The organism is Pseudochrobactrum kiredjianiae (assembly GCF_030362795.1).
Lineage (GTDB): Bacteria > Pseudomonadota > Alphaproteobacteria > Rhizobiales > Rhizobiaceae > Pseudochrobactrum > Pseudochrobactrum kiredjianiae.
The window spans coordinates 229,801-286,085 of sequence record NZ_JAUCBM010000005.1 but is presented as its reverse complement, the minus strand read 5'-3'; the positions used below and the strand labels follow the sequence as shown (position 1 = coordinate 286,085).

Annotated in this window: 63 protein-coding genes and 3 tRNA genes (2 of these 66 only partly in view); 22 read left to right on the top strand and 44 right to left on the bottom strand. The window is 50.0% G+C overall.

Annotation, left to right across the window (positions count from 1 at the left end):
• Positions 1-2,395, bottom strand: partial view of a phage tail protein gene (locus QUF18_RS12640; protein ID WP_289387506.1) — the 5' portion only. It extends 230 nt beyond the left edge of the window; 2,395 of the gene's 2,625 nt are visible here — the first part of the coding sequence; the start codon lies at positions 2,393-2,395; the stop codon falls past the left edge of the window.
• Between the two features lie 77 nt (positions 2,396-2,472).
• Here QUF18_RS12640 and QUF18_RS12635 point away from each other — a divergent pair, with 77 nt between their 5' ends.
• Positions 2,473-2,703, top strand: a complete 231-nt coding sequence (locus QUF18_RS12635) for a DUF6500 family protein (RefSeq protein WP_289387505.1) — start codon at positions 2,473-2,475, stop codon at positions 2,701-2,703.
• On the opposite strand, the gene QUF18_RS12630 is transcribed toward QUF18_RS12635, so the two are convergent.
• Both QUF18_RS12630 and QUF18_RS12625 read right to left on the bottom strand, forming a co-directional pair.
• A complete protein-coding gene (locus QUF18_RS12630) occupies positions 2,687-3,115 on the bottom strand; it encodes a GNAT family N-acetyltransferase (protein ID WP_289387504.1) in 429 nt (142 codons plus the stop codon). The genes QUF18_RS12635 and QUF18_RS12630 overlap by 17 nt on opposite strands.
• The gene (locus QUF18_RS12625) at positions 3,115-3,780 is read right to left on the bottom strand and encodes a hypothetical protein (protein WP_289387503.1); all 666 of its coding nucleotides are present in this window, start codon (positions 3,778-3,780) and stop codon (positions 3,115-3,117) included. Before QUF18_RS12625 ends, QUF18_RS12630 begins: the two co-directional genes overlap by 1 nt.
• 283 nt (positions 3,781-4,063) lie before the next feature.
• On the opposite strand from QUF18_RS12625, the gene QUF18_RS12620 reads away from it, so the two are divergent.
• Positions 4,064-4,264 (top strand): hypothetical protein, encoded by a 201-nt coding sequence (locus QUF18_RS12620; RefSeq protein ID WP_289387502.1) that lies wholly within the window; start codon positions 4,064-4,066, stop codon positions 4,262-4,264.
• A gap of 35 nt (positions 4,265-4,299) precedes the next feature.
• Entirely contained in the window at positions 4,300-4,548 is a 249-nt protein-coding gene (locus QUF18_RS12615) for a hypothetical protein (RefSeq protein ID WP_289387501.1), read from the top strand.
• Here QUF18_RS12615 and QUF18_RS12610 read toward each other — a convergent pair.
• From QUF18_RS12610 to QUF18_RS12525, 18 genes are all read right to left on the bottom strand, one after another.
• Positions 4,545-5,171 carry a hypothetical protein gene (locus QUF18_RS12610; protein WP_289387500.1) on the bottom strand — a complete coding sequence of 209 codons (627 nt, stop codon included), beginning with the start codon at positions 5,169-5,171 and terminating at the stop codon, positions 4,545-4,547. The genes QUF18_RS12615 and QUF18_RS12610 overlap by 4 nt on opposite strands.
• Positions 5,172-6,971 (bottom strand): hypothetical protein, encoded by a 1,800-nt coding sequence (locus tag QUF18_RS12605; protein WP_289387498.1) that lies wholly within the window; start codon positions 6,969-6,971, stop codon positions 5,172-5,174.
• Between the two features lie 8 nt (positions 6,972-6,979).
• Positions 6,980-7,159: a phage tail assembly chaperone gene (locus QUF18_RS12600; RefSeq protein ID WP_289387496.1), complete on the bottom strand. Its 180-nt coding sequence runs from the start codon at positions 7,157-7,159 to the stop codon at positions 6,980-6,982.
• A 20-nt stretch (positions 7,160-7,179) separates the two neighbouring features.
• Positions 7,180-7,593 (bottom strand): hypothetical protein, encoded by a 414-nt coding sequence (locus QUF18_RS12595; protein WP_289387495.1) that lies wholly within the window; start codon positions 7,591-7,593, stop codon positions 7,180-7,182.
• Complete coding sequence (locus QUF18_RS12590; RefSeq protein ID WP_289387494.1) at positions 7,593-8,009, bottom strand: phage tail tube protein; 417 nt, start codon at positions 8,007-8,009, stop codon at positions 7,593-7,595. The genes QUF18_RS12595 and QUF18_RS12590 overlap by 1 nt, the downstream gene beginning before the upstream one ends.
• Positions 8,010-8,061: 52 nt before the next feature.
• Positions 8,062-8,526 (bottom strand): gp17 family tail completion protein, encoded by a 465-nt coding sequence (locus QUF18_RS12585; protein WP_289387492.1) that lies wholly within the window; start codon positions 8,524-8,526, stop codon positions 8,062-8,064.
• Between the two features lie 2 nt (positions 8,527-8,528).
• The gene (locus QUF18_RS12580; RefSeq protein ID WP_289387490.1) at positions 8,529-8,870 is read right to left on the bottom strand and encodes a head-tail joining protein; all 342 of its coding nucleotides are present in this window, start codon (positions 8,868-8,870) and stop codon (positions 8,529-8,531) included.
• The gene (locus QUF18_RS12575) at positions 8,867-9,238 is read right to left on the bottom strand and encodes a hypothetical protein (RefSeq protein ID WP_289387488.1); all 372 of its coding nucleotides are present in this window, start codon (positions 9,236-9,238) and stop codon (positions 8,867-8,869) included. Before QUF18_RS12575 ends, QUF18_RS12580 begins: the two co-directional genes overlap by 4 nt.
• Positions 9,239-9,265: 27 nt before the next feature.
• Positions 9,266-10,297: a major capsid protein gene (locus QUF18_RS12570; RefSeq protein WP_289387487.1), complete on the bottom strand. Its 1,032-nt coding sequence runs from the start codon at positions 10,295-10,297 to the stop codon at positions 9,266-9,268.
• Positions 10,298-10,330: 33 nt separating this feature from the next.
• A complete protein-coding gene (locus tag QUF18_RS12565) occupies positions 10,331-10,684 on the bottom strand; it encodes a head decoration protein (protein WP_289387486.1) in 354 nt (117 codons plus the stop codon).
• A gap of 56 nt (positions 10,685-10,740) precedes the next feature.
• A complete protein-coding gene (locus QUF18_RS12560; protein ID WP_289387484.1) occupies positions 10,741-11,241 on the bottom strand; it encodes a hypothetical protein in 501 nt (166 codons plus the stop codon).
• Between the two features lie 45 nt (positions 11,242-11,286).
• Positions 11,287-12,177 (bottom strand): S49 family peptidase, encoded by an 891-nt coding sequence (locus QUF18_RS12555; RefSeq protein WP_289387481.1) that lies wholly within the window; start codon positions 12,175-12,177, stop codon positions 11,287-11,289.
• A complete protein-coding gene (locus QUF18_RS12550) occupies positions 12,174-13,826 on the bottom strand; it encodes a phage portal protein (RefSeq protein WP_289387479.1) in 1,653 nt (550 codons plus the stop codon). Before QUF18_RS12550 ends, QUF18_RS12555 begins: the two co-directional genes overlap by 4 nt.
• A complete protein-coding gene (gene gpW, locus QUF18_RS12545; protein ID WP_289387477.1) occupies positions 13,823-14,047 on the bottom strand; it encodes a gpW family head-tail joining protein in 225 nt (74 codons plus the stop codon). Before gpW ends, QUF18_RS12550 begins: the two co-directional genes overlap by 4 nt.
• Before the next feature lie 11 nt (positions 14,048-14,058).
• On the bottom strand, positions 14,059-16,092 hold the full coding sequence (locus QUF18_RS12540) for a phage terminase large subunit family protein (protein ID WP_289387476.1): 2,034 nt from the start codon (positions 16,090-16,092) through the stop codon (positions 14,059-14,061).
• 11 nt (positions 16,093-16,103) lie between these two features.
• Entirely contained in the window at positions 16,104-16,784 is a 681-nt protein-coding gene (locus QUF18_RS12535; protein WP_289387474.1) for a hypothetical protein, read from the bottom strand.
• A 203-nt stretch (positions 16,785-16,987) separates the two neighbouring features.
• Complete coding sequence (locus tag QUF18_RS12530; RefSeq protein WP_289387472.1) at positions 16,988-17,716, bottom strand: hypothetical protein; 729 nt, start codon at positions 17,714-17,716, stop codon at positions 16,988-16,990.
• Between the two features lie 88 nt (positions 17,717-17,804).
• On the bottom strand, positions 17,805-18,404 hold the full coding sequence (locus QUF18_RS12525; protein WP_289387470.1) for a hypothetical protein: 600 nt from the start codon (positions 18,402-18,404) through the stop codon (positions 17,805-17,807).
• A 290-nt stretch (positions 18,405-18,694) separates the two neighbouring features.
• Here QUF18_RS12525 and QUF18_RS12520 point away from each other — a divergent pair, with 290 nt between their 5' ends.
• Positions 18,695-19,042 (top strand): sunset domain-containing protein, encoded by a 348-nt coding sequence (locus QUF18_RS12520; RefSeq protein WP_289387468.1) that lies wholly within the window; start codon positions 18,695-18,697, stop codon positions 19,040-19,042.
• 159 nt (positions 19,043-19,201) lie between these two features.
• Here the strand turns inward: QUF18_RS12520 and QUF18_RS12515 are convergent, their stop codons facing one another.
• From QUF18_RS12515 to QUF18_RS12490, 6 genes are all read right to left on the bottom strand, one after another.
• On the bottom strand, positions 19,202-19,852 hold the full coding sequence (locus QUF18_RS12515; protein ID WP_289387466.1) for a transcription termination/antitermination NusG family protein: 651 nt from the start codon (positions 19,850-19,852) through the stop codon (positions 19,202-19,204).
• Positions 19,849-20,988 carry a helix-turn-helix domain-containing protein gene (locus QUF18_RS12510; RefSeq protein WP_289387465.1) on the bottom strand — a complete coding sequence of 380 codons (1,140 nt, stop codon included), beginning with the start codon at positions 20,986-20,988 and terminating at the stop codon, positions 19,849-19,851. Before QUF18_RS12510 ends, QUF18_RS12515 begins: the two co-directional genes overlap by 4 nt.
• The gene (locus QUF18_RS12505) at positions 20,985-21,383 is read right to left on the bottom strand and encodes a helix-turn-helix domain-containing protein (RefSeq protein WP_289387464.1); all 399 of its coding nucleotides are present in this window, start codon (positions 21,381-21,383) and stop codon (positions 20,985-20,987) included. Before QUF18_RS12505 ends, QUF18_RS12510 begins: the two co-directional genes overlap by 4 nt.
• On the bottom strand, positions 21,380-21,661 hold the full coding sequence (locus QUF18_RS12500) for a DUF2312 domain-containing protein (protein WP_289387462.1): 282 nt from the start codon (positions 21,659-21,661) through the stop codon (positions 21,380-21,382). Before QUF18_RS12500 ends, QUF18_RS12505 begins: the two co-directional genes overlap by 4 nt.
• Positions 21,658-22,146: a phage regulatory CII family protein gene (locus QUF18_RS12495; RefSeq protein WP_289387461.1), complete on the bottom strand. Its 489-nt coding sequence runs from the start codon at positions 22,144-22,146 to the stop codon at positions 21,658-21,660. The genes QUF18_RS12500 and QUF18_RS12495 overlap by 4 nt, the downstream gene beginning before the upstream one ends.
• A gap of 163 nt (positions 22,147-22,309) precedes the next feature.
• Entirely contained in the window at positions 22,310-22,555 is a 246-nt protein-coding gene (locus QUF18_RS12490) for a hypothetical protein (RefSeq protein WP_289387458.1), read from the bottom strand.
• Positions 22,556-22,650: 95 nt separating this feature from the next.
• Here QUF18_RS12490 and QUF18_RS12485 point away from each other — a divergent pair, with 95 nt between their 5' ends.
• From QUF18_RS12485 to QUF18_RS12445, 9 genes are all read left to right on the top strand, one after another.
• A complete protein-coding gene (locus QUF18_RS12485) occupies positions 22,651-23,283 on the top strand; it encodes a LexA family protein (RefSeq protein ID WP_289387456.1) in 633 nt (210 codons plus the stop codon).
• 196 nt (positions 23,284-23,479) lie between these two features.
• Positions 23,480-23,698, top strand: coding sequence for a hypothetical protein (locus QUF18_RS12480; protein WP_289387454.1), 219 nt, complete (start codon positions 23,480-23,482; stop codon positions 23,696-23,698).
• Positions 23,698-23,970 (top strand): hypothetical protein, encoded by a 273-nt coding sequence (locus QUF18_RS12475; RefSeq protein ID WP_289387452.1) that lies wholly within the window; start codon positions 23,698-23,700, stop codon positions 23,968-23,970. The genes QUF18_RS12480 and QUF18_RS12475 overlap by 1 nt, the downstream gene beginning before the upstream one ends.
• A 61-nt stretch (positions 23,971-24,031) precedes the next feature.
• Positions 24,032-24,226 (top strand): helix-turn-helix domain-containing protein, encoded by a 195-nt coding sequence (locus tag QUF18_RS12470; protein ID WP_289387450.1) that lies wholly within the window; start codon positions 24,032-24,034, stop codon positions 24,224-24,226.
• Positions 24,227-24,697: 471 nt separating this feature from the next.
• Positions 24,698-25,405 carry a hypothetical protein gene (locus tag QUF18_RS12465; RefSeq protein WP_374806746.1) on the top strand — a complete coding sequence of 236 codons (708 nt, stop codon included), beginning with the start codon at positions 24,698-24,700 and terminating at the stop codon, positions 25,403-25,405.
• Positions 25,402-26,112 carry a hypothetical protein gene (locus QUF18_RS12460; RefSeq protein WP_289387448.1) on the top strand — a complete coding sequence of 237 codons (711 nt, stop codon included), beginning with the start codon at positions 25,402-25,404 and terminating at the stop codon, positions 26,110-26,112. Before QUF18_RS12465 ends, QUF18_RS12460 begins: the two co-directional genes overlap by 4 nt.
• Complete coding sequence (locus QUF18_RS12455; RefSeq protein ID WP_289387447.1) at positions 26,109-26,303, top strand: hypothetical protein; 195 nt, start codon at positions 26,109-26,111, stop codon at positions 26,301-26,303. Before QUF18_RS12460 ends, QUF18_RS12455 begins: the two co-directional genes overlap by 4 nt.
• Positions 26,304-26,305: 2 nt before the next feature.
• Entirely contained in the window at positions 26,306-26,494 is a 189-nt protein-coding gene (locus QUF18_RS12450; protein ID WP_289387446.1) for a hypothetical protein, read from the top strand.
• Complete coding sequence (locus QUF18_RS12445) at positions 26,494-27,573, top strand: tyrosine-type recombinase/integrase (RefSeq protein ID WP_289387444.1); 1,080 nt, start codon at positions 26,494-26,496, stop codon at positions 27,571-27,573. The genes QUF18_RS12450 and QUF18_RS12445 overlap by 1 nt, the downstream gene beginning before the upstream one ends.
• 182 nt (positions 27,574-27,755) lie before the next feature.
• Here QUF18_RS12445 and QUF18_RS12440 read toward each other — a convergent pair.
• Positions 27,756-27,829 (bottom strand) — tRNA-Cys (locus QUF18_RS12440).
• Positions 27,830-27,984: 155 nt separating this feature from the next.
• Positions 27,985-28,245, bottom strand: coding sequence for a hypothetical protein (locus QUF18_RS12435; protein ID WP_289387547.1), 261 nt, complete (start codon positions 28,243-28,245; stop codon positions 27,985-27,987).
• A gap of 457 nt (positions 28,246-28,702) precedes the next feature.
• Here QUF18_RS12435 and QUF18_RS12430 point away from each other — a divergent pair.
• Positions 28,703-28,777 (top strand) — tRNA-Asn (locus QUF18_RS12430).
• 271 nt (positions 28,778-29,048) lie between these two features.
• A tRNA-Asn gene (locus QUF18_RS12425) sits at positions 29,049-29,123 on the top strand.
• A gap of 138 nt (positions 29,124-29,261) precedes the next feature.
• Here the strand turns inward: QUF18_RS12425 and QUF18_RS12420 are convergent.
• The 7 genes from QUF18_RS12420 to QUF18_RS12390 form a co-directional block, all read right to left on the bottom strand.
• On the bottom strand, positions 29,262-29,957 hold the full coding sequence (locus QUF18_RS12420) for a response regulator transcription factor (RefSeq protein ID WP_289387443.1): 696 nt from the start codon (positions 29,955-29,957) through the stop codon (positions 29,262-29,264).
• Positions 29,958-30,071: 114 nt separating this feature from the next.
• A complete protein-coding gene (locus QUF18_RS12415; protein WP_289387442.1) occupies positions 30,072-32,819 on the bottom strand; it encodes a DUF4118 domain-containing protein in 2,748 nt (915 codons plus the stop codon).
• 31 nt (positions 32,820-32,850) lie between these two features.
• Positions 32,851-33,414 (bottom strand): potassium-transporting ATPase subunit KdpC, encoded by a 564-nt coding sequence (kdpC, locus tag QUF18_RS12410; RefSeq protein WP_289387441.1) that lies wholly within the window; start codon positions 33,412-33,414, stop codon positions 32,851-32,853.
• A gap of 11 nt (positions 33,415-33,425) precedes the next feature.
• A complete protein-coding gene (gene kdpB, locus QUF18_RS12405; RefSeq protein ID WP_289387439.1) occupies positions 33,426-35,486 on the bottom strand; it encodes a potassium-transporting ATPase subunit KdpB in 2,061 nt (686 codons plus the stop codon).
• Between the two features lie 87 nt (positions 35,487-35,573).
• Positions 35,574-35,708: a hypothetical protein gene (locus QUF18_RS12400; protein ID WP_289387437.1), complete on the bottom strand. Its 135-nt coding sequence runs from the start codon at positions 35,706-35,708 to the stop codon at positions 35,574-35,576.
• 30 nt (positions 35,709-35,738) lie between these two features.
• Positions 35,739-37,436, bottom strand: a complete 1,698-nt coding sequence (kdpA, locus tag QUF18_RS12395; RefSeq protein WP_289387435.1) for a potassium-transporting ATPase subunit KdpA — start codon at positions 37,434-37,436, stop codon at positions 35,739-35,741.
• A gap of 35 nt (positions 37,437-37,471) precedes the next feature.
• Positions 37,472-37,561 (bottom strand): potassium-transporting ATPase subunit F, encoded by a 90-nt coding sequence (locus QUF18_RS12390; RefSeq protein WP_022711895.1) that lies wholly within the window; start codon positions 37,559-37,561, stop codon positions 37,472-37,474.
• Positions 37,562-37,980: 419 nt separating this feature from the next.
• Here QUF18_RS12390 and QUF18_RS12385 point away from each other — a divergent pair, with 419 nt between their 5' ends.
• Positions 37,981-38,829 carry a D-amino-acid transaminase gene (locus QUF18_RS12385; RefSeq protein ID WP_289387434.1) on the top strand — a complete coding sequence of 283 codons (849 nt, stop codon included), beginning with the start codon at positions 37,981-37,983 and terminating at the stop codon, positions 38,827-38,829.
• Between the two features lie 473 nt (positions 38,830-39,302).
• Complete coding sequence (locus QUF18_RS12380) at positions 39,303-40,334, top strand: DmpA family aminopeptidase (RefSeq protein WP_289387433.1); 1,032 nt, start codon at positions 39,303-39,305, stop codon at positions 40,332-40,334.
• A gap of 60 nt (positions 40,335-40,394) precedes the next feature.
• Here the strand turns inward: QUF18_RS12380 and QUF18_RS12375 are convergent, their stop codons facing one another.
• The 4 genes from QUF18_RS12375 to QUF18_RS12360 form a co-directional block, all read right to left on the bottom strand.
• The gene (locus tag QUF18_RS12375; protein WP_289387431.1) at positions 40,395-40,814 is read right to left on the bottom strand and encodes an OsmC family protein; all 420 of its coding nucleotides are present in this window, start codon (positions 40,812-40,814) and stop codon (positions 40,395-40,397) included.
• Position 40,815: 1 nt separating this feature from the next.
• Positions 40,816-41,814 carry an LLM class flavin-dependent oxidoreductase gene (locus QUF18_RS12370; protein ID WP_289387429.1) on the bottom strand — a complete coding sequence of 333 codons (999 nt, stop codon included), beginning with the start codon at positions 41,812-41,814 and terminating at the stop codon, positions 40,816-40,818.
• A gap of 254 nt (positions 41,815-42,068) precedes the next feature.
• A complete protein-coding gene (locus tag QUF18_RS12365; RefSeq protein WP_289387427.1) occupies positions 42,069-45,161 on the bottom strand; it encodes an efflux RND transporter permease subunit in 3,093 nt (1,030 codons plus the stop codon).
• Positions 45,162-45,170: 9 nt separating this feature from the next.
• Entirely contained in the window at positions 45,171-46,331 is a 1,161-nt protein-coding gene (locus QUF18_RS12360; protein ID WP_289387425.1) for an efflux RND transporter periplasmic adaptor subunit, read from the bottom strand.
• A gap of 627 nt (positions 46,332-46,958) precedes the next feature.
• On the opposite strand from QUF18_RS12360, the gene QUF18_RS12355 reads away from it, so the two are divergent.
• Positions 46,959-47,267, top strand: coding sequence for a hypothetical protein (locus QUF18_RS12355; protein ID WP_289387424.1), 309 nt, complete (start codon positions 46,959-46,961; stop codon positions 47,265-47,267).
• 288 nt (positions 47,268-47,555) lie between these two features.
• Here the strand turns inward: QUF18_RS12355 and QUF18_RS12350 are convergent, their stop codons facing one another.
• Positions 47,556-47,831, bottom strand: coding sequence for an HU family DNA-binding protein (locus QUF18_RS12350; protein WP_113945615.1), 276 nt, complete (start codon positions 47,829-47,831; stop codon positions 47,556-47,558).
• Between the two features lie 379 nt (positions 47,832-48,210).
• Positions 48,211-48,810, bottom strand: a complete 600-nt coding sequence (gene wrbA, locus QUF18_RS12345) for an NAD(P)H:quinone oxidoreductase type IV (protein WP_289387420.1) — start codon at positions 48,808-48,810, stop codon at positions 48,211-48,213.
• A 239-nt stretch (positions 48,811-49,049) separates the two neighbouring features.
• Here wrbA and QUF18_RS12340 point away from each other — a divergent pair, with 239 nt between their 5' ends.
• From QUF18_RS12340 to QUF18_RS12325, 4 genes are all read left to right on the top strand, one after another.
• Positions 49,050-49,796, top strand: coding sequence for a competence/damage-inducible protein A (locus tag QUF18_RS12340; protein ID WP_289387419.1), 747 nt, complete (start codon positions 49,050-49,052; stop codon positions 49,794-49,796).
• Positions 49,797-50,042: 246 nt separating this feature from the next.
• Complete coding sequence (locus tag QUF18_RS12335; RefSeq protein ID WP_289387416.1) at positions 50,043-50,939, top strand: universal stress protein; 897 nt, start codon at positions 50,043-50,045, stop codon at positions 50,937-50,939.
• Between the two features lie 496 nt (positions 50,940-51,435).
• Positions 51,436-51,933, top strand: coding sequence for a xanthine phosphoribosyltransferase (gene gpt, locus QUF18_RS12330; protein WP_289387414.1), 498 nt, complete (start codon positions 51,436-51,438; stop codon positions 51,931-51,933).
• Positions 51,934-52,357: 424 nt separating this feature from the next.
• Positions 52,358-52,837: an NUDIX hydrolase gene (locus QUF18_RS12325; protein WP_289387411.1), complete on the top strand. Its 480-nt coding sequence runs from the start codon at positions 52,358-52,360 to the stop codon at positions 52,835-52,837.
• A 99-nt stretch (positions 52,838-52,936) separates the two neighbouring features.
• On the opposite strand, the gene QUF18_RS12320 is transcribed toward QUF18_RS12325, so the two are convergent.
• Positions 52,937-53,683, bottom strand: a complete 747-nt coding sequence (locus QUF18_RS12320) for an SDR family oxidoreductase (protein ID WP_289387545.1) — start codon at positions 53,681-53,683, stop codon at positions 52,937-52,939.
• Positions 53,684-53,811: 128 nt separating this feature from the next.
• Positions 53,812-56,285 carry the 3' portion of an alanine--tRNA ligase gene (gene alaS, locus QUF18_RS12315; RefSeq protein WP_289387408.1) on the bottom strand. 187 nt of this gene lie beyond the right edge of the window, so only the last 2,474 of its 2,661 coding nucleotides appear in the window; its start codon lies off the right edge, out of view — the gene reads right to left on this strand; the stop codon is at positions 53,812-53,814.

Below are 56,285 nucleotides of genomic sequence, written 5' to 3'. Positions count from 1 at the left end.
GCCACATGGCGGCGCGTGCAGTCTGCCCCATAGCTTCAACAAAGCTGCTGAAGGCAATGCGCGATAAGGCGCTGCCGCTTGTGGCCTCACTGGTAATGCGGATCAGACCATCGGCAGAGAAATTACCGACATCAGCCGTCAACTGCGTGATGGATTCAGACTGCGCTGTAACAAGGCCATCAACCGTATCAATCCGGCTGGTGAGCATAGAGACGGCTTTGGCAACGTCATTGTCAACTTTGGCTTCCAGCGTTTCGATACGCGTTGCAATAGCGCTATTCGGACCGATGGAAACGGCAATCAGCCTTGTATAGCCTGCCCTGATGTTACCGGCCGTGACTGCAGCCTCTTCACGCAACAGCTTGAACATATCGGCATTGCCAGCCTCTTGCTCTGCAGCCAGCGCTCCGATGCGGTCGAGTTCCTCCTGAACATAGCGATCTGTTTCACCCACCCCTGACAGAACATCACTGATATCTTTGTTGAGCTGTTCAATATTGATCGCGTAAATATCCAATGGACCGAGCCGGATATCATCGGTGATAACCCCAATCCAATCAGCCCAGATGAATTCCGTATTGCCATCATAGGTGCCGTATCGCGCCCGCACCTGATAGGACTGGTTTGGCAGTAACAACATGCCAGGCGCTATGATCAGTGATGCACGTGGCACCTCCTCGGTACGGCCAATATAGATCGTTTCCAGCGTTTCGGTTTTACGCAGCTCATACTGGACATAATCAACGGCATTGACCGCGCCATCCCAGAGCAGCCTGATACCGCAGCGCCGATTGTTGCCATTGCTATCCTGTGCAACCGCTGGCAAAGCGCCAAAGCTAATGATCGGCATTGGTTCAGGACGGATGATACCAACTGCACCATCAACCGGTGGCCGGAATTCGGAGCTGCTATCCCATGCATAATCTGATGGATCCACTTCCGTAATATCCACCAGCACATCCAGATTGCCCTTGTCAGACACCCCGTCAATGCGAAACATCTTGGCCTGATAACCATTACGTACCGATGACCAGACAACATATTCGCCCGGAGTGCAGAACGCCCAAAAGCGTGGCGGCAGAACCAGAGTATGACGACGCGCCCGCTGTGCTTCCAGAAGAGCAGACTTCATCAACCGCTGCACCTGCTCCGGATAGGGCACAAAATCCAAAGGCACATCAGACATCAACCGGCGATTGCCGTGTCTGGCCTCCAGATCAGTGCGATAGAGTGGTGGTGCTGTGATTGTCACCCAACCATTGATTGGAGAAGGATATGTAGCGCTGATGCCATTAACACTATCAGCCAACCCAAAGAACGGCGTGAAGGTCTGCTCTTCCGTTGAGAGAATATCATCATCGGTAAAATCTATTACCGGTGCATCCGGCGCACCAATGTGGATTGCATAAGTGCCGCCAACCTCACTGATACGCCCCTGACAGGCGGTCAGAATAGTCTCAAGAGCTGTGGCAATTGGCGCATCGACTGGTAGTTCCCCACCAGAGCGATACATTGGCTCAAAACCATATGCGCCCTGCACTTGCTGGCGACATTTATTGATCTGCTTTATCCAGCTCGCAGCAGGCAGACGCGATCCGGTTACACCCTGCAATCCATAGAGCCATTTATTGCCATAGCGGATCTCACGCAGAACATTATAGGCTTGGACGGCAGGCAGATGATCACCATCACCGCCCCAAGTCGCCGGATCAGACCAACGCTGTGAGCCATTGCCGCCAGCACTGCTATCCTTGGTGATATCGTAAAGCCTTGCGCCATCGACCTCGAACTTAAACGAGGGAATACCGGAGAACATATTCTTCGAGACAAGCGCCGTGACAATCACATAGGCAACACCACGGCCAACACGGTTGCTTGACCATTGCCGTTGATGATTGGAGCAAGTGCCGGTAAGGAATGTATCAGCGGCAGTTTGCGTACCATCATAGAACTTGATCCAGAGATTATCGCGCCCGTCTTTACGGTACTGCGCAACAGAATGCCCCCAGCCGGTATTGCTGCCGGTCAGATCAACCTTCTCACTGTTGACCATCACGCCAGTTAACGCTTCAACTGGAAAATCAGAGAGAGCAATGACCTGTGTGAGATAAGCGTTCTTGCTATCCCCATCCTGCCCCCATGTGTTTACCCAAACGAGAGAACCGGCAGTCGCAGTTTTACCCAGCAGGATCGAGCGCGGAACATCGCCCCCACCCTGAATGGTCGTATTGATGGAGAATGTCGGGTCTTTTGGTTTACCAGCCAGCGACTGCGCCAGCACGTTCAAACCAATACCAACAGCCGTCTTGAGCAAGGCACTGCCGATAATCCCAAGACTACCAACCCACGCGCCGACAGCCGTTACCGCGCTGGCGATAGCAGTAAAAAGAGCCATGTATAATCTCTTGATTGAATTATGAGGTCAGAACACGTTAAAGCGTATTCTCTTCCTCACCCATGAAAGGAACGCAGTTGCGCCAGAGCTTAAAACTAAAAATTATTGAGGTTTGTGATCGCAAAATCGCCGAGAAAGGCACCAAAGTCGGGCTTTCCTTCTATGCGTTTTTTGCCAACAAGAATGATGACCCTGAAATGCTGATGGAAGCTGCGGAATGGTGGATCAAAACACACAGGCTGGATCACTTTGAAAAGGCTGAAAAATCAAAGCTATGGTTCAAAACGAGCTTTAACGTAAGTTTTTGATAAAATGCGTCTCTGCGGGCTGATAGCCGCGGCGCAGATAAAGCGCTGAAACATCATTGGTCGAGAGTGCCGCCATACCGACGGCACTGCAGTTTTGTTCACGCGCCCATCTCTCATAGGAATCAAGCATCTTGATAGCACCCCGCCCACGCGCTTGTGGGGCGACATACCAAACGGTTTCCTTAGCATAGCGGCCAGCACCAAAGGGATGCTCAAACCATCCTGCCATCAGCAGCCCATCCGGCTGATCACCAATGACCAGAACACAAGCCTGCGGGCTGGTATGATGATAATCAAATAAAGCAGAGGCATGGGATGCACTAAATGGGAAAGTGAAACCCGCAACCTTATGGCTTTCTCGCAGCAAGTTCAGGCAGGCCATTTTGTCTGAAGCAGTTGCATGCCGGATCATCAGAAAATCCCTAAAAACTTTTTGCGTTTCTTCTGCGTTGGCACCGATCCTTTGACCGAGCCCCACCACACTTCCCATTCAGTGACCGTGGCACTGTCATCATAAAAACCGTCATTCGGATCACGGACTTTCTGATAAGCGGCACTGCGCGTCTCTGCATTAGAGCGTGTCACTTCCTGCGTGTGACTGGCACAGGTGAAAGTGACAGAGCCTTCCTCATTCTCGGAAGGCGTGGTGACATCGATCGTATCAACAAAGCCCATGAAACGGGCAACGGCAGGTGCCACCATCAATCGTGTGTCCGGATCAAACAACCCGCGATAGATTTCTACCCGTGCCTGCTGGCAATCATAGTCACGTACAATCCGTTCGATTTCCGTGTGGATCTGCGAGGCTTGAATAGTGGCATTTTGTACCGACAGATTTGCAACCAATGGAATGTCACTAATCCCAACCAGACTACCGGCACCATAGAACGTGCGCGTTTGCGTGATACCGGTATCAGGCTCAACGACTTCAGCCTCGACATTGAACACATCAGACCACAAGCCTTCAGTGACCGAAGTACCGGTATCGCGCCGCTTAGCCACAAACCAGACAAAGTCACGCGCAACCAGCCTGCGCTGTTCAAGCGCAAGCTGGTTCTCTGCTGATATGTATCGCATGTCTTTTTCCTAGAAAATTTGCACAAATAACAACGAAAAATAATATAATTGATTAGATTATTTAGGTTCAAAAGCCTTCCGAAACCGCCATATGAATTAATATTTAATTAACGCATACAAATAAAACACAATTGCATAATATATAATAATATCAAAAAGAAAGCATGTTTACTTATATTCTCCAACGCAAAATTGGAAATATTTAAAAAGTTGTGTGACCTAAAACACATTTTATCAAATCTAAATTTCACACCTATTTTTAATTAATAAGGGAAGAAACGCAATGAATAGAACGATAAAACCGACGAAAGGTATTTCACCTTCACTTGAAAAAACACAATTACATCATTTTCATCAAATTACAGCTAATGAAAAACGACTATTCATCGAACGCAAAAAGTTAGCTGAAGAAATGAAGGATGCGACCAAGCTTGGCAGTATTCTGAAAAGAATTGGTGGAGGATTATCCAGGCATCGTCCCTAAGTAAATATTTCATGCAATAGCACAGGAGAGATTTTATGAGCCATCCGATTCAGGCATCCCTTTTAAAACAGTCTAACAAGAAGCCTTCGGTTTCAATCGCTGAAACTAGAGCTGAGACAACACACAAGATCGCTACCGCCATCAATGAGAGCGAGTATGCAAAAAGAGTTGCAAAAACACTCCGCCTAAAGAATGAACGTCTTGCGCAGGCAGATATTTCAACACCAGCACAGGCAAATAAAGTTAAATCCAAAAATGTGATCAAAAAAGCCAAGTCGACTTAACGACACTCAATTGCCTGAAAATTAATACTGCCCTGACCAGTTCGAGCATCAGCAGTTGTCGATAAAGTACCAGGAACGATGATCATCGGCACTGATGGCCGAACCAGCACAACAGCGTTGCCGACCGCTGTGCCAGGTGCCAGATGCGGTCGAACTTCAAAGTTTGTCGTTGTACCTGTAGGGTTAGCAACCGCACTCTCAAGCACTTGGTATAATTTTGTACCAATCTGCAGATAGTCCCCGGCAGAGATTGAATGCCATACCGGTAATTTATGTAATGTCAGAGATTTATTGTCTGCACCGATACTATCAATCGCAACGCCTGAAACATCACCTATTCCTGCACTGTTCGGATAAGCTATCGGATAACATCGGCTCATAGGCCTTCCCCAAAACAAGCCAACACTGCCATCCAATGCCTTCAATCGTGCCCGCCAAATATCCAGCTCATTAACAGGCAAACTTACAGTTTGAAATGAAGCTTTCCATAGAGGAGTTCCCATATCTTTGACTATGGTCGTTCCACCGGCAGTACGACTAAACTCTTGACGATAAAAGAGATCAAACTCAGTACACCAGCCCGGAAAGTTCGTAAGAATATCCAATGGAGATGTAATAGCCATTTAGAACCTCACATTGGATTTTTGTGCTTTACGCATAGTGGAAATAATGCGGCTTTCCATTTCACGGTTGGTTTTTGCAAGGCCAGCCTCTAATCTGGATACCGCTGCCTGATCTGCACCGCGTGCATCAATCTGATAGACCGGAGCGAAGGAAAAACCACCGCCTCCTCCGGCCTCATCATGAGGAATGATCCGCCCGTGAGAACCAGGCGAAAAGAACTCCTGGCCTTTTTCATTGACCTGATAGAGATTGCCCGGCGTCACACTACCGCCAGCAGCACGTGGCCCACCAAACATCATGCCAAACAAGCCACCAAGGCCCGATGACTGTGCCGTCATTCCAAATAGATTGGCGAGCGGCCCTTGCCCCATGAGTAAAGCTTGTGCCATTTGGCGTAAAAGTCCTGCCAAGGCATCTTTGGCATTGAACGAACCGTCAATGATCGTGTCGATCATACTCATGGAGATGTCAGCCAGATCGAGAGCAGCATCTGCATTGCGACGCAGTTGCTCTTCAACAGCCTCAACTGCCTTTTGCTCACGATAACGCGCTTCAATCAAAGAAGTGATCTGATCACGTTGTTCATCGGTGGCACTGGCACCAGCCTTACGTAGTGCAATTTCTTTATCCCGCGCCTCATCAGAAAGACCGACAAGTTTCAGCTCTTCCTCGAGTGATTTTATAAGCTCATCAATCGCTTTTCTCTCACGCTCAGCATCAGTAATTTTCGCAGCGCGTGACCCGCCGCCTTTGGTCTTGGTATCTGATGGCAAAACATAGGGTGTAACCGCTGGAGGGATATTGGGATTGGTGATTGAGGTCAGCTTGTTGCGACGCTCCAGCTCATCATTGATCGTTTTGAGCTGTTTATCCACCTCAACCATTTCGGTTGTGGCATCTTTGCCGATCCAACTTAACCCCGTGTCCTCCCAAGTCCCTTTCTGCCCTTCAAGCTGCTTACGGCGTGTTTGCAATTGCTGCTGGTTGGCACGTAAAGCCTCGGAGCTGCGCTCTTCCATAGCGCTGAATGAAGAAACGAACACCTGCAATGCCTGATAAGCATTGACAATTGCGCCTTTCAAAGAGCCTGACACCGTATTAGAAATATCCTGGAATTTTCGGTCAACATCAGCGGCTGCTTTGACTACATCTTCAGAGAGAACACGGCCTAGCTCTTCTCCCTCTTTGATTGTCTCAGTCAGCTTATCGCGCCCCTGATCGATCAGAGACACGAATTGCTCACCACCCTGCCCACCCATGATCTCATCAAAAATACGAATACCAGCAGCGGTATCTTTGAGGCGGCGGGTACGATCGATAATTTCCAGCATAAAATCTGCCGGATCTTTGAGCCGTTTTTTGACCTCCTCAGGTGACATACCAAGCTGGGCAAAAGCTTCTGCACCTGAGCCTTTACCGGTCTGGGCATACTCATTGGCTCGTAGGCTTAACTCACGAAATGCATCGGCCATAGCCCCAACCTCAATGCGGTTGGTTTCAGCAACATATTTCATCTGCTGGAAAGATTTGATCGTCAGACCTGCTCGCTTTGCTGCCGTCTCGATATTGCCGATATCAGAGACAATCTGCTTAACGCCCTGAATGGACAGACCGATACCAAGACCAGCCAATGCGCCTTTAACAAGCGACATAGAGCGGTTGAGACCTGCAGATAATTGCGAGAATTCGCGCTGGGAACTACTGGCAGTTGCCTTGGTATCCGAGCGAACACGGCTCATGGCATCATGGAAACCACGGGCATTGGCGCCAATGAACGCCATGATGTCATTGCGGGACATGATACAACCTATCGGATCGATTTCGTGGGGGGATGATGGCGGGCAATTTCTGCCGCCCGCTCATGGGTGATAATGTCTTTTGATCGTTTACCGGTGCGCCCCTCGATGGCCGCTTCAAGCTCAAGCCATGTCGATCGCCAGAATGTCTCAGGTGACCAGCCCAATCCCCCCGTCGCAAGAGCGAGCATTTGTTGTATCTGATCAGTAATTACGAGGGGCTCTGTACGTTTCCCGATTGAGACTTCTCAACCGCTTTTTCCAGCTGGCCGATATGATCAGCCTCACCGCGCTGGACTTTACCGGCATTGATATGACCGGTGAGTGCTGCCGTGATCGCTTTACGGAACGCCGTTTCATCGGCACCGCTCAGTTCTGATATAGCTTTATGAGCCTGTTCCCGAGCGGACTTGTCACCATCCGGATGAATGGTCAGAACACGAATGGCAGCCATAACAGTTTTAGGGTGGAAACCAATAAGGCGGGTATAGAGCAGATCCATCGTATCACAACCGGCAACCTCGCAGAGCGTTGCCAGCCGGCCAAACTCAACCACCAACACCAGATCAGTGTCACCGATCTGACAGGCTGCTTCACCACGTAGTGGATTTGGCAAACCATCCATCACGGTGCCTCAAACGGTGTGAAGCCGACAGTGCCGGTGGCAGACATACGCCCCTGACATTGCAGCTCATTGGTTTTATCACCCGAGAATGTGAGCGAGATCAGGAAATCGGCCTCAAAGGTGCCAACGCCAGGCACGACGATCTGATAGGGCGTCACAATCTGACTGACCGTATCACCGATCATGGCCTTAGAGGCCGCATTGCCGACAAATGCACCATCGATCTGCACATTGATACGCTGAATACCATACATCAACGACAACAGCAGCTTACTGCCGGGATCGGTACAGCTTGGCTTGGTGATATCGATTTCTTCATTGTTGATTTCAAGTGATCGCGCTTCCGTCACACAGACGGACACGAAACTATCCGGCGTCATTTGACGTTTGATCACAAGCTCACGACCTAAAGCCATGGACTTTTCTCCTGATGTTATAGGGGAATGAATGGAAGTGGTAGAAAGCGAATTAGGCAGGCGTTTCCGGTAAACCAGCATAGGTGCGATACATCACATCAAACACCATGCGCCCTGCGCCTAAACTCTGCGCAGTACCCGCATCAATAAAATGGTCGGTCGATGTCAAAATCATATCAATGACCAGCCCATCCAGAGTCGACGGCGGCAGGGCTGTTTCTACAGCCGCTGCCAGCTGATCAAACTCACGTGCGGGGTCTTTGCGGCCTTTGAAGTGAATGACCACATTGATTGTCAGCCGGTGATTGAGGCGTGTACGCTCATCCCCGGTAGTATCATCGTAAACCACACCATCGGGCGAGGTTTGATCACTGGTATAAAGCACGGTGAAGGACGGCAGTTCCTCTTCCGGTACCGCCGTTGAGCGCATAGGAGACACGACACCCTTGGTAGCAGTTGCCACCACCTGCAATCTGCCTCGGATTTTGTCGAGAATTTGCTGTCTGACATGAGCCATGCTTATTCATCCTCATGAAGAAGCAGGCGTTTCATAGCCCGCCCGTCATCAACATGACCGGCAACGACAAAGACCTTGCCAGTCTCTTGGCCGTCATCGCTGCTCAGGATCGTAATCGTATCTTTTTGACGAACACCATCCAGTGCAGTTCCTGAAGCCGCAAAGCTGTAGCTGATACCTTCAAGTCCCATACCCTCAACATCGAGCAGATCGCCTTCCCGAACCTTGCGCAAAATCCCTCGCAAAGCCACAGTGCTATCACCAATGGTAATCCGAGCCTCAACATTGCCAAGGCCAGACACAAAGGCATCCGCCATATCAGAAAAGATCGCGGGGCGGCTCATTGCCCACCAGCATCTTCAACCGCTTGCTCTGCCGCATTTAAACGGGCTTCGGCCTCTTCAAATGCGGTTAGCTCTTCGGCACCCGCATCCGGCTCATCAAGTGCAGCTTTAGCCGTATCATAGGCGGCTTGAGCCTCTTCAACAGCTTTCATCAGAGCATCCAAATCAACGGGTTTTGCTGGTGTCTTTGGTGTTGGCACATCCATCGGTTCACGCGCTGCGCGCACCGCAGGAGCAACCCCAAATAAAACAGCGATTTTATCCGCCTCATCCTGAGGCAGCGTAACCGCTGTGCCAGGTGGCACATCTTTGCCTGCAATGGTCAGTGTCACGGCATAGGCCTGCCGCACAGTCTTTATCTTGGCCATTATAACAATCCTTTCAAAGATGTGTGCTTAGCGAACCATAGCAAAGAGTGAGGCCGAGGCATCACCAGGCACCGGTAGTGGCGCACTTTGTGTCATTAGGAAGGTTGCGGACGGATCTTCGACATTCCACATTTTCGGGAAACGGGTTAATGGGCGTAGCTGAGCTGCAACGTCCTGAATAGCACCATGAGCCATAAAGCCCTGAAACTGGCTTGGCGCGATAATCCCGGCACCAAAGCTTGGCCAAACCTCAATATCGTTGCCCTGATCATCCTGAAACAGCTGGGTATATTGCCAGAAATTAAACTGCCCCACTGAGCCAAGATAGATCGCAACCATATCCTCGGAACCGGCTGCAACTGGCCCAAGCTGCATTTCGCCACCGGCCTGACGGCGATTATCGAGAATGTCGCGGATTTCCGGATCGGTTTGCAAAAGCTCTGCCGCTTCCGCACCCAAAATCACTTCTGTTGCTGCACCACCTGACGTGGTTGCAACACGGGTCGCCCATGAGCGGATGGATTTGCGGATAGAAACGTCTTTTTCACCCCAACGATCTGTGCCTGTCAGAGCAATCGTGTGATTGGCTGGCCGGTTATAATCCACAATCTGGGTTTCGTAATCTTCACCACTGACAATGATCTTGCCGGTGCGCAGCGCTTCGGCCGCCATGATCTCTTCACGGCGCGTCACCTCATCATCCTGATCGGCAAGAATGTCGGTAACAGTCTGCAAATACCGATCTTCCGCAGACATATTGCCATTAAGCGGTTCACCGGGACGGCGGCGGAAACCTTCGCCAGGGCGCACAGTATTTTTCGGCTTCACATAGGCAGGCGTAAATGTTGAGGTTTGACGGCCACGAATGGCGCGTTCTTTGCCTGGTAGCAATGGCGATACAAACGGTGCCACATTGCGACGGCGTTTCAGCTTATCAAACGCGATCTCTTCCGCATCAGACTGAAAGCCATTCGGGAAAAATGTATCGCGGATAAAAGCGGTTGGCCGGTCACGGGATTCAATCACCGTCAGCAGCGCGGTTGTGCTAAATAAATCCATAAGGGTTTTCCTTAAAAACTGTGCCGGATCGGATCAGGCGAGATTGTGCAGATAGAGCGGGGCTGAGGCTTTGCGAAAAGCCCCTTCAACCGTAGCGATCGTGTGACCTGTGCCAAAAACGAGCTTGCCCGCATCAAAACCACCGGATGCATAAGCACCCTTTTGTGTGTCACCAGCCGTGGTATCGACATCAACGGCCAACACCAGTGCGGGAACCTCGGAGCCATCGGTCGCAGCGGATGCCGACAGCAGAAATTTTCCGCTTGCTTCACCCAGCACCGCGCCGCGTCTAAGGACGCCCTGCCCGCCTGCAATGGTCACAGTGCGGACAGCAACAGGGTAATCACCGACGAGCAGGTCGCCGGGCGTGTAAGTTTCAGTGCGCATAGCGCTCTCCTGATAAAATTGAGAATATTGATTGAGGCTCAAAAGCCTAGGCGCCATTAGCGGCGCTGATTGCGGGCTTTCGCATGCGCTACCAGACGTTCATCAGCAGTCCCTGCTGTGCGCTTTGCGCCACCTGACCCAAGTGCTGGAACACGCCCCTGCATACGGCCTGACAGGCTTGGTGCGGTAGTCGATGCACCGGCAGCAAGCGTAGCAAGTCCCTGCTTGGCACTCATATTGGTGTTAAAGGCAATATGAGCCGCCAGTGAAGGATTGCGCTCAGCCAGAGATGAACCAAGAATGGTAGAGTTGCGCTTGCGCTCAGCCTTGCGGCCACGGGCATAGTCGCCCGACTTCTCTTCCTCATCAGCCACAGGCTCATCCTCATCGGCTTCCGGCTGGATTTCTTCATCTTCCTCAGCATCAGGATTTTCCGGATCATCCTCAGCCTCATCAGGTTTCAGATCATCTTCCAGATCTTCCGGCTTGTCTTCTTCAAGACGTTTGCGGGTATTGCGGCCACCAACGGCTGCACGGATAGCGCGAGCAAGCGACATCAGCATCTTCCTTTTGATATTGTTGAGATTTCAGAGATTGTGTTTTTAAGCAGCCATTGCGGCAATGAAGGCTTCAAAAACGTGTTTGGGACGTCCCACCGCATCGGCAAGACCTAAATCGACGGCGGCCTGCCCACGGAATGTATCGGCTTCTGTGGCAAGGGCGGCCTGTGTCGTGAGACGGCTCCCACGAAACCGCGATACAGTTTCGGCAAACAGCACCCGCATGGCTTCGAGGTCAGCGGTAGCCTCTTGGTATTCCTCATCACTCATGGCCTCGAACATACCAGGGCGAGCCTTCTTTTCACCGGCACGCAAAATGGTGACGGCCAGACCCTGATTTTTCGCCCAGCCCGATGCATCAACATGCATCGTGATAACGCCGATTGATCCAGTATAACCGGTGGCAGGAATCACAATCTGACGACAGGCGGCAGCCAAAAGATAAGCGGCAGAACAGGCGTGATCGGTCAGAATGGCGATGGTCGGCTTGGCCTCGGACAAAAGATGAAGCTCTTCCGCACAATCAAAACAGCCATCAACTTCACCGCCGAAACTGTCGATCTCAAAGACCACAGCCTTGATATCATCACGTGAGCGGCAATCGGCAATCTGGATATTCAGCCCTTCATAAGAGGTCATACCGGAGGATTTACCCACCCATGACCCTTTATTGACAAGTGAACCCTCAATCTCGATCACCGCAACATTGCCGACTATTTTGGGGCCGTTGTAAATTTTCTCACCCGTCCACCCGTCACGCAATTCGCGCATATTCTCTGACAACACACCCATTTGCGCTGTGTCAGCCATAGCGATGTTCTGACCCAGCACACGCGGACCAAAGGCACGTGCGATAATATTGGCCTTGGCCTCATGCAGCATCAGTGGCGTATCAAACAAGCGTGCTGCAATTTCCGGCATTGCAAATGTCATTGCGCCTTATCCTTATTCTCTGTCTGCTCTTCCGGTTCGGATTTTGGCGTTTCACTGCCAAAGCGCGAAACAACGCCGGAACTTGCCATCTCACCGGAGGTAACACCGTGCTTGGCAGCAAAGCGTTGTTCACGGGCACGCTGCAGCATGTCTTCTTTCCAGTCGCGCCCTTGTTCCGCTGATTCAGACTCTTGTGTCGAAAGACCGGTTGCCAAACGAATGGCAGCAGCTCTGGCCTCTTTCTCCGGATCAACCCAGCCACGCCCCGACCCGATCCATGCCGCTCTTGCCCATCCGATCGGATTGGCTTCAAACGACACTGCATGAGCTGGTAATTTAATGCGGCGCTGATCAAACACCTCTTCCAGCCATGCCAGATAAATCGGCTGCATAAAGCCATGGGCAAAGCTGGTTTTTCGTGCTGTTAAACCACGCCAGATTTCCAGAATAGCGGCACGTGCACTGGAGTAATTGACCTTTGACCAATCCATTGTCAGCTGCTCATAGGTCAGCCCGACCGCGGAGGCGATATTGCGCATCGCGGCATTTACAAAGACCTCAAACGCAGCATTCGGATGTTCAGACTTGGTGAAAACAACATCTTCACCCGGATTGAGGAAATTGAGCTGTGCGCCTTTCAACCGGATCGGATCAGCTTTATATGCAGCCCCTTGCGCGAAAGCCTGCGCATCGTAAAACGCACTTATAGATTTTGAACTGTCAGTAGAACTGAAACTATCGGCCAACTGATCCATATCGAGCGGCGTTTTGATGAAAGCTGCCATCACCGCATTGAGTGATGCCGCCTGCAACTCGTAATCATTATAGTCCGAGACTTGTTTGAGCTGTTGCAGCACCGATGCCCAAGGGCTGACGCCGCGTGTCATGCCGGCACGATTGGCCTCAAAGGCATGAACGGCAATAGGCCTGCCCCATTCGGTTTCGCGCTCCACCCGATCCCAGGTAAACATATCATGCATCGGACGGGTGATATCGCCCGGATGAGATCGACGCACATGAAACGCGATCGGCGCACCATAAGCATCAAGCTCAACACCATCCCGCAAATATTCCGAATCCATGCCGCCATTCGGATTGGAGATCCGTGCCGGATCAATCACATGGACGCATGTGCCATAACCGGTCACTCCCATCCGAAACGGTAAAACAGCAAAAGCCTCACCATCGCTGAACCGGTGGCGTGCCGCCAATCCTAATAGGCCGGATACGGATTTCGTGCGTTCCGCATCAAACCAGTTGCCCGGATCCGTGGCAACGTCTGCCCATAAGCCCTCGATCTGGTCGCCAATCTCATCGGCCTCATCAGCCGACAGATTAAGTGTGCGGGCATTCGGCTGAGACGATAACCGCCAACCGGAACCAATTACGGTATCCACCAGACGGGAGACACCAGCCGATGCCCAGCCATTGTTACGCACCGCATCATTAACGCGATCGACAACAACATCACGCGACAATGTGAGCGCGGCCTGACCTGAGAATGTACCTGGTCGCCATGCCGCCATTGAGGAATGATCTGAGCCAGCAGCATTATAGGCAGCATTCATCGCATAGCGTTTGCGAGCGTTCATCCTCACTTCAGGTGGCAGCGGATTGCCACCGCTATCCAGAATAACCGGCTCACTCATAGAAACACCACACGGCGTGAGCGCGTACGAGATGAACCACCAAGGCCGAGTTGGTTACGCAGTTCACTGATATAAAGGCGCAACCGCCCTTCATCAGCCGTGGTGAAAGTCAGACTTTCGCCCTGATAACTCAGCTGTACGGTCGTCTTGCCGACAATGAGTTTATGCAGCGCCGTCTCTGCTTCCGTGAGACGCGCCAATAAAATGGTTCTGTCTGTCATGATGTTTCCGATCAGCCACGGCGGTTTGCACGTGCAATTGCACGGGCGATAGCCGCATCAATTAAGGGCGATTGTTTTTTAACGGGCGGCGATTGCGGCACCGGTATTTGCGGTTGCAGCAACTGATCTTCGAGATCAAGCTGTGCCGGTGGCAGCTCTTGAGACAAGCGCTCAGCTAATGCGTCCCACTCATCCTCAGTCCAGTAATTGATGCCAAGACGCAAAGATGCGGCCAGCGATTGATTGAGCATATCCAGCGCTTCATTGCGCTTGCCCGCTGGCAGATCCCATAAGTAATACGGATGACCATCACGCCCTCGATGCTGCACGCGCACTTCCGATGTTGCCTGCTCAAAGAAGTCATCGCCAAGCCCGTGTACAAAATCGATAAATCCGGTCTGCTCCGGATCAACTTTGCGATAAGACCGATAAAGCGCCGCTTTCATCACTGAGGCGTTAAAGTTAAAGAACCGCCGTGAGTATTTGAGTGGCCTGCCTTTTTTGTCTTTTTCTTTTTTGACCTGCGACAGCATCGGTGCCGCTTCACGCTTATCGCCACGCACCATAATCACATCGGTAATTGGGTGTCGGCGTGCCCACTCCCAGACATCTTCTGTGTAGGCGTTACCATCGATGGCAACCAGATCAGCCTTGCGCCGGTTGCCCCAGCAATCGAGCCACTCACGTTTCACCAGCTTCGACAAAGCAACTTGCACGGCTGGCTCAGAAATATGACCAGAATGCGCGGTAAAGCCCGGCAGATTGCGACCGGTATTATCGTCAAACAATCCGCGATCAATCACAACACGGTAGCGGTTTTTGCCATAACCGACCAGCAGCCACTCAACACGATCACCCTGCACGTCAATGCCGATGGTCAGAATCAGCGCTTTAGGTGGTATAATGCCTCGTGGCAGGCCAGTTTGTGCCGCCCTGTCGCGTAACACTTCCCAGCCTATCGATTCACCATCCGTCTCAAATGGCTGGCCGAGCCAGTCATTAAAGAACACCTGTTCAGCACCGGACTTTTTGCCCTTGTCATCCGGTCCGCCACTCTGCACATTCAGATAGGCTCGCGCCAGTGCCTCCCAGCTTTCCAATGGCGAATAGGCAACCCATATATGGAACGAGCGGTGATAGCGTGCCCGTTCCGGATATTTGGCAATCCATTTCGCACCATTTTCAGGGGCAACCATCCATGCGCGGTGATGCTCTTTGATTTCCCCGCCGCATTTAACACAGAAAAAACACGCCTTTTCGGGATGCTCAGGATCAATATGATCGCGCATCTGCTCCCATTCGAGCGGTTGCATCGTATGGCATTCAGGATGCGGGCACGGAACGTGATAGCGCTCCTGTGTACCACGCTCAAAATTCGAACTGATCCGACAGCCTGGTGCAATCAGCGGCGTGGAGATTTTGAGAATTTTCGCATCGATAAAAGCTTTAGAGCGGCTTTCGGCTTGGCTTTCCGGATCGCCCGCATCATTGTTCTGCCATTTCGACAGATCGTCCTGCACCTGTTTGCGCGGTGAGATCATCGACAAACCGGAAGGCGAATTTGCACCCGCTGCCTGAATAGCACCGCGCCCGTCTGCGCGTTCCTTGTAGTGGATCGAATTGCCGCCCTCACGGCTTTTTTCCGGAAACAATGCAGTCAATGCTGTGGTCGCACGGATCAGCGGCATCAGCTTTTGTTTTGACCAACGCGAGGCGTTTTCCTCAGTCGGATGCACATAGAGAAAATCGCATGGCGCCATATCCATGGTACCGAGTGTAAAGATATTGGCGAGTACGGTGCCGCCAACCTGCGCCGATTTAGCAATTGTCACAATCCGGCACGGGTCTTCCGGTGAAATCGCTTTCAGGATTTCCGAAAAGAACGGGAACAGCGCCTCATTATAGGGACCTGGAAACTGCGTAATGCGATCGGAAAAGACAATATTCTGTTTTGCCCAGCTAAGATAATTGACCGGTGGCGGCGGCATAGTCTCCTGCGCCAATATCGAATAGGTCAGCCATGAAGGATTGCAGAGCAGTGTCATAAACCGACCATTCAATCATCGTTGTGATCCTCATCATCTATGATGTCCGGATCGTCTTGAGTTTGCGGCTCTGCTGCCTGTTGCTCGGCAAACCCCTGTGCCGCCCGTTCGCGCACCTTGCGATAGGCTTGCTGCAAGTGATGCAGTATATCGCGTTGGGGTAGTTCAAACTGGCCTGCCAAATGCGTGGCCATATCTGCCAGCCCGCCTTCCATGACGCGGTAAGCCATAGCAACAGCCCGGGTTATTTCGGATCTGGCCTCATCGGCCAGTATAAACCGGCCGGAAGCAAGCGCCTCTTCACGCTTGGCACGCGCCGTTTGAATCTTGGCCTGATCAAGCTTTTCACGCGCAATTTGGTCTGCAACCAGATCACTTTGTGACTGGAACGTCTCAGGTAGGCGTTTCTCGGTCTGTTGCAACAACGGCACATCAGAAGGCTGGGCATTCGGTGAAACAGCAATCCGCGTGGTCAGTCCGTTCATGCCGACACGTTGCGCTACATCCAATCGGCCATTGAGCTGACGTTTGGCACGATCGACAACAATCCGTGCACTGCGCCCCTCGCCCTGCAAAGCATCCGGCCCGATTTGACCCGAGGCGATGTATTGCGAGATCCGGCCAGCAGAGACATTGATCAGCTTCGCAAACTCACCTTTGCTCATCGTCTGATCTGCATGAATGTCCGACATGATTTTCCCTGCAACAACAGCCGGAATTTTAATTCCCTGATTTGAGTGCTAACTTTAGCGTCTGACTTTAGTTCTTTAGCCTTCGACTTTAGGCTTCATTTTCCGGCTCAGACTGACGAACACTCGCGGTGCGAAATACCCGTGATCAAGATTGGTCAGGAAGGACCCGAAATGTTGAGAAAGGCCTGCCCCACCGGATTGACCTATTCGCGGCTCAGCTTGCCGATCGCTTCCGCGAAATATCTTGCAAAGCGTTCTTCTGCCACCCGCTGCACTGTCTCATGAAAGTTTATCGTTCGGGTGTAAGAGCGCATCCGTACAAACAACAGCATCGGCTTGATTGAATTATCGATCGGGTTTCGCTGCCATACCCCCGGGTGCAAATGCGATCCCCGTTCTGGCACAAAGAACCGTGCGTTCTTATAGCGAGCATTGCGCTTGGTGGAGGCCTCGGTACGCTTACGGTTATAACCTGCTGTTCGTTCCATAATTTGCAAGTCAGCCAAAATGCGAACGATCAGTGCCACGCGAACATTGCCATATTGATCTAACGGACAATCCCTTGCTGGCACGGCATAAAGCCCCTTGGCCATATGGCCTGCACTGATCAGCTGTCGTTCGAAAGATTTAAGATTGCGCTGACCACCAAAGAATTGCGGTGTCAGATAATTGGCCGGTGGCGTTGAGTTCTTCGCCCATGATTTACCGGCGATGATAACAGCCGCTGATGGTTTGGAGCTGCTGGCCTGCTCATAGGCAACACCCCGTTTTGCGAATGGTGTAACCCGATCAAGCTTTGCTTCCATCTCATCCTGCACAGCCAAACGGCCAACAGCAGCAGTGCGGTTCAAAGCAGTGATCGTGGCTTTCGGTATTGTCTCACGCTCAAACCGATCTAGCTCCTGCTCCCATCCCTTTGTATCAAAGTTCATGAAAACAGAAGTGCCATCATGGGTAGATAGCCCACTCATTGAAGATGTGACATGCAACATGAACTTTTTCCAATGAGCGGTAGTTGAATTAATCAGAGGTCAAATCGACAACATACTTATAAGCTGGCTCTTTTGCATTGAGGACAATAAGCTGTAAGGAACCAGATGATAAAGCCTTATAACCACCGAACTCAATCATACTATTCAAAACTCTGAGATTCCGCTGAACCAAGTTCATAAAGCTCTGATGACGATTTGATACACCATAGTCATCTTCTTCCGAACTGATACGGAACTTATGCAATTCGCTATACTGAAAATTATCTTCTATATATTTTTCGCATTTAGAGTACCATTTCAGATACTCATCTTTCTCAACATATTGTGTCGAGATTTTAAGCTGTAGCGCCTTACCTTCTCTGTAAAGCTCACTAAGAGTTTTGACGTTTTTCTCAGAATCCAAAATATCTTGAGCTGTATTAATAGCGTATTTCAGGTCCTGCCTTTGGTATCTGTCCAACAAGACCGGAGCATAAAAAAGATCAATAATAAAATTGATAACCCCAGCCCCAAAAATAGAAATAATGAGGGCACCAGTTGTTCCAATCTGTTTATTGAAATCATCTAAAAAAGGGAAATAATACAAAACAGCAAATAATACCGTTGTCTGTAAAATGAATCCAATCATCTTCGATTTCCCCTCTCGGAGTCGCCGAACCCACAAACGACAAGCATATTTAAAAACACGAATATAATATCCCATAGATACAATATTCAGCGATTCTTTTATTTATGTAAGTCCGAAGAAAGTTTGACTGTTCCAAATCATCGTTTCAACATCAGTGATATGTTTATGTTTCGCATATAGCTTCTCATAGTGGATGCAACAGCTTATCGGCGAGTGACTTGCAACATAGCATTTAACCATCATTTCAACTTGAAATTGCTATACAAACTAAATCTGCTTAGCTGATAAACATGGATAAGAACAAGAACTTCGCATTAATATTATCAGGTGCAATTGTCGTCGCAGCGAGTATTGGTGCGCTAACTGCTAAATATGGTCAGACCGTTTACACCAGTGCATTATCTCTGGGTAAGCAGTTCACAGCTGATGCCGAACAGCCATCCATCCCAGCAGCGTCGATAAGCCCTCAGTCATGCGAAATTAAAGGGAACACCAGCCTTAATACCGGAGAGCGTATCTATCATGTCCCCGGGCAAGAGTTTTATGACGATACAGTCATTCGTACTGAATACGGCGAACGTTGGTTTTGCACAGAAGCTGAGGCTAGAGCCGCAGGTTGGAGAAGAGCTAAAAATTGATTTTTTCATAGCTTCGCACTGGGGGAGAAGCGGTTGCCGAATTATCGGTCGCTTCTCCGGGATCCGCAGGGAGCTCACTGCGGCTAATGCCGACTTACACCGCTCACCGTCTCGGAAGCATTACGCTTCACAGTCTACAGGTCGTCCCTTCTCATAGGGCTATGCCGATTTGATTAAATTGGCAAGAGGCACTTCTATTGTCCGCTCTTGACCGAATATGAAGGCAAGCACACGCGCTGCTCTGGTTCCGACATAGCCTTCTATCACCCCCTCAAAAACACCTGCGGAGCCAACCGGAAACGATACACGCTCACCGTTGTTGTATCGAGAAAAATTCTTTAAATCATTAAATGAACCAACATCTGTCAAACATCTGAGATCATTCATATATTTATCACTTACAACAATTGCACCATGCTGTCCGAAAATGAGAGAAATCGCCCCGTCAACACGTGATAAACCGACCCAACTTTCAACACATGGGACTACTCTTACGAACAAGTATCCATTGAAAACCGGCACCTCAATTTGCTTTGAACGACGTGTATACTTGACTGAACGCGCCTCTGATTTCACAGGCAACCAGGTCTCAATACCAAAGTTACTCACCGATTGGCTAACAGCTTTCTCTTGTTTGTTCGCAGTTTTGAGAACGAACCACTGTTTTTCTGAGCGCTCAGTACCGGCAGCAATAGCCAAAAACTTCTCCTGCATCCGCATTTTGATGCGATCCGGATCGCGTTCATCCAGCTGTCGTGCCGTTTCCAAGATACGCGCTTCCTCAAATGGTCTGTTATTTGGCATCATCATTTTTCAATTCCTCGCAACAGAGCCTGTAATTCTTCCAATGCCTCAGGACCGCCTTCCGGCAGATAGACGTATTCCACGGTTCCAGTGTTAGGCAGCCAAGGCCAACCATGCACTGCATGAGCAGCAACCCACGCTTGCCACAGATCTCCACCAACCTTCACCGCAGTCATGCGCTCAGCCATTGCCTGCAAATAGGCAGGAACAAGCGCACCGCGTCTGCCAGCAGCACGTTCAAACAAATCATTCACTGCCGGAAATCCAAATTTAATCTGTTTCTCAGCTAGCAAGTGTTCAACTGAGAAAGTACCAGCTTCAACCATGCGCTGCTCCAACGCCGTCAGCTGACCGACATGAGTGACACCGGCTAGTAACAGCTCATAAACCCGTGCCGCCCACATCTTGCCGAAGGGCGCAGCCTGTGCCGGAGCATTGGCAGCAACTTGAGCCGGAGCTGGCAGCTTTTCCCAACGCTTTTCGCACAGATAAACAGCAAACGAACAGATGTGCTTGCGCCCTGTTGCCCGTGATGCCTCGACATAGCGGCCGATTTCTTCACAAGCCAACTGCCGCTCATCAATCGAAAGGCTATGCCATGCCCGATATGCCCCCGGCTCGCTGTCTGTCAGCCAAGTTGGCCAGGACGAGAAAGCTTTTTTGAAAGCCTTTTCGTTCGCTTTGCGAGTTTCCTTGCTTTCCGGTTCGCTCCCGCGCTCTCTCTCAGTTACTGGTTCTATTACTGGTTCCCTTACAAGGTTAGTGTCCGAATTCCGGACACGGCTTTCGTCATTTTCCGGACACGGCTCCAGCTGTTTTCCGGACACGGCTTCCCCCTGCCCGTGTCCGGATTTAGGACACGGAAAATCAATCTGAAAAGCGAAACGGTAATAGGTGGAAATCTGTTTTCTGGAGTGCCTGTCACGGCGCTGTTCACGCAAAATCAAACCCGCCTGTTCTAAAACAGCCAAGTGATCATTCAAAGCAGAGCGCGACATTTCACAATCATTTGCGAGCGTATCCTGACTAGGAAAGCAGCCATGATCTGGGTGATACCGGTCGCATAAGTGCCAGAGAACCAATTTTGTCGCCGGTTTAAACCCACGCTGTTTCAGAGCCCAACTGGTAGCGTCGTGGCTCATTGTGCAGCCCTCCGCAATTCACGTAAATTTCGCCCCATCGCCGCCCGTTTGCGCCGATAGACCTTGACCCCATACAAAACTGTAGTGTGATCGCGATTGCCCATGCGTCGCCCGATCTGGGAGGATGAAAGCTCCGTCACGCGCCAAGCCCAATAATAGATAGCCTGCCGCGCCATAGATACTTCACTATCGCGGCGTGGGGAGCGCACTTCTGTCAGACTGACATTGAACACACGGCAAAGCCGGTGCGCGATCTTATCAAGACGCGGCCGATAGCCCTTATCGCCAGGCATTTGTCCAATCAGAGCCGCATCATTGACGACGGATGCAATAAATCGCTCGAATTTGACGGTCGTTGCATTACGCATCGCAATAACTGCAGGATTAAAACTCATAGCAGCCCCCGAAATAAGGGCATACCAAGCGCGTCAGCATAGAGTTGCACCATTGCCTCCTCTTCCTGCCGCTCATGATCTTCTTTTTTCCGCATTCGGATGATCGTGCGCACCGCTTTTGTGTCGAATCCGGAGCCTTTCAGTTCCGCAAAAACCTCTTTGATGTCATCGCCAATGGTTTTCTTTTCTTCCTCAAGACGTTCAACACGCTCAATAAAAGCGCGTAGCTGCCCAACAGCAATTGTCTGGGCGCTGTCGCTGGTAATATCGCCGCTCATACGTCACCGCCTTTAGAGGTTGCGCCATCAATCTTGTGTTGGAATGCCCGCAGCATTTGCACAGCTTCCTCAATTTCAATATCAATTTGCTGCTTTTCACGGGGCGTAATCGCGCCGTCCGAAATTGCCTGTGCATATTCCTGCATTACATCAGACACAGACTTACTCAGACGGGACATATCCCCGATATCCGGCAAGGTGCTGCCAAAATCCTGATTGCCAAGGGACACCAGCTTAAAACCAAGCTGCATGGCCATAATGGACAAAATGCCGTTCGAGCGCGTGTCGAGCATCAAATCCATCGCCACATCAATCGGCATATGGTTGATCGCCTCATCAGGTGCGCCATAACGAGATAGCGCAGAGGCATTAACACGCGTCACCTTTTCAAAAGCAGAAACGCCACCGGCCATTGGCAGCAAACGGCGCACGGCTGCTTTCAACGCCTGCCTGTCATGCTCAGTTGTCGGGCGAATTTTCACCATGCGAAAACCTCATAAAAAAGACCTGCCTTCGCGCTTACGAGGGCGAAAGCGCAAAGGCAGGCCAGCATCTGCCGTGGTAGGAACCGGCAGAGATCAGAGAAAAAACGAGCGAGTGATTTTCGGTGACAGCCGCACTGCTGTCGTGTTTGGTGAGGAGGCACAGTCATTGCACCACCTCATCAATCGCAGGACGATAAATATCCTCAGGCCAGACTGCATGTTCAGGCCAATTTAGGGAGAACCAACGCATCGCTTCATTGAAACGCGAAACTGTAATATCCGCCCCCTCACGCAACGCGGATATTTTTTTTCCATCAGAGAATACACGGCTACTCACCGTACGATCCTCAACTCCGGTGGCTTGGCGATAAATATCAGCAAGCACTAAAAGATTGCGAATGTTCAACATGCCAAATACTTCGGTTAAATTACCGAAATTGTCAAGTCATCACTCGGTAAACGTACCGATATTATTTCAGCATCACCTTCGGTAAAATAATCGACATGCTTAAAGATATTTTGGAACGTATAGATAGAAGACTCTTGGCTGTTGGCCTTGCTGAATCGAAAGCGGCAAAGTTGGCAGGACTAAGTGATTCAGCAATTAGAAATATGAGACGTGCCGTTCGCAATGGAAAAGACCAAGGCGCCTCAATCAAAACCATTGAAGCAATTGCTCCGATCCTAAAAACCTCCAGCACATGGCTGCTGGACGGAACAGGCAATGAAGAAGGTGACTATCACCGTCCAAGCATGCTCGATATCCCCTTAATCTCATGGATCAGCGCTGGCGAACTATCTCATCAAGATGCTGCCATCCACTTTGACGAATTCCCAACAATACAAGCAATTAACCTACCAGAGGGTGACTGGATCGCCTTACGCGTCAGCGGTTCTTCCATGAATAAGATTTCACCGCCGGACTCAATTATTCTAGTAAATCGCGCTGACAAAAGACTTGTTGCTAACGGATGCTACGTAATAGCCGATGAAGCAGGGCAAGCAACCTATAAAAGATACCGCCCAAATGAAGACCCACCATTTCAACCTGCATCCTACAAAGACACCCCAGCACCGAAGCTAGATGGCGCGATAAAAATAGTTGGTAGAGTTCGCCGATCCATCATTGATATGTGAACGACACCAGCTTCAACATTACTCCGTAAAAGACAATCATTTCATTGATTTAGATTATTACATTAATTATGCGCGCCTTTTGTTTCGGTAATTTTACCTAATCCCTATTGTAATTAGGTTAATTTACCGATATCTCTATAACCAGGTCGAACGAATAGTCGTTCATATAACCTGATAATTTATAGAGGTTGTAATTATGATCATTTATCAAACACACCCCGCCCCAGCACCCACAACATGGGATAAGCTGACTGTATCTGAAATGGCCGCGACTATGCAGGATATGGATGCTGCAGGCGATCCGGTAACGCCTGACAATCTCAGACTGCGCGGCTACTCATCCGAAGATATCACTCGCTACGGGCTTAAAGCCGCCCATCTCGCACGCAAGCTTTCGGTAAAGCAGGTGATGTAATGAAAACAACACCAAGCGATCACGACAAACAGTGCGAAGCTTGTGGCGAGAGTATTTCAGAAAGTACCCCACATTACGTCGTACAAGACTACTGCCTCTGCGAAACATGTGCGCTGACATATCAAAACATGATCGACACACCAGGATGTTTTATTAATAACAACAATGAAGAAATGACGGCGGAGGAAGCTCATGAATTCGTCAGTGAGCATCTGCAAATGGGCGGCGAACTCTCAGACAAAGTTCTGAATTTCGGTATCACCCTACAATAACCAACCCCAACAACCAGACACTGCCACAACTGCCGCACTTTCCGGCAGAAGGAGAATTTGTATGCAAATTAAGGTCAATATTAAAGCCCGTATGGCTGAAGCAGGCATCCGTAGCCGTGAGCTTGCTCCAATCCTCGGCATTAGCGAACCAAACACCTCCCTACTGATTAATGGCAAATTCAAAACCATTTCATACGAGCAAATGGTCACACTTTGTAAAACTCTAGCTGCCAGCCGAACGATCTTTTTGAGCTAGTGCAATGACTAGTGAGCCTTGTTTCAATTGTACTTTACCGGACTGCGATAGCACCTCCGATCAATGCAAATTGCGGATCGCAGCACGAAGCGCTCACAAAAAACGCAAGCACAAAAAATCATCAAAAATCACCGAAACCGAACGCGCCAGTAGCGCCGCCCTTTTCTTAATGTGGCGGCTGGAACGCGATGCACAACGCTCAGAGGTAGCATCATGCTAACAGCATCCCAGAAAGAGCTGGCACGGCACACACTTGGCCTGCCCAATCCTAAGCGGACGACTTATCGCAACCGATTTGTTTGTCAGGAAGATCACAAAGACTGGCAGGATATGGTTGCCAATGGTTTGGCGACCATGCGCCGTGGTGAAACCCTGCCGTTTGGCGGCGCTGCTTGCTTTTACCTCACCCGCAAAGGTGCAGAGGCGGCATTAGAGCCACGTGAAAAACTTTGTTCTGATACTTTTCCAGTCATTCGGACAGCGCCAATCCTGTTCAGCGCACCAATGATCCGCGCCCTTTATAATGGCCGAAAGACACAAACGCGGCGCATATTGAAGCCGCAACCCACCGATGCAAATTCTAAGTTCCGCGGCTTTGCAGGCGTATCTGACACGAAGGCTGTCTTCACATCTGATTTTCCTGCACAGCCTGAAACGGTTCGCTTGCCTTACTCAGTCGGTGATCGCCTTTGGGTACGCGAGTCATGGCGATGTAATAGTTGGGCAGCGGACGTAGCCACGATCTTTTACAAGGCACATGAGAACTGCAGCTACACCGAAATGCACGAGCAGTTTCCAATTGCCGGACAAAAGGGCATCGCGCCTTCGCAATCATGGAAACCATCTATCCATATGCCGCGCTGGATCAGCCGCCTCACTCTGACAATCACTAATGTGCGCATTGAGCGCCTGCAGGACATTTCAGAAGAAGATGCGATGGCTGAGGGCATAACAATGACCCTTGAGGATAGCCCTGCATGCGCATGGTTTTCCGGCATACACACCAACACAAATTTGGCACCTGAAAATATGGATGGCTGGCACTTCAATGATGCTCAGGCAGCTTTTCAGGATCTTTGGAACAAGATCAATGGCGCCAATGCATGGGACGCGAACCCATGGGTAATTGCCCTCACCTTTACCGTTCAGCATGGCAACATTGACGAGGTAGCAGCATGACCGAGCAATCCAAACTTGAATGGACTGAATACAAAAGCCGTTTTCGCGCAGTCACCCCCTATGGTACATACTGGGTAGATAGGCATACAGGCAGTACAAGTTATCAGCTTATCTGTGGCACGAACCCATGCTGCGTGATGTTCTCTAGCCCACAGGAAGCCAAAGACTGCGCCCAGATGATCCATGACAAGCCATCCAGCCGAGATGAATGGTTCAATCTGTCGGATGTTGAGCAGGCACCGTACCATGCGCCGCTAGACCTGCCTGAGCTGCTGCGAACATATGAAACCCTATTGGCCGGTGACAACCTGCCGGAACGCATTGCAGTGCAGACCGTGGATCTACGGGCTTTGCTCGAGGCAGCCAAGCCCGTTGACGCGGCTGCGTTGGCACAGCATCTACTATCGACATGGGATCAGTGGTTTTCATGCGAGCGCAATGATGAAGATACACACGAAACAGCCAACAACCTTATGCTCGCTGCATGCTTTTCAGCAGTAGCTTACGATGATGCTAAAACATCACCAATCGGTGCTGACAAAGCAACTGTTGATTTGCTTCGTATATTTTTAATCACACTGATTGACGAAAACAGCACTGAGCTTGACCCATACCGTACGAAAAATCGTCAGAAATCTGCCGCCGTCACCAATGACGGACGTTCTGAGCCTTTGTCGTCCGCCTCGACCTCGGAGGCAGGACGATGAAGCTGACTGTGCGACAGCGTGAACTGCTGAAACAAGCTGAATATTGCGGCGGGGAAACATTCGCTGATGGATTGCGAGAAAACCATACTGCTCGGACATTAGAAAAGCGAGGGTTAATACGCCTTGGTTTTCACAGCGAAGTAATTATTACCCCCACAGGCCGCGCAGCCTTGGCGCAAGGAGGTGATTAAGCATGGATCATAAAGTCGAGAGAGAAAAAGTGCGCTACACCCGCGCGCAAATCCGCAGTGCGGCGATCATTGCCAAAGAACAAGGTGTGAGTGTGCGATTGGAGGCCGATGGCTCTTTATCGGTGCAACCTGCACCGCTCACAGATACCTACCCACTTTTAATTGAACAGAAAAACATAGTGCGGCTGTAATGACCAGATTGAGACGCAAACTCCCACCGCATGTTGTGCGTGAGGTGAGCCGCCACGGCAAAGTGAAATATTTTTACAGGATCGGGAAAGGTCTGCGTGTACGCCTTCCCGATGACCTGAATTCACGGGAGTTTAAAGAAGCCTATAAACAAGCTGTTATGGGGTATAAAATTGAGGAAGCCCCACGCGGTATTCCTGCCGCGCCCTACAGCTTGCGATGGCTTATTGACCGTTATCGTGAAAGCTCCACCTGGAGGGCATTTTCGATTGCGACATGGCGCCAGAGAGAGAATATTTTTACTGAGGCAATTAAACGCTCAAATAACACGCGCTACACGGCAATTGACCGTCGTTCGATGGTTATGGCCGTTGAAGCACGAGCAGAAACACCTGCTCAAGCTAATCACTTCCTGAAGGCAATGCGCGGCCTGTTCAGTTGGGCACTCCAAAATGATTATGTGACTATTGATCCGACTGCTGGCGTATTGCCGTTAAAATACAAAACTATTGGCTTCGCGCCCTGGACAATGGAAGATCTGCTACAGTTCTATGATCGTTGGCCAGTTGGAACAAAAGCTCGCCTCGCGGTAGAATTGCTACTGCATACAGGATTGCGCCGGTCTGACGTTGTGCGAGCTGGCCGCCAGCACATGCGCGGCGACATTTTCAGCATCGCAACACAAAAAACAGGCTCTCAAATTACCGTTGAGTTTCCCAAGGCACTGCTGGATGTTATTTCCGTGACTGAAACCGGCACCACTACATTTCTCATCAGTGAATCTGGCAATGCATTTGAAACTGCAAGCTTTGGAAACTGGTTTAGAGACAGATGTAATGATGCAGGAATCAATAAAAGCGCTCATGGCTTGCGCAAACTTTCGGCCACACTATCGGCGGAAGCCGGTGCAGCCACGCACGAACTCATGGCGCAATATGGCTGGTCGAATGTGAAACAGGCAGAACTCTACACTAAAGGGGCAGACAGAGTGCGCCTTGGAATTAAGAATTCAAGACGCGTAGCTGACCAGATTGAAAGCGAAATCGCTCTTACTCGCTCAAGAAGTAAAGTTAAAAAATAATACAACTTAAAATTGGATATACTCAGACATGAAATGCCAGCTAAAAACCGTGGCTGGCTTTTTTATTTACGGATTTTATGAGATTGGAAATCGGTTTTTAAGAAGTACTTTGCCCTCACCTTGACGACAAGTGAGGGATTTAACCCAAATAAATCATATATAACAGTGATTTAGGATTAGGATGGAGGCCTCGCCCGGAATCGAACCGGGGTGCAAGGATTTGCAGTCCTCTGCGTAACCACTCCGCCACGAGGCCATCCGTATGTGGTTGAGTGCTGAATATGTTAAGCTGCATGACTCGTCAAGTCTCCCTGACACGCTTTCTGCGAAAATTTAAATTTTCCATCAAAATAAAGCAGATAGCCGCTATTTTGTTCACAGCCTCTTCGTCATTTACACCACTCAAATAGTTTATTGAGACTTAGATGCCTTTTCTGCACGTTTGCGCGCCCTGTATTCACGCCAACGACGTAAGATTCCGACCTCAGATTTGCGTCTGATCCGCCTGATCCGACTGGAATCACGCGAAAGAATGATTAATCCTAGCGGCAACATCCAGACTCCAAGCACTGGCAAAAAGCTAAATATGCCTCCGACAACCAGACCACCGCCTAAAGCTCGTCTTAACCAGACAGATTGCGGCAAAGGAATCGACTTTCCGAACAGTTTGATCCGATGCGCACCATTGCTCGCGCTATCAGCCCTCTGCTTTTCTGCAGCATCATCAATATCACTATCCGATTTTAGCAATCTGTCTGCCCTGCTTTCATTTCAAAGCTCTCTAATCAACTTTTCTATATAAGAAGCATTTCTCCTGATAAAACACCGTCATGGGCGAAATCGTACTTTCCCGTTCAAAAGTCAGTTTTCCAAAAAACAGATTCTAATGCGCCTTCTATAAGATGCTGATTCCACTCATTTTTACGTAGAGATACTTAAATCAGACGACTTTAAGATGCCAAAACCATCCAGCCTGTGGATAGAAAAGCATATTATTCCAGCCTTAAACGCCGAAAATACGTATCTTCACAATAATTCCGCTAAAAAGTTGATAAAAAAGCGAAAAAGGGCTTGGCAAAACCGAAAATCATTTGCTATACGCCAAATCGCTGAAAGCAAGAGCACCTGTTCCTCGGTAGCTCAGCGGTAGAGCAACCGGCTGTTAACCGGTTGGTCGCTGGTTCGAATCCGGCCCGGGGAGCCACTCTTTACTCGTAAAGAGCGTGCAAATTTTTCAAACTGAAAATATCAAAATTTACTCCCTTTATGGGAATTACATTCGTTTCCATTTCCACATCTAAATATCTGAAATAAATGATATTTATCATTCTATATCGCTGTTCGGACTCCGCGAATAATCAGAAAAAGCATTTCCTGTCATAAATCTGGTTTTTTCCTGTAGAATATCAAAATAAGGGCTTGGCAAGAGCATTTTGCGTTGCTATACGGCTGTCATGCAAATGCAGAGCAACTGTTCCTCGGTAGCTCAGCGGTAGAGCAACCGGCTGTTAACCGGTTGGTCGCTGGTTCGAATCCGGCCCGGGGAGCCAACTCTTTTCTAAGAGTTTAGTCTGTTACTTTTTCCGAACTTAAATTCAATAGCACATTATTCGCTTTGTGCTATTTACTGCTACGCAGCAATATTCGCTTCACTCCACATCATATGTAAAGCACAAACGAATCCCCTCTCAGCTATCAGGCTCTCGTAGTCTGTAACCAACACCGGTTTCTGTCAGAATATAGAATGGCTGATCCGGCGAATCTTCGAGCTTTTGGCGCAACTGGCGTACATAGACACGCAGATATTGCACATCGCTCATACCACCCCAGATTTGATTGAGAATAAAACTATGCGTCAGCACTTTGCCCGCATGTTGCACCATGATGCGTAGAATATCATATTCCTTAGGTGAGAGCTTAATCTCCTGCCCTTTGAGCCGTACAATCCGCTTCACTAAATCTACCGACAGTTCACCTGTCTGAAAGACCGGCTTTTCACCCTGCTCCTGCAATTTATGGCGTAATGCCACACGGATTCGCGCTGCCAGCTCTTTCATGCCAAACGGCTTGGTCACATAATCATCAGCACCAAGCTCCAAAGCTTTGACAATTCCGGCTTCATCAGTCCGACTTGAGAGAATAATCACCGGTAGATCAACGAGTTCCGAGCGCCAAAGTGTTAGCAGATCATGACCGGACATATCCGGCAGGCCAAGATCGAGCAGCACTAAATCCGGCCGGTCATCACGCATAATTTCTCTGGCAATTGTGGCTGAGGGCGCTTCGAGAATCGAAAACCCCTCTGTTCCCAGCCCTACACGCAAAAGTTTACGGATCGGCGGTTCATCATCCACCACAAGGATTTTAACAATATTCTGTGTCATTGGGAGGATAGTCCCTCTTCTGTTCCGCTCATTATTTCAGCACAACTGCTACAGCATAATTTTACCTTAAACTTGAATCAGTTTAAGGTAAAATTATGCTGTAAATATAAAGTGTTAGAGCGACCTTTGTGCGCCCAAAAGGGCGCACGGCGCTCTAAGCGGCAATCTGATGGTAAAAACCGCACCGCTACGGCCTGAATGATCGCTACGATTGGCAGCAGTAATAGTACCGCCCAGTGCCTCTGTAAAACCTTTGCAGATTGCCAGCCCCAGTCCCGTGCCGGCACGCACCTGATCGGCTTTACGCACACGATAGAAACTGTCAAAAATTCGCTTTTCATCACCTAAAGGTATGCCCGCACCTTCATCACTGATGCGTAGCACAATATCGTCCTGCTCCACCTGCCCTATAATCTGCACCAGACTGCCTTCCGGCGCATATTTTGCAGCATTATCCAGCAAGTTGAACAACACTTGCTCAAACAAAACCGGATCAAGTTTCAGCATTGGCAGATCAGCAGCAATATCTGTTTCAACACGATGATGTTGCAGAATTTTTGCTGCACGTTTTAAAGCGCTACCGACAATATCACCCAGATAATGCAGCGATTTATTCGGTTGCATCGCACCTGATTCAATCCGTGTCATATCCAGCAGATTGGCGATAAAACGATTGAGCCGCTCGGATTCATCAACCACTGTGGTTAGCAATTCTGCACGGTCTTCATCCGGCAATGAACCGGAATAGGTTTTAAGCGTATCGGCTGCACCCAGAATAGCGGCCAGTGGCGTTTTCAAATCATGCGAAATTGAGGTGAGAAGAGCCGAGCGCAAGCGATCCGCCTCAACTGCAAGCTGTGCCCGATCCAGATCATCCACCAACTGAATACGTGCAATCGCTAATGCGGCCTGCTCTGCCAAGGCATCAAACAATCGCTGCTGTTCCGGCGTGAGGATAGGTCCTTGGCGATCATCATCAAGCCCGACAACACCAATCGTATTACCGCCCGTGCGAAGCGGTAAATAAAGCCGCTTTGCACCCGGAAGCGTATCCGCACCACGTCCTGCCGCATGGTCGTGTTCCCATGCCCAGCGGGCAGCCGCAATATCTGCATCCGCCAATGTATCATCCGGCGGATAGCCTGCCCGCACGGAAATCGTCGTATTGGCCAATCCGTCATCCGGCAATAACACCACAACCCGCACTTTGAGCATTGCGGCAATCTGATAGACGGTAGCCCATAGCACATCTTCCAGTGTTCCTGCACCCGCCAGTTTTTTACTGAACTGATACAGTCCTTCTGTCGTTCTTGCACGGTTACGTGCGGCCATTGCCTGCCGCTGTACGCGCGCAGTCAGATTGCTGGCGACCAGCGCCACACAAATGAAAAACGCCAGCGCAATCACGCTCTCCGGCCCTGCAATATGCAAGGTATAAAGCGGCGGCAGGAAAAAGAAATTGAATGCGAAGGCACTGACCAGTGACGCAAATAAAGCAGGTCGCAACCCAGAGGCAACGGCGGTCGCCAGCACCGCCATCAAAAACACCAGCGCAATATTACGCACATCCAGTACATGGTCGAGCAATGTCCCCGCAACCAGCGCAATCACAATATAGATCAGGCTCATCAGGTAAGGCCGCAGTGAAAATGCTTTGTCCTCTGCTGTCGCAACCTGCCGCACCGGCGCTGCATCTTGCTGGCTACCGGAAATAATATGAATACTAAGATTACCAGCCTTACGGATCAGGTCATGAGAGACGGAGCCTTCAAAAATCTCACGAAGACGCGGTTTATTCGGCTTACCAATAACAATATGACTGAAATTATGTGCCAAGGCATAATTGATAATATCCTGCGCCACATCGTGACCGGTCAGCGTAACAATCTCAGCACCAAGCTGCTCTGCCAGTCGTGACGTCGCAGCAATACGGTCTTTCTCTTCTTCTGAGAGGGTTGCCGCGCGAGATGTCTCCACATAGAGCGCTGTCCATGGCGTACGCAGCCGGTCGGCCTGTCTGCGGGCATAGCGGATCAGCGCTGCACCATGCGGTTGCTCATCAATACAAACCAGCACGCGCTCACCGGCCGACCAAGGTCCAGAAATGGCATTGGCCTGCATATGACTAAGGAGCTGATCGTCCACGCGCTGCGCAGTGCGCCGCAAAGCAAGCTCGCGCAAAGCCGTGAGATTACCGGCAGAGAAGTAATTCTGTGTGGCGCGTTTTGCCGTCTTGGGCAGATAGACCTTACCCTCTTTCAGGCGTTTAATCAGATCTTGCGGTGTTATATCAACAATCTCAATATCATCAGCACGATCAATAATACTATCGGGCACAGTTTCACGCACCCGAATACGGGTGATCTGCGCCACCACATCATTGAGGCTTTCCGCGTGCTGGATATTCAATGTGGTATAGACATCAATGCCTCGTGCCAGCAGCTCCTCAACATCAAGATAGCGCTTGGGGTGGCGACTGCCTGGTGCGTTGGTATGCGCCAGCTCATCCACCAGCACCAGCTGCGGCTTCCGTTCCAGCACTGCATCGAGATCCATCTCCTCCAGCACATGGCCTTTATAATCGACCTGCGCCCGTGGAATAATCTCATAGCCTTCTGTCAGCGCCTGTGTTTCTTGCCTTCCGTGGGTTTCCACCACCCCGATCACCACATCGACACCGTCGGCAAGCAGGGCCCGACCAGACATCAGCATTTCATAGGTTTTACCAACGCCCGGAGCCGCCCCGAGAAAAATCTTGAGGCGGCCGCGTGTTTCCTGCTCGGCTTTGGCGAGCAGCGCATCGGGTGACGGCCTGTTGTCCCCGTTGCGCATACTTTCCTTCAGCTGACTGTCATCATTCATCAATTATGATCCGGACTCTGCATGTTCTGTCTTATTTAACCTGATCCAGTGCGAGATTAAGCGCAAGTACATTCACCACCGGCTCACCAAGCACACCCAGTAAACGCTCTTGTATCTGACTTTCCACCAGCGCTGTTAGTCTGGCCTCATCCAGACCACGCGCTTTTGCTATGCGTGGTATCTGGAACAAAGCCGCTTCAAGTGTCAGATGCGGATCAAGCCCGCTGCCGGATGCTGTCACCAGATCAACCGGCACCAGCTGATTTGGATTCTCTGCCTGCAGCTTTGCCACATCTGTCTTCACGCGCTCCAGTAAGGCAGCACTGGTTGGTGCCAGATTGGAACCGCCGGAGGATGTAGCATTGTAACCTTCCCCCGCAGCACTCGGGCGACCGTGAAAATAACGATCAGAGGTGAATTGTTGCCCGATCAGAGCAGAACCGATGACCTTATTATCCTTGATAATCAGGCTACCATTGGCCTGTGACGGAAACAGGGTCTGCGCCACACTGGTCATAGCCAAGGGATAAGCAAGTCCGGTAATAACAGTCAGTCCGACAATCATCACCACGGCAGGACGTAATTGTTTCAACATGAGTTTCTTCCTTACACCAGAGCCAGAGCGGTAATCACCATATCAATCAGTTTGATTGCTACGAACGGCACGATAATCCCGCCAAGACCGTAGATCATCAGATTACGGCTCAGCAGTGCACCCGCACCAACCGCCTGATATTTAACCCCGCGCAGTGATAACGGAATTAGCGCCACGATAATCAGCGCATTGAAGATGATGGCCGAGAGAATGGCACTCTGCGGACTATGCAGCCCCATAATATTCAGCACACCGAGCTGCGGGTAAAAAGCGAGGAACATTGCCGGAATAATTGCGAAATATTTGGCAATATCATTGGCAATCGAGAAGGTAGTCAGCGCACCGCGCGTCATCAGCAATTGCTTGCCGATTTCAACAATCTCGATCAGTTTGGTCGGATCACTATCGAGATCGACCATATTCCCCGCTTCACGCGCTGCCACCGTACCGGTATTCATCGCCACGCCCACATCAGCCTGTGCCAGTGCCGGCGCATCATTGGTACCGTCACCGCACATAGCCACCAACTTGCCTTTGGCCTGCTCTTCGCGGATCAGCGACAGTTTGTTCTCCGGTGTGGCCTGCGCAAGAAAGTCATCCACGCCCGCTTCTGCGGCAATGGCAGCCGCCGTCATCGGATTATCACCGGTAATCATCACCGTGCGGATGCCCATGCGGCGAAGCTCGGCAAAACGCTCACGAATACCGCCTTTGACAATATCCTTCAGCGAGACGACACCCATCAGCTGTCCGTCTTTCACAACCGCCAGCGGCGTACCTCCAGCCTTGGCGATCTGCGCGGCAATCGACTGGATTTCCTGTATTTGGGCTGGTGTTGAGGCTTTACCACCTTCGACCTCGACATATTTCAGCACCGCATCCACTGCGCCTTTGCGGATGATACTACCATCCACATCGACGCCGCTCATCCGGCTTTGCGCTGTAAAGGGTACGAATACGGCGTGCAAACTTGCCATATCACGGGCGCGGATACCGTATTTCTCTTTGGCCAGCACAACGATAGAGCGACCTTCCGGTGTCTCATCAGCTAGTGATGCAAGCTGTGATGCATCAGCCAGTTGCTGTTCACTAACACCTGTGATCGCACGAAACTCTGTTGCCTGACGGTTGCCGAGCGTAATCGTACCGGTTTTATCGAGCAGCAGCGTATCCACGTCACCGGCAGCTTCCACCGCACGGCCGGACATTGCCAGCACATTAAACCGCACCAGGCGATCCATACCGGCAATACCAATGGCTGAGAGCAAAGCGCCGATCGTGGTCGGGATCAGTGTGACGAATAAAGCCACCAGCACAATCACCGGCACGGAACCGCCTGCATAAGTGGCAAAGCTCGGAATGGTCACCACGGCCAACACGAAAATCAGCGTCATACCGGCGAGCAGAATATTCAGAGCAATCTCATTTGGTGTTTTCTGGCGTTCTGCGCCTTCCACCAGCGAGATCATCCGGTCAATAAAGGTCGATCCGGCAGCAGCGGTAATGCGCACACGTATCCAGTCAGATAGTACTTGCGTGCCACCAGTAACCGCCGAACGGTCACCACCGGATTCACGGATAACCGGCGCGGATTCACCAGTGATCGCCGCCTCATTGACCGAGGCCACACCTTCAACCACCTCACCGTCGGAAGGGATGATGTCTCCGGCTTCCACCAGCACCACATCACCGACTTTAAGGCTGTTACCCGCAACAACCGTATATTTGGTCTTGCTGTCACCGCTAAGCAATTTTGCTTCGGTTTCAGTACGGGTGCGGCGCAGAGATTCCGCCTGCGCTTTACCACGTCCTTCAGCCACCGCTTCGGCAAAATTGGCAAACAGCAACGTAAACCACAGCCACAAAATGATCTGGAACGAGAAGCCCAGATCAGAGCCGCCGCTTGCGATATCTTTGATAAACAGCACAGTCGTCAGCAATGTAACAACGGCCACGACAAACATCACCGGATTTTTAGCAAGGCTTCGCGGGTCGAGCTTGCGAAACGCACCGCCTATTGCAGGCAGCAGAATTTTAGCATCAAGAATGCTTGAAGATTTTGACTGGCTCATCAGAGCCCTCCGTCTGAATTTATGCAGATCAGTTACAAAACTGCATAGAATTTTCATGGAAATAGAATGATAAGTTAATGTTTTAACTTAAACTCCGGTCAGCGCCTTCACGAGGAAGACACCTGCCAGCATTGCCAGAACAAGGATCAGCATAATGCTGGTGAGCTTCGGGCAATCTTCCTTCTTCCCCTCTCGCGGATTAGAACGAAATAATTGCTTCATCAAAAAAGAACTTTTAGCCATCATGCACCTTTAAAACAGCTGACCGGAGAGCATTGCGAAATGCTCGACAACCGGTCCCAGCGCCAAAGCCGGAAAGAAAGTCAGACCACCAACAATCATCGTCACGCCAAAGACCAGTCCAACAAATAGCGGGCCAGTTGTCGGCAGAGTACCGGCGGAGGCAGGCACTGTTTTCTTGGCGGCCAGTGAACCGGCAATCGCCAGCACCGGCACAATCAGCAGAAAGCGCCCCATCAGCATAGCAAAACCGATGGTTAGATTGTAGAAAGGTGTATTGGCATTGAGACCGGCAAAGGCACTGCCGTTATTATTCGCACCGGAGGAATAAGCGTAGAGTACCTCGCTGAAACCATGCGGCCCCGCATCCTGAATGCTCGACAATCCCTGCGGCAGAACCACAGCCAATGCAGCAAAACCGAGAATGGCAAGCGATGGTCCAAGCGTAGCCAGCAGGCTCATCTTGACCTCTTTGGCCTCAATTTTCTTGCCCAGATATTCCGGTGTGCGGCCAACCATCAGACCGGCAATGAAGATCGCCAGAATGAAGAACAGCAACATGCCGTAGATACCCGCACCAATACCGCCGAGATTAGGGATTTGCATATTGAAAAGTGGCACCAGTCCGCCAAGCGGCATCAGACTGTCATGCATATTATTAACCGCGCCCGTAGAAGCAGCCGTCGTCACTTCGGAGAACAAAGCAGACAATGCAATGCCGAAGCGTGCTTCCTTGCCTTCCATATTGCCGCCAACAACGCCAAGCACCTGCATCAGTGGATTGCCGCTGGCTTCTGCCCAATAGAGAACCGAGGTTCCCAGTACGACCAGCACACCAAAGACCGCAAACAGCACCCAGCCCTGACGCTGATTGCCGACCATCCGGCCAAACACATTGGTCATGGCAGTTGAGATCACGAAGATCGACAACAGATGGATAAGATTGGTCAGAGCAGTCGGGTTCTCAAACGGGTGCGCAGAGTTAGCATTGAAGAAACCGCCGCCATTGGTACCCAGATGTTTGATAATCATCTGCGAGGCAACAGGGCCTTGTGCAATAGTCTGCCGCGCACCTTCAAGGGTGGTTGCAAGCGTGTAATCATTGAGATTTTGCGGCACACCCTGCCAGACCAGTACAAGCGTGCCGATAATGCAGATTGGTAACAGCACATAGAGCGTGGCACGGGTCAGATCGACCCAGAAGTTCCCGATTGTATTGCTTGAGGAACGGGCAAAACCACGGGTAATTGCCATAGCACCGGCGATACCTACTGCTGCGGAAACAAAGTTCTGTACCGTAATACCAACCATCTGGGTGAAATAGCTCATGGTGCTTTCACCGGCATAACCCTGCCAGTTGGTATTGGTCATGAAGCTGATTGCCGTATTAAAGGCAGAAGTCGGCTCCACCGCCTGCATACCGGCAGGGTTATAAGGCAATACGCCCTGAAAGCGCTGCAACAGATACAGCACGACAAAACCGGCAATGCTGAACATCAGCAATGATGCTGTATAAACCGTCGAGTGCTGCTCTTCTTTTTCATGGGTTCCGGCCAGTCTGTAGAGACCGCGTTCAACCGGCGCGATTACCGGCGAGAGGAAGGTCCGTTCACCGGTAAACACGCGGGTCAGATAGCCGCCTACCGGTTTCACCAGCAGAATTGTGAGCCCGAACAGGATCGCAATCTGCAATAATCCGTTGAATGTCATTGGAAAATACTTTCCGCTTTCATGACTATATGGGGTTAGAAGCGCTCAGGTCGTGCCAGTGCGTAAAGCAGATAGAGGCTGAGCAATGCGGCAACCGAGCCGCCGAGAACATAATCAAACCACATGATGCGCCCTCACAACCGGTCGCAAACAAGGGTGTAAAAATAAGACAGGCCGATAAATCCGGCGCCTGCGGTAATCATGATGATATCCATTATCCGAACTCCTGAAGTTCAATCGTCACAACTGCGACGACTGCTTCCGGCAGAACCACTAAAGGCGGGACCAACCGAAATCAGGCGGAATTATGGTGCAAAAGCGCATAGTGGTTCGAGAGAGGGAAACATGAAGAGATATAAAAATCTCATATATAAAATTCTGTCGTTTGAAATAGTACCTGAATAGAAACGGTTGTTTGAGCCATCTGTTCAAGTATGCAAAACTTGCATAACATTCAGAAAACTAAGCATTGGCTCTCAGAGCTATTTTTACATAGCTTCAACCACATCAGATTCCTGTAAATTCTAACGCTAAGGAATGCGTTGTGAGCCGAATTGTATATGTAAACGGTGCCTATGTCCCTGAAGAAGAAGCCAAAATCTCGGTATTCGACCGCGGATTCGTTTTTGGCGATGGCATTTATGAAGTCAGTGCAGTTATCGATGGCAAGCTCGTTGATAATGACGCTCACATGGCACGCCTCAGCCGCTCTCTGAAAATGATTGATGTACCGGCGCCGATGAGCAACGAAGACATCATCGCCATGCAGAACGAGCTGATCAAGCGCAACAACATCACTGAAGGTGTGGTCTATATGCAGATCACCCGTGGTGCCGCTGACCGTGATTTCGTTTACAGCAAAGATCTGACACCAACTCTGGTTGCTTATACGCAGGTAAAAAACCTGACTTCATCAGCATCTCAGAAAAATGGCATTGCCATTCACGTGGTTGAAGACATCCGCTGGCAGCGCCGCGACATTAAGACAGTGATGTTGCTCGCACAGGTACTTGCCAAGCAGGAAGCAACCGCTCATGGTTGTCAGGACGCATGGATGCAGGAAGACGGCTATATTACTGAAGGTGCCTCCTCCAGCGCATTCATCATCACTGAAGACGGCACACTGATCGTGCGCCCGAACTCCAATGCAATTCTGCCAGGTTGCACACGCATTGCCATGCTGAAAATTGCAGAAGAGCAGAATCTGAAGATTGAAGATCGCCGCTTTACCCTTGAAGAAGCCTTCAAAGCAAAAGAAGCGTTCCAGACCAGTGCTTCCGGTTTCGTAACGCCGGTTGTGAAGATTGCAGGTACAGTGATTGCTGATGGCAAGCCAGGTCCGATTACCCGCAGCCTGCAGGTGAAATATATCGAAGTTGCTAAAGCAGTTTAAAAAAGTGGAACCGGTTTTTCGTTAAAAACTGCGTTTCAAAAAACTTTCAGCTTAAGCCTTCAAATACTGAAATTTATCCGGCCATAATTTAGAAAAACTGGCCGGATACCGTTATGATCGCAAGCGCCCCACAAACGGTTTGTTCTTTTGGGCCTCCCCCGGAACAAGCTGTTTAATTTCCTTGGCTATGATCATATGTCGGGCATTAGCACCACACTGAAACGGCATTTTTGCCGCAGAAGTGATATTGCCGTTTCTTTTTAATGCCTGATGATAATGCACTGACAGCCCACCGGAATCCGGTCGGGCTGTCATTCTTTATCTGCTATTTATTTCGTACCGCATGCCTCTACGGATTTAGAGCCGTTGTATGAAAGATGGATTTTCAACCTCTCTAAATCTTTGTTTTCACGCATTATCCAACGCAAAACCGCTTCGCACTTTTGCTGGAAATGCTTTAACAGGAGTATCCTATGTCAGCTTCAGCACGCGATTTTGGTATTGTTTGCGGTATCATGCCGACCGGCACCCATAATGCGATTACCGATGTTCCGGGCGTGAAAGTCGGCCACATCACAATTCGTGAAGGCAATGTAAATACCGGCGTCACAGCGATTTTACCCCATGACGGCAATATGTTTCGTCAAAAAGTTCTGGCTGCTTCCGAATCCATTAACGGCTTCGGTAAGAGCGCTGGCCTCGTACAGGTCAATGAACTCGGCTCGCTGGAAACACCAATTCTGCTCACCAATACGCTCAGTGTCGGTACCTGTGTCAATGCGCTGATCAAACGTGCAGTTGCTGCCAACAGCGATATCGGCCGCACCACATCAACCGTTAATGCGGTGGTCGGTGAATGCAATGACGGCCCGCTGAACGATATTCAGGCTATGGCTGTGACTGAAGACCATACTTATGCAGCACTTGATGCTGCAACCTCCGGCGCTGTCGCACAGGGCAATGTCGGCGCAGGCACCGGCATGACTTGCTTTGGTTTTAAAGGCGGCATCGGCACCTCCTCCCGCCGAATTAAGCTTGATGGCAAAGACTATCACCTTGGCACACTGGTCTTGTCCAATTTTGGCCGCAAGGGTGATCTGACGCTGCCGGATGGTCGTCATCCGACACCGGATTTTCCAGACCAGCCTGAAAAAGGCTCGATTATGATGATTATGGCGACAGACATTCCGCTGGAACACCGTCAGCTTCAGCGCGTCATTCGTCGCTGCGGCGCAGGTATTGCACGCCTTGGTGCATTCTGGGGGCATGGCAGCGGCGATATTGTTATCGGCTTCACGACAGGCGTAACCATTGACCACGATCAAAAACCCGATCTGGTGGCCATGCAGGCACTGAACGAAGACAAGATTGATCAGCTGTTCCGAGCGGCTACTGAATCCACACAGGAAGCTATTCTCAACTCCATGTGCGCAGCAGAGAGCTTTACCGGACGTGACGGAAACAGCCGCAAATCACTGGCAGACTGGTTCAAGCTGAATAGCTGAGACTGACTTGGACGTGAAAACAAAAAAAGCCTGCTGTGTATCTCACAGCAGGCTTTTTATTTATGTGCTAATAGTCACATCGGCATTGGCTTTAAGCGTATTGCTCACCGTACACATTGCTTCCGCCATTTCTGCCAGTTCATGTGTCTCAGTTTCAGACAAGTCACCCGTGATCCGAAACTGCACATCAAATCGGGTAATACGATAAGGCTCTTGCTCAGTCTTCTCACCGCTGACCTGAACCTCATAAGCACTGATGCGCTCAATCAAACCGAGCTTTCGCGCAGCAATACGGGCGCTCATTACCAGACAGGCAGTCAGAGACGCATAGAGCAGATCAATCGCATTGAAACCGACACCGGACACGGTGTTTTCCAGTGTCAGTTCGCCACCTGTCAATGAGCGGATAACCGGCTTTTCCTGCCCTTGCAGTGTGGCTGTTGCGCCGGTTTCTCTGGTGCGTATGCCTAAACCTACCATGTTACCCTTCCGGTTGCAGTCCCATTGCCTCTGCCAGCAATTCAAACGAATGTAAACGTGCCTTATGGTCGAAAATCTGCGCTGTAATCATCAATTCATCAACACCGGTACGCTCAACAAAGGCGTCAATCTGCCGGCGTATCGTTTGTTTGTTGCCGACTGCTGAACAGGCTAGTGCAGCCTTGATCGATGGCACAAAACGCGGATCAAGATTCTCTTCATAATCCTGTATCGGAGGTGGCAACTGCCCTGCATTACCGGTACGTAAATTCACAAAAGCCTGTTGAACCGAAGTGAACAATAATCTGGCTTCATCATCCGTATCGGCGGCAAAGACATTAAAACCAGCCATCACATAAGGTTTGTCGAGATATTGTGACGGCTCAAAACGATGGCGGTAAAGCGCAATCGCATCATCCAGATCGCCCGGAGCAAAATGTGAGGCAAAAGCATAAGGCATACCAAGCATCGCAGCCAATTGCGCACCGAACAGGCTGGAGCCGAGAATCCATACAGGAACATTCAGACCGGAACCCGGATAAGCGCGTACACGTTGCTCTGTTGTCGGCTCCCCGAAATAACCAAGCAGTTCCACCACATCCTGCGGGAAGGATTGCGCGTCAGAACTCGAATTGCGGCGCAACGCATAGGATGTCACCTGATCGGTGCCCGGTGCGCGACCTAAACCTAAATCAATCCGGTTCGGATAGAGCGACGCCAATGTGCCAAATTGCTCAGCAATAACCAATGGCGAATGGTTTGGCAGCATAATACCACCCGCCCCGACCCGAATGGTCTTGGTGGCACCGGCAACATGGCCGATCAGCACTGCTGTAGCAGCGCTGGCAATACCCGGCATATTATGATGCTCGGCCAGCCAATAGCGGTGAAAGCCGAGTTTTTCTGCGTGTTGTGCAAGCTCTACAGTATTCTGCATGGCTTGCGCTGCGGTGCTGCCTAGTGTGATCGGCGCCAAATCGAGTACGGATAATTTTGTCATTCATCATATATATAGCAATGACTACATAATACCAGAGCACATAAACACAAGAATAATAATTTTCGTGAAAATGTGAACCGATGCATATAATACCAAGACGCTAAGATGCTAACGCATCACGCCTTGAAGAAGTTCAATCGCGACTCGGGCTTAACCAAAACCCCATGAGTCATACTCACAGGGTTTTGGTATAAGCCAAACAAAAAAAGGCCGGTCATTGAGACCGGCCTTTTTCATTATTATTCTCTGTCACATCAATGATGAGCAGCCTGTGCTTCTGCTTTAATTTCCTCTTCTGTCGGCACTGAAACCAGTGGTTTGACAGTTTTAGCGGAAATATAAGTATAGAACATCGGCACCACGAACAGGGTGAACACCGTACCAACCATCAGACCGGTGAAGATCACCAGACCCATGGAGTAGCGGGCTGCTGCACCGGCACCGGTTGCCATCATCAATGGTACAACACCAAGCGCCATAGCTGCAGTGGTCATCAGGATCGGACGCAGACGGGTTTTAGCCGAAGCGATAATCGCATCGTGACGGCTTAATCCGTGCTCATGGCGCTGCTGATTGGCGAATTCCACCATCAGAATACCATGCTTGGTTATCAGCCCCACAAGGGTAATCAGACCAACCTGCGTATAGATATTCAGCGTACCAAGACCGAGATTCAGCGGCACAATCGCACCGAAAATCGACAGCGGAACAGTCATCATAATGATGAACGGATCGCGGAAGCTTTCGAACTGTGCAGCCAGCACCAGATAAATCACGATAACAGCCAGCGAGAAGGCGATCAGAATTGTATTACCCTGCTCGATTTCCAGACGGGACTGACCCGAATAATCAAGGAAGAAACCTTCCGGCAACTTGGCATTGGCAATATCAATGATCGTTTTCAGACCATCACCGGTTGTAACGCCCGGCATTGGCAGCGCTGTAATGGTTGAGGAGTTCAACTGGTTAAACTGCTCAATTGCTGTCGGCGATGCGTTGTTGGTAATTTTAACCACAGCAGACAACGGCACCATTTCACCCGAAGCACTGCGAACGTAGAATTCACCGAGCTTCGACGGATTACGACGGTATTCGTCCGGAACCTGCATGATAATATCATAGCTGTTATTATCACGATCAAACTGCGCAACCTTACCACCACCGGTCATCAGACCGAGGGTTGCACCGATTTCGCTGACAGTCACGCCCATTGCAGATGCGCGTTCACGGTCAACTTCAATGGTTGTCTGCGGAGCATTAAACGACAGGGAGTTCTGAACAATGATGAATTGTCCCGAAGTCTGCGCCTGACTTTTGATTTCCTCAGAGATTTCAAAAACCTGATCCGAAGAACCGGTCGACTGAATGGCAACCGAAATTGGCAGACCACCACCGGTACCCGGCAGAGACGGCGGAGCAAAGATGAAAGCCTGTACACCGGTTACATCTTTAATACGCTTCGTCAGTTCTTCCTGAATCTGTTTCTGCGAACGGTCACGCTGTCCCCAGTCTTTCAGAGCCCAAAGAGCAATACCTTCATTTGTCGCATTGCCGAAGCCGACAATGTTAAAACGGGCTTTCAGTTCAGGCAGATCTTTGGTCAGTTCATCAATCTGGTCTGCATAGAGCTTGGTATAGTCGGTTGTGGCATATTCAGGCCCTTGGAACATCGAGAACAGTGCACCGGAATCTTCTTCAGGCGCCAGTTCCGACGAGGTATTCACGAACAGGAAGCCCATAACGCCCACGAGCGAAACAACCACTAACAGTGTGATCGGACGATAGTTGAGCGAACCGGAAACCCAGCGTTCATAACCATTTTCAAAACGCGAGAACAAACGATCTACGAATTTTGCAAAACGGCTGGCTTCACCGTGTTTCAACATACGCGAACACATCATCGGAGAGATGGTCAACGCTGCAACACCCGAAATAATAACCGCACCAGCCAGTGTGAACGCAAATTCACGGAACAGCGAACCGGTCAGACCACCGGTAAAGCCGAGCGGTGCAAACACCGCAGCCAGCGTAATCGTCATCGCCACGATGGAAGAGGTAATTTCCTTCATGCCCACAAAGGAAGCATGAATAGGTGTCAAACCTTCTTCAATGTGCCGGTGAATATTCTCAAGCACCACGATCGCATCATCCACAACCAAACCAATGGCGAGAACCATTGCTAGCAATGACAGCAGGTTGATCGAGAAACCGAGAATGAACAGGAAGAAACACACGCCAATCAGCGAGATCGGAATGGTAACAATCGGGATCAGAACCGAGCGGAACGAACCAAGGAACAACAGGATCACGACGACAACAATGAGCATCGCTTCAGCAATTGTTTTGAAAACCTCAACAATCGAAGAAGAAATCTGCTCAGTCGCATCATAAACGAGAATGATGTTCATGCCCTGCGGCAGGCTTTCCTGAATGCTCGGCAGTTCCTTGTTCACGGCAGTTGCCATGTCAATCGGGTTAGCCGAAGGAGTCGGGAATACACCGATAAAGGTACCGCTGGAACCGTTAAAGGTCACAACCGTATCTGTGCTTTTAGCAGCCAGTTCAACACTGGCAACATCGCGCATGCGGATGATGTCAGAACCATCTGCACGGATCGGCATTTCCGCAAAAGCCTCAGGTGTCTGCAGCGTGGAACGCAGCGTAATCGAGGTTGCGAAATATTCGTTCTTTGTCTTACCAGGTGCTGACAGGAAGTTGGATGCTTTAATCGCAGCCAAAACTTCAGACGCAGTCACATTACGTGCGGCCATGCGGATAGGATCCACCCAGACGCGCATCGAATATTCCTGACCACCGAGGATCTGCGCATCAGCCACACCTTCAATGGTGGACATGCGCGGACGGATCACGCGGTCAATATATTCAGTGATCTGCTCATTGGACATATTCGGATTCTGTACAGCCAGATACATGGTCGCAAAAGACTGACCGGTACCCTTGGAAATCACCGGATCCTCAGCTTCACTCGGCAGATCGCCGCGCACCTGATTAACCTTGGAGATAACCTCTGTCAGAGCCGCATCAGGATTTGCCCCGAGCTTCATCTGTACTGTCACGATACTGACCGACTGACTACTTTTTGAAGTCACATAGTCAACATCTTCTGTCGTCGCCACTGCTTTCGCAATAGGCGCCGTGATGAAGCCCTGAATGAGCTCCGCGCTCGCACCGGCATAGGAGGTCGTAACGGTAATTACCGTTTCGTCCACTTCCGGATACTGCCGCACTGACAGATTGAAAATGCCCTGTAAACCAAGCAGGATAATCATCAGCGCAACAACAATCGAAAGAACCGGCCTGCGTATAAAACTATCAGAAAAGCTCATCTCTCGACCTTATTTTTTATTCTGGGCATCAGCAGGATTGACCGTATTGTCAATATGCGCGCTCATCCCGTTGCTCAGTCGGTTCTGGCCGGAAGTCACAACAATGTCGCCTTCCTTAACACCGCTCAGAATTTCAACATTGTTACCGGTACGACGGCCAAGCTTCACAAACACCTGATGCAGGATCAGATTGTCAGCTTTTTCAGCTGTGTCTGCTTTTGGTGCATCTGCAGCTTTAGCAGCGTCAGTTTTCTCGGCGTCTTTTTTCACAACAGTGAAAACAAAGTCACCATAGAGACTGGTCACAACAGTGGTCAGCGGCAGAACAACAACATTGTTTTCCTGCGGCAGCACCACACGAACCTGTACAAACTGTCCCGGTACCAGTGATTTTTCAGAATTATCAACCTGTGCCTGCACTGTTACCAGACGGCTTGCCGGGTCGATCTTCGGATCAATACCGATAATTTTACCAGAGAAAGCATAATCAGCAGCTGAGGCACCGATCTTGACTTCCTGACCCATGGACAGGTTTTTCAGTTCCTGTTCAGGAACACTGAAATCCACGCGCATTGTGTCAACATTCTGCAATGTCGCTACAACGGTGCCCGGAGCCATAAACTGACCAATATCAACGCGGGAAATACCAATCACACCGGAGAAAGGTGCAATCAAACGCTTCAGATCAAGTGTTGCCTGTGCTTTGGCAACATTTGCCTTGGCAGAAGACAGAGCAGCAGCTGTTGTATCTACATTAGATACAGCACCGACGCCTTGTGTACGCAGAGTTTGCGCACGCTTATAATTCTGTTCGCTGAGTTCAGCTTCAGCTTTGGTCGCAGCCAGATCAGCTTTCTGAATTTCATCATCCAGCTGCACCAGCAAATCGCCTTTTTTGACCTGCTGGTTTGGTTTGAACAAGATTTCCTTGACGATACCGTCAACCTGGAATGTCAGATTAACACCGTCTTCGGCACGGGCAGAACCAATCGCTTCAATACCAGGCAGCCACTGGCCCGGCTTAACGTCCATGGTCGAAACAGCTTGGGAAGGCTGTTTCATATTAGCGAAGAAATCCTTGATCGCCTGTGCGCGGAACATGTTGAAACCAATCAACCCTCCACAGATCACAACGAGCAATATAATCGCGATGATGAAACGCTTAATCATCTTATGTGGCACTCCTGCCGCAGAATGGATACGGAACGAAGAATGTCCAATCGGCATGGCTGGACATACGTTAACACTAAATAGGGTGCGATAACTGTACGTTAAGCTGAAAATTGTCAACTCATGCTTGGTCACGCTATGGTCATCAGCATTGTGCGGTAATGGGATTACCGTTTTATATCAGCCTGTTTTATCACACGTGTTTCAGGCTCTACACATACTCAACGCGTGAATTGGCAGTCAGAATAGCGTGTTTTTATTCGTTTTCGGATCAAGATTATGTCAAGAAACAACAAATTCTTCTCCGCTCACCATAAAAACTACCATGCTTCACGGTTTTGTCAGGAGTTTAGACTAAAAAACCGGTTTTTACACCTTATATTATCGGCCGTTAACCGGATGCTATTACTCACGAAATTGTTATGAATTTTTATAGCAATATCTCAAGCGCGCTTCAGGTATTGGGCCTGACGTTCGTTTCAAACGAACCACATTATGTCATGATTCACCGCTAAGGATGAACACCGGCATTGCATCAGAACATGTCCGAACACTGTAAAACGAGTTTCGAACAAGATATGCATCATAACCATCCCGGCCTGTTATAGAGTGAAAGACATTATAATTATGATCCGCAAAGCAGTTTTTTCAGTCATTCTTTCCGGCATTGCTGTGAGCTTTGCCGCGCCGGTTTTTGCAGGACAAACAGATTTCACAAACACGCCACAAACAGAGCAATCAGCGCCGGAACATTCCTTGCCGGGCGTCAAACCTGCCAAGCCGATTGTCACGCCGCTACAGGCTGAGCCGGAAAACACTGCCCCCTCGACCAATCCGGACGGCAGCTTTAACATTGGCAATACGCGTGTAAAAATCAGCGGTGATATTACTGTCGATGTCGGCACCGGCAACGGCCCGAACAGATCCAATAAATAATTCACGACACGCAACCGCGCTGTGCCGTATCTTTAAAATAAAAGCCGCAGAGACAAATTGTCTTTGCGGCTTTGTTATTTCATACGCCTTCAGCAAATCCACCGCCTTTATCAGCATGGTTGCTCTCTGACGCAGAGACCGGATCAGCAGGAATGATCAACACCCCTGCTCCGATAAAAAGCTGACTAGAGCGCCGTGTGCCAGACTTGGCACACAAAACTCGCTCTAACACTTTAAAGTTAGGGCATAGTTTTACCTTAAACTTCTCCAAGTTTAAGGAATTATGTCCTAGCTGTTAACAGCGTCTTTCAGGCCTTTACCAGCCGAGAATTTTGGCACGTTACGGGCAGCAATTTCAACTTCTTTACCGGTCGATGGGTTACGGCCAGTAGAAGCTGCACGATGTGATACTGAGAAAATACCAAAACCTGGCAGACGAACTTCGCCGCCTTCTTTCAATGTACCGGTGACAGATTCAAGCACAGCGTCAACGGCAGAAGCGGCATCAGTCTTGGTGAGACCTGACTTTTCTGCAACGGCAGCAACCAGTTCATTTTTGTTCATGAGGTAATTCCTTTCGTTTTTTTCCGCTGGTTACGACTCAGCCGGATTGGCGAAGTTTATTCAAAGAAACAGACGAACCAAGCTAAGTTTTCACTTTGAAGCCTTAAAAAACAGGGTTAAACACAGAAATAAGCCCTGAAATCCGGCATTTTCGTCCTGACGCAACCACAGGCTTTATATTTTTGCACCGCAACAGCCAGAAAATCGGCCTGCGGCGAATCTGTCGCTCATCCCTGTGCATTCCCCTCAAGAGGCACTCTGCTACCCTATTGCTGGCTCTCGGCATCTAAATTGCCCTCTGCCGCGGCGCACAAAAAAAGCGGCCGAAGCCGCTTTTCTTAGATCACAAATTAGTACACACAGCACTTTTTGCAGAAGTTTAGCCGTGAATTTTAGTCGCGATCTCTGCAACGCGCTTGCCCTGAAAACGGGCACCTTCGAGTTCAACCTCGGACGGCTGACGGGAGCCGTCGCCATCAGCAGTGGTTGTCATACCGTAAGGCGCACCACCGCGAACAACATCATTACCGAGCTGACCCTGGAAAGCATAGGATAGCGGCACGATAATCATACCGTGGTGCTGAAGCTGCCACTGGGTGGAGATCAAAGCCAATTCCTGACCACCATGCTGGGTTGCGGAAGAAGCCATGACTGAACCAACTTTGTTCAGCAAAGCGCCTTTAGCCCACAGACCGCCGGTCTGGTCGAAGAAGTTTTTCAGCTGCGACGACATGATGCCGAAACGCGAAGAAACACCAACGATGATTGCATCGTAGTTTTCCAGATCAGCAGGAGTAGCAATTTCTGCTTCCTGATCCAGTTTAAAGCCGGAAGCCTTGGCAACTTCGGCAGGCACCAGTTCCGCAACGCGCTTGATGTCGACCTGAGCACCGGCTTCGCGCGCACCTTCGGCAGCAGCTTTAGCCATCTGTTCCATGTGACCATAAGCGGAATAATAAAGTACAAGAACCTTAGCCATATTCAATCAATCTCCGTTTTGTGTGTCGGGCATTCGTTTCACGGCACCAAGCCGTACAAATGCAATTCAATCTATACTCAATATTTAATACAGAAATTTAAATAGACCAGTCACAGGATGCAGGACGCACTGTTCAGGATTCAGGACAATCTCCCGTCCTCACAATAATGGTTGAACACAGCATCACTTGACGATACCGGCCCTGTCCGTTCATGGTCACTCTATAAATGGAGTCTCCCATGACAAATACACAGCCCGTAATTATACGCGCCGCAATGCTGGCAATCGGTGATGAATTGCTCTCCGGCCGCACCAAAGACAAGAATATCGGCCATATGGCAGACCGGCTTTATGAAGCAGGCATTGATCTGACTGAAGTTCGCATTGTTGCTGACGAGCAGCCGGCAATTGTTAAAGCCGTTAAAGAGCTGAGTGAAAGCTATGACTATCTGTTTACGTCCGGCGGCATCGGCCCTACCCATGATGACATTACAGCTGATGCCGTATCAGCAGCTTTCGATCTGCCATGCATCTATGATGATAAAGCAATGGCATTGCTGGCCGCCCATTATAAATCAAGAGACACAGAATTTACGCCATCACGCCAGCGTATGGCGCGTATGCCTCAAGGCGCGCAGCACATCGACAATCCCGTCTCGGTGGCACCTGGCTTCATCATCGGCAATGTCTATGTCATGGCCGGTGTGCCTTCTGTTTTTCAGGCTATGGTCGAAAATATCCTGCCGACTTTGCGCACCGGCAGTCGCTATCACTCGCGTACTATTTTTTGCCCGTTTGGTGAAGGTGTTATCGGCATCCCTCTGCGCGAGGTGCAGGATGCCCATCCAGATACAGTGATCGGCTCGTACCCTAAATTTGAAGAAGGCAAATTCTCAACCGAGTTGGTCGTGCGAGCAAGGGATGAGAAAAAACTGGGCGCTGCAGCCGCTGCTATTGAGAAAATGCTGGCAGATATTCAGCAATAAATGCAGCTATTTGCGTTTATAGCCAGCATAAAATACGCTATAATCGCTTCAATACAGACTTTTAGAAAACGGAATTCTTGAGTGGTCGCATTATCATGCCATTCAAGTATTCAACTTGAAAGTGAAATGCTTGATTTATGACTGATCCCCTGTCTTTTGCAGGATCGCCTACAGGGGATCGACAGAGATAAAAAACTGAACTGAAATTGCGCAGCTATCACGCGTAACGAATACGGAGTGTTATCCATGTCCTATCGTACCGTCATCGCCTATATCCGCAGCACACAAGAATTGCAGCGAATGTTCAAAGCCCTTGCGCTTCTCGCCAAGGACGGAGAACCAATGCATGTCACCGGTCTTTATGTTATTCCCACCCCGGTTATTTATTCTGATGCCAGCGGCTTTATAGATGCCAGTTTTTATGAGGGGCATCTCAAACATCATCAGAAAAATGCTGAGGATGTTGCGCTCTTGTTTCAGCAACAAATCTCCAATTACTCCACAACCTCAGAGTTTCTGATTGTCCGTTCTGAATATGACAATGCCAGCCAGACGGTCAATGAATTTGGTATGGCAGCAGATCTGATCCTCGCCGGTCAGGCTGATCCTGATGATCCGGAAACGCAGATTACACCGCTGGATCAACTCGTTTACAACACCAAAACACCAGCACTGATTGTGCCCTATAATTTCCACCCGCCACGCAGTATTCGCCAGCTCGTTATCGCCTTTAACGGTAAGTATGAAGCATCCAGTGCGGCCTTCGATGCCCTGCCTCTGGCACGCAATTGCGCAACTGTGCGTATTGTCTGGATAAACGCACCCAAACCGGAGAGTGAGGAAGCCGCGACAACGGTTATCCCTGCCCCAACGCGCGATCCGAATGCACCTCGTGAAGCGCCGGAAATCGCACTGCGCTTACAGCAGGCCTATCAGCGCCATGACATTGCCGCCAGTATTGATCTTATTCCGTCTGAAGGGCTGACCGTTCAGGATCGTTTGCGCCAATATGTTGAGGCCAATAATATTGATGTGCTGATTATGGGCGCCTATAGCCAGTCGCGCTTGAAAGAATTGATATTTGGCGGTGTAACCCGCTCATTTCTCGCCAATATGCCTTGTCTGACACTGTTTTCGCGTTGATAACTTGCATGTGGTATGGCCTGAGCCTATATCCTGCACACAAAACGAAAACAAACGAAGCTAAATGAAAATACTCACATCAGCAGATTTATCTGCCGATGTGACAAAGTTAATATTGCCAAAAAAGTATTTTTTCGTTTATCACGGTAAATCACCTGAAACGGGCAATTTCTAATGTGTTGCCCGATTTAAGGCTAGAGCGCCATGCGCCCTCTTGGGCGCATAAAGGTCGCTCTAGAACTTTATATTTACAGCATAATTTCACCTTAAACTGATTCAAGTTTAAGGAATTATGCTGTATCTGTCCTCGTTAGCCTGCCTACACAAATCTTGTCCTGGGACAGATTTGAAGTTAGCGGTTATCCGCGGATACATTACCCGTTTTCAGATCGCTCGATGGTTTGAAAAACACCAAAACGAAACAACAGCACAGAATGGCCGCTGCTTTCACCTGAAACATGCGGAACTGTCAGAATAGTCTAAACGGAGCATTTCGATGTCCTTGCCTGATAAAGCTTTCCCGGTTTCCTGGGACCAATTTCATCGCGATGCCCGCGCACTCGCATGGCGCATTGCCGGTCAAGGCAAAGAATGGCACGCAATCGTTGCCATTACCCGTGGCGGACTGGTGCCGGCTGCGATTATCTGCCGTGAACTTGGCATCCGCATGATTGAAACCGTCTGCATCGCTTCTTATCACGACTACAGCGAACAGGGCGAATTGCGCGTTATTAAAGACATCGGTGAAAAACTGCTGGTCAATGGCGGCGAAGGCGTTCTTGTGATCGACGATCTTACCGACACAGGCAAAACCGCACAGATCGTTCGCAATATGATGCCAAAAGCACATTTCGCGACCGTCTATGCAAAACCGCAGGGTCGTCCGCTGGTTGATACTTTTGTTACAGAAGTTTCGCAGGATACATGGATTTATTTCCCTTGGGATATGGGCTTCACCTATCAGGAGCCGATCAACAAAAGCCATCGCGGCTAGAGCGCCGTGCGCCCTGCTGGGCGCACAAAGGTCGCTCTAACACTTTATGCTGTAAAGAATTCTGCTGCCATTGGTTTAAAATCCTTTGGCAGCAACACATACCGGATGGATGCAACTGACAAAACCGGCAGGTGCAGTGCGCTCCTATCCGCATCAGACTATGAAGCTGCCTGATTTGGCTTCAGTAATGTTCTTAATTCTCATATGCACCGGAATGGGCGGACCTATGTGATTAAGAAATAAACAATAGAATAAAAACAAAAAAATGCTGCAAAGCATAAATCAAACACACCTCAGTCAATCTAAAACCATATTGATGAGGTCTATAGGCTGCATATTAAAGCGTAGCTTAAAAAAATTATATAAAATAACTGCTGCTATTCAAAGGCGGCCAACAAAATACATAATAAGGTAAGTAGATTCAGTGAATATACAGGGAAGCGGTATCGTCGCCACAGATAAACGAATTTTAACAGCTGCAGGACGTCTTCTGCAGGTTGCGGCACTCGTTTATCGAAAACCGGGCCCCTCACCTGAGATACTACTCATTACCAGTCGCGGCACAGGTCGCTGGATTACCCCGAAAGGCTGGCCAAAAGCCGGAAAAACCCTGCATGACATGGCTCTGCGGGAGGCTTTTGAAGAATCTGGTATTCGCGGCACAGTTAATCCTGATCCGATCGGCCAATTCGATTATATGAAATATGATCTGCCTGTGGAGGCCATTCCCAGTTTTACGGTCAATGTCTATGCCGTTGAGTTTGACCGCATGGCGAAAAATTGGCCGGAACGCGGCCAGCGTATCAGCGAATGGGTTAGCCCCGCGGAAGCGGCTATACGCGTGGATGAACCGGAATTAAAGAAACTACTGCTCAATCTGCCGGATTTCATTCAAAGCAAATAAGCACAGGTAAAAAAGGGTGCGCGAATATTCGCTGCACCCTTTTTTAGTTATGGCTGACAACAGCCTGTATCAGAAAATATTGTGCGCACTCCAACCAGTCTAACGTCCGCCGGAAACATCAAGCAGCGCACCGGACGTATAAGACGAAGCATCGCTGAGCAGCCATACAATTGCTTCTGCAATCTCAGTTGCCTCACCCGGCCTTCCAAAAGGCGTATTTACACCCAGTCTTTGAGCCCGCCCCGGCTGCCCACCACTGGCATGAATATCTGTATTCACCAGTCCCGGACGCACAGCATTAACACGAACCTTTTGCGCACCAAGCTCCTTGGATAGTCCAAGTGCCAGCGTGTCAACAGCAGCCTTTGATCCTGCATAATCAATATATTCAAACGGCGAGCCGATCCGTGACGCCACGGACGATACCAGTACAATAGAACCACCCTTGCCGCCACGATCAATCGGGAGGCGGCGCGCGCCCTCCCGCGCACAGAGATAAGCGCCCAGCACATTAACATCAAACATACGCTGCAACCGCTCTGCGCTCATATCAGCAAGTTGTAGCGATGGCGCAACAATACCTGCATTGACGACAATGCCGTCCAGTTGCCCAAGTTGCTTCTCTGTCTCATTGAACATGGCAATGACATCAGTTTCAACTGCAGCGTCGCCCTGCACGATAATCGCCTTACCACCTGCTTTGCGAACATCCTTGGCGGTTTGTTCAGCAGCCTCACGATCGCCAACATAATTGACACCAACAGACCAGCCGCGTTCACCGCATAAATTTGCAGCTGCCCGACCAATACCACGGCTGGCACCAGTAATCAGAATTGTCTTGCTCATCATCTCCACCCTTTATTTCAAGCTGTATTCTTTGCGACACATGCCGCCTCAGGCGTTTTAAACTCTTTTATAAATAAAAAGCCGCCGGATCTCTCCGGCGGCTTAAACTATCAAAGCTCGTTCAAGGCTTAGCCTGCAATTGCTTTTGCAAGAGCTTCCAAAGCTTCATCAGCCTTAGAACCATCGGGGCCACCAGCCTGTGCCATATCAGCACGACCGCCACCGCCCTGACCGCCAAGTGCGCTTGACGCAACACGTACCAGATCAACGGCGCTGAAACGTGAAGTCAGATCATCGGTAACAGCAACCACCGCGCTGGCCTTGCCGTCTTCACTCACACCGATAAAGGCCACGATGCCAGAACCCAGTGCTTTTTTACCTTCATCAGCCAGCGGCTTCAGATCTTTCGGTGCAACACCGGTCACGCTGCGTCCCATGAACTGAACACCATTAATGGTCTTCGCTTCACTATCACCCTTGGATGAACCGCCGCTCAGAGCCAGTTTTTTACGGGCTTCGGTCAGTTCTTTTTCAAGCTTGCGACGCTCATCAATCAGCGTGTTCACACGCTCCAGAGCCTCAGACGGCGTTGTCTTCAGTGCAGATGCAATCGCTTTAACGCGCTCATCCTGCTCTTCGAGATAAAGACGAGCTGCCTCACCCGTCAGTGCTTCCATACGGCGAACACCGGCAGCAACTGCACCTTCCGAGACAATGCGCACCAGACCAATATCACCGGTTTGGCGAACATGCGTACCGCCGCAAAGCTCAAGAGAATACGTTTTTCCGGCTTTATCGCCCTGTGTCGCCGTTCCCATGGAAACTACGCGTACTTCATCACCATATTTTTCGCCGAACAGCGCCATAGCACCGGCTTCAATCGCATCGTCAACTGCCATCAGGCGGGTAACAACCGGAGAATTCTGCAAAATGATCTCATTGGCAATATTTTCAACCTTGCGCAATTCTTCTTCGCTGATCGGCTTTGGATGCGAGAAGTCGAAACGCAGACGTTCCGGCGCAACAAGCGAGCCCTTTTGTGCCACATGATCACCGAGCGTTTCGCGCAGCGCTTCATGCAGAAGATGGGTTGCCGAATGGTTGGAACGCATACGTGTGCGGCGATCATGTGCAACCACCAGCTCAACTGCATCACCAGTTGCGAGCTTGCCTTCACGGATCATAGCCTGATGGACAAACACACCATCAGCCTTCTTCACCGTGTCGGTCACTTCAATTACGAAGCCATCGCCATAAATGAAACCGGCATCGCCTTGCTGACCACCGGATTCTGCATAGAATGGGGTCTGGTTCACGATAATGCTGACAGTTTCACCCTGTTCAGCTTTATCAATGATCTGACCATCACGCACCAGAGCAGTAACAACGCCCTCAGCCTTCTCAGTATCATAACCGAGGAACTCCGTAGCGCCGACCTTATCACGAACAGTGAACCAAACGCGCTCAGTCGCAGCATCGCCAGAGCCTGACCAGTTAGCGCGCGCTTCAGCTTTCTGACGCTCCATAGCCGCACTGAAACCATCTGTATCAACAGTGATGCCGCGCTGACGCAAAGCATCCTGTGTCAGGTCGAGCGGGAAACCATAGGTGTCATAAAGTTTGAACGCAGTCTCGCCATCAAGGCTCTGACCTTCGCTCATATTTTCTGTTGCATCGCTCAGCAGACCAAGGCCGCGTTCCAGTGTTTTGCGGAAGCGGGTTTCTTCGAGCTTCAGAGTTTCTGAAATCAATGCCTCAGCACGCACCAGTTCAGGATAAGCCTGCCCCATTTCACGGATCAATGTTGGCAGCAGACGATACATCAACGGATCGCGGGAACCAAGCAACTGTGCATGACGCATGGCACGACGCATAATGCGGCGTAGTACGTAACCACGACCTTCATTCGACGGCAAAACGCCATCAGCAATCAGGAAGCTGGCAGAACGCAGATGATCGGCAATCACGCGATGGCTGGCACGCTGACCGCCCTCGGCTTTAACGCCGGTTGCTTCTTCCGAAGCGCGGATCAGTGCTTTAAACAGATCAATGTCATAATTATCATGCACGCCTTGCAAGACAGCAGCGATACGCTCCAGCCCCATGCCCGTATCAATCGACGGACGCGGCAGATCAATGCGCTCTTCTTTGCTGATCTGTTCAAACTGCATGAAAACGAGATTCCAGATCTCGATAAAACGATCACCGTCCTCATCGGCTGATCCCGGAGGGCCTCCCCAGATATGATCGCCGTGGTCAAAGAAAATTTCAGAGCAAGGACCGCAAGGACCGGTATCACCCATCGACCAGAAATTATCATTGGTCGCAATGCGAATGATCCGATCATCCGAGAGACCTGCAATCTTTTTCCAGTAATTCGCAGCATCTTCGTCAGTGTGATAAACAGTGACAAGCAACTTGTCTTTGTTCAGACCAAATTCCTTGGTCAGCAAATTCCATGCAAATGTAATCGCCTCTTCCTTGAAATAATCACCGAAAGAGAAATTCCCCAGCATTTCAAAGAAAGTATGATGACGTGCTGTATAGCCGACATTATCCAGATCGTTATGCTTACCGCCAGCGCGAACGCATTTCTGGGCAG

Excerpts from the sequence above, each read along its gene's own strand:
- QUF18_RS12630 (WP_289387504.1), bottom strand. The coding sequence starts at position 3,115 with ATGATCCGGCATGCAACTGCTTCAGACAAAATGGCCTGCCTGAACTTG.
- QUF18_RS12625 (WP_289387503.1), bottom strand. The coding sequence starts at position 3,780 with ATGCGATACATATCAGCAGAGAACCAGCTTGCGCTTGAACAGCGCAGG.
- QUF18_RS12620 (WP_289387502.1), top strand. The coding sequence starts at position 4,064 with ATGAATAGAACGATAAAACCGACGAAAGGTATTTCACCTTCACTTGAA.
- QUF18_RS12615 (WP_289387501.1), top strand. The coding sequence starts at position 4,300 with ATGAGCCATCCGATTCAGGCATCCCTTTTAAAACAGTCTAACAAGAAG.
- QUF18_RS12610 (WP_289387500.1), bottom strand. The coding sequence starts at position 5,171 with ATGGCTATTACATCTCCATTGGATATTCTTACGAACTTTCCGGGCTGG.
- QUF18_RS12605 (WP_289387498.1), bottom strand. The coding sequence starts at position 6,971 with ATGTCCCGCAATGACATCATGGCGTTCATTGGCGCCAATGCCCGTGGT.
- QUF18_RS12600 (WP_289387496.1), bottom strand. The coding sequence starts at position 7,159 with ATGCTCGCTCTTGCGACGGGGGGATTGGGCTGGTCACCTGAGACATTC.
- QUF18_RS12595 (WP_289387495.1), bottom strand. The coding sequence starts at position 7,593 with ATGGATGGTTTGCCAAATCCACTACGTGGTGAAGCAGCCTGTCAGATC.
- QUF18_RS12590 (WP_289387494.1), bottom strand. The coding sequence starts at position 8,009 with ATGGCTTTAGGTCGTGAGCTTGTGATCAAACGTCAAATGACGCCGGAT.
- QUF18_RS12585 (WP_289387492.1), bottom strand. The coding sequence starts at position 8,526 with ATGGCTCATGTCAGACAGCAAATTCTCGACAAAATCCGAGGCAGATTG.
- QUF18_RS12580 (WP_289387490.1), bottom strand. The coding sequence starts at position 8,870 with ATGAGCCGCCCCGCGATCTTTTCTGATATGGCGGATGCCTTTGTGTCT.
- QUF18_RS12575 (WP_289387488.1), bottom strand. The coding sequence starts at position 9,238 with ATGGCCAAGATAAAGACTGTGCGGCAGGCCTATGCCGTGACACTGACC.
- QUF18_RS12570 (WP_289387487.1), bottom strand. The coding sequence starts at position 10,297 with ATGGATTTATTTAGCACAACCGCGCTGCTGACGGTGATTGAATCCCGT.
- QUF18_RS12565 (WP_289387486.1), bottom strand. The coding sequence starts at position 10,684 with ATGCGCACTGAAACTTACACGCCCGGCGACCTGCTCGTCGGTGATTAC.
- QUF18_RS12560 (WP_289387484.1), bottom strand. The coding sequence starts at position 11,241 with ATGTCGCTTGCTCGCGCTATCCGTGCAGCCGTTGGTGGCCGCAATACC.
- QUF18_RS12555 (WP_289387481.1), bottom strand. The coding sequence starts at position 12,177 with ATGACATTTGCAATGCCGGAAATTGCAGCACGCTTGTTTGATACGCCA.
- QUF18_RS12550 (WP_289387479.1), bottom strand. The coding sequence starts at position 13,826 with ATGAGTGAGCCGGTTATTCTGGATAGCGGTGGCAATCCGCTGCCACCT.
- gpW (WP_289387477.1), bottom strand. The coding sequence starts at position 14,047 with ATGACAGACAGAACCATTTTATTGGCGCGTCTCACGGAAGCAGAGACG.
- QUF18_RS12540 (WP_289387476.1), bottom strand. The coding sequence starts at position 16,092 with ATGACACTGCTCTGCAATCCTTCATGGCTGACCTATTCGATATTGGCG.
- QUF18_RS12535 (WP_289387474.1), bottom strand. The coding sequence starts at position 16,784 with ATGTCGGACATTCATGCAGATCAGACGATGAGCAAAGGTGAGTTTGCG.
- QUF18_RS12530 (WP_289387472.1), bottom strand. The coding sequence starts at position 17,716 with ATGAACTTTGATACAAAGGGATGGGAGCAGGAGCTAGATCGGTTTGAG.
- QUF18_RS12525 (WP_289387470.1), bottom strand. The coding sequence starts at position 18,404 with ATGATTGGATTCATTTTACAGACAACGGTATTATTTGCTGTTTTGTAT.
- QUF18_RS12520 (WP_289387468.1), top strand. The coding sequence starts at position 18,695 with ATGGATAAGAACAAGAACTTCGCATTAATATTATCAGGTGCAATTGTC.
- QUF18_RS12515 (WP_289387466.1), bottom strand. The coding sequence starts at position 19,852 with ATGATGATGCCAAATAACAGACCATTTGAGGAAGCGCGTATCTTGGAA.
- QUF18_RS12510 (WP_289387465.1), bottom strand. The coding sequence starts at position 20,988 with ATGAGCCACGACGCTACCAGTTGGGCTCTGAAACAGCGTGGGTTTAAA.
- QUF18_RS12505 (WP_289387464.1), bottom strand. The coding sequence starts at position 21,383 with ATGAGTTTTAATCCTGCAGTTATTGCGATGCGTAATGCAACGACCGTC.
- QUF18_RS12500 (WP_289387462.1), bottom strand. The coding sequence starts at position 21,661 with ATGAGCGGCGATATTACCAGCGACAGCGCCCAGACAATTGCTGTTGGG.
- QUF18_RS12495 (WP_289387461.1), bottom strand. The coding sequence starts at position 22,146 with ATGGTGAAAATTCGCCCGACAACTGAGCATGACAGGCAGGCGTTGAAA.
- QUF18_RS12490 (WP_289387458.1), bottom strand. The coding sequence starts at position 22,555 with ATGTTGAACATTCGCAATCTTTTAGTGCTTGCTGATATTTATCGCCAA.
- QUF18_RS12485 (WP_289387456.1), top strand. The coding sequence starts at position 22,651 with ATGCTTAAAGATATTTTGGAACGTATAGATAGAAGACTCTTGGCTGTT.
- QUF18_RS12480 (WP_289387454.1), top strand. The coding sequence starts at position 23,480 with ATGATCATTTATCAAACACACCCCGCCCCAGCACCCACAACATGGGAT.
- QUF18_RS12475 (WP_289387452.1), top strand. The coding sequence starts at position 23,698 with ATGAAAACAACACCAAGCGATCACGACAAACAGTGCGAAGCTTGTGGC.
- QUF18_RS12470 (WP_289387450.1), top strand. The coding sequence starts at position 24,032 with ATGCAAATTAAGGTCAATATTAAAGCCCGTATGGCTGAAGCAGGCATC.
- QUF18_RS12460 (WP_289387448.1), top strand. The coding sequence starts at position 25,402 with ATGACCGAGCAATCCAAACTTGAATGGACTGAATACAAAAGCCGTTTT.
- QUF18_RS12455 (WP_289387447.1), top strand. The coding sequence starts at position 26,109 with ATGAAGCTGACTGTGCGACAGCGTGAACTGCTGAAACAAGCTGAATAT.
- QUF18_RS12450 (WP_289387446.1), top strand. The coding sequence starts at position 26,306 with ATGGATCATAAAGTCGAGAGAGAAAAAGTGCGCTACACCCGCGCGCAA.
- QUF18_RS12445 (WP_289387444.1), top strand. The coding sequence starts at position 26,494 with ATGACCAGATTGAGACGCAAACTCCCACCGCATGTTGTGCGTGAGGTG.
- QUF18_RS12420 (WP_289387443.1), bottom strand. The coding sequence starts at position 29,957 with ATGACACAGAATATTGTTAAAATCCTTGTGGTGGATGATGAACCGCCG.
- QUF18_RS12415 (WP_289387442.1), bottom strand. The coding sequence starts at position 32,819 with ATGAATGATGACAGTCAGCTGAAGGAAAGTATGCGCAACGGGGACAAC.
- kdpC (WP_289387441.1), bottom strand. The coding sequence starts at position 33,414 with ATGTTGAAACAATTACGTCCTGCCGTGGTGATGATTGTCGGACTGACT.
- kdpB (WP_289387439.1), bottom strand. The coding sequence starts at position 35,486 with ATGAGCCAGTCAAAATCTTCAAGCATTCTTGATGCTAAAATTCTGCTG.
- QUF18_RS12400 (WP_289387437.1), bottom strand. The coding sequence starts at position 35,708 with ATGAAGCAATTATTTCGTTCTAATCCGCGAGAGGGGAAGAAGGAAGAT.
- kdpA (WP_289387435.1), bottom strand. The coding sequence starts at position 37,436 with ATGACATTCAACGGATTATTGCAGATTGCGATCCTGTTCGGGCTCACA.
- QUF18_RS12390 (WP_022711895.1), bottom strand. The coding sequence starts at position 37,561 with ATGTGGTTTGATTATGTTCTCGGCGGCTCGGTTGCCGCATTGCTCAGC.
- QUF18_RS12380 (WP_289387433.1), top strand. The coding sequence starts at position 39,303 with ATGTCAGCTTCAGCACGCGATTTTGGTATTGTTTGCGGTATCATGCCG.
- QUF18_RS12375 (WP_289387431.1), bottom strand. The coding sequence starts at position 40,814 with ATGGTAGGTTTAGGCATACGCACCAGAGAAACCGGCGCAACAGCCACA.
- QUF18_RS12370 (WP_289387429.1), bottom strand. The coding sequence starts at position 41,814 with ATGACAAAATTATCCGTACTCGATTTGGCGCCGATCACACTAGGCAGC.
- QUF18_RS12365 (WP_289387427.1), bottom strand. The coding sequence starts at position 45,161 with ATGAGCTTTTCTGATAGTTTTATACGCAGGCCGGTTCTTTCGATTGTT.
- QUF18_RS12360 (WP_289387425.1), bottom strand. The coding sequence starts at position 46,331 with ATGATTAAGCGTTTCATCATCGCGATTATATTGCTCGTTGTGATCTGT.
- QUF18_RS12355 (WP_289387424.1), top strand. The coding sequence starts at position 46,959 with ATGATCCGCAAAGCAGTTTTTTCAGTCATTCTTTCCGGCATTGCTGTG.
- QUF18_RS12350 (WP_113945615.1), bottom strand. The coding sequence starts at position 47,831 with ATGAACAAAAATGAACTGGTTGCTGCCGTTGCAGAAAAGTCAGGTCTC.
- wrbA (WP_289387420.1), bottom strand. The coding sequence starts at position 48,810 with ATGGCTAAGGTTCTTGTACTTTATTATTCCGCTTATGGTCACATGGAA.
- QUF18_RS12340 (WP_289387419.1), top strand. The coding sequence starts at position 49,050 with ATGACAAATACACAGCCCGTAATTATACGCGCCGCAATGCTGGCAATC.
- QUF18_RS12335 (WP_289387416.1), top strand. The coding sequence starts at position 50,043 with ATGTCCTATCGTACCGTCATCGCCTATATCCGCAGCACACAAGAATTG.
- gpt (WP_289387414.1), top strand. The coding sequence starts at position 51,436 with ATGTCCTTGCCTGATAAAGCTTTCCCGGTTTCCTGGGACCAATTTCAT.
- QUF18_RS12320 (WP_289387545.1), bottom strand. The coding sequence starts at position 53,683 with ATGAGCAAGACAATTCTGATTACTGGTGCCAGCCGTGGTATTGGTCGG.